The organism is Pusillimonas noertemannii (assembly GCF_003096595.1).
Classification (GTDB): domain Bacteria; phylum Pseudomonadota; class Gammaproteobacteria; order Burkholderiales; family Burkholderiaceae_B; genus Pusillimonas; species Pusillimonas noertemannii.
On sequence record NZ_QEKO01000007.1, the window covers coordinates 1 to 57,337 of the forward strand.

Here is a 57,337-nt window from a genome sequence, read left to right on the forward strand (position 1 = left end):
GTGCCCAGGTAGGCCAGCGGATCGCGGCTGAGCGCCTTTTCGGCGTTGACCGGCGGCAGGTCCAGGCGGTTCAGGATGGCGCCCATCGACTGGACCGCGATCTGCGCCATGGCCAGGGTTTGCGGGTGGGTCGAGGCACTGGTCAGGATGGTGACGGTCTGGCCTTTTTCCAGCTTCGAAAGCTTCAGGACTTGTTTCCAGGCCTCAAGCAGTTGGTGGTCACTTACAGCCATGGTGTTCTCCTAGTAAAAATTGTCGTGCTCAAGCCTTGGGGGCAAGGGGAGCGCCCAGGAAGGTACCGAACGCGCTGTAGAAGCCCTCTTCGTTGTCCCAGGGAATCATGTGCCCCGCATCGCCCACGCGTGTGTGCTCGACGGACGACAACAGGCCGCGGATCTCTTCGACGTCTTCATCGCGAACGACGTCGCCGCGCTCGGCGGTCATGAGCAGCACAGGCACCTTGGCCTCGGGGAAGTCGACATGGATGTCGTCGGTATGGAAGCCTTCGAAGCTGGCCAATATGGCGCGCTCGTCGCAGGTGTGCAGCCATTCGGCGCGCAGGGCAAGCTGCTCTTCGGTCCAGGTGGGGCAATACTGCCGCATGGCCTCGGCGTCGCAGCCCTTGCGCGCCAACGCCATCGAATCTACATACCAGGGCAGCTTGGAGGGATAGGCGCGGCGGCCCGGCCCCGACACGGGGGGGTCGACCAGCACCATGCGGGTCAGGCCCTTGGGATGGCTGCGCGCGGCGCGCAGCGCGATGCGGCCGCCCATCGAATGGCCCACCAGGGCGTAGCGCTGCAGCCCCAGCGCCTCGGCAAAGGCAACGACGTCGGCCGCCTGGGCGTCAAGGCTGTAGTCGAGCGCATCGGAGGCCTCGGACAGGCCGCGCCCGCGGACGTCGAGCACATAGGTGTCGAAATGCGTGCCGAAGCGTTCGCCCACGAAGCCCCAGGTGATGGCCGGGCTGGTGATGCCCGGAATGATGATGACCGCATCGCGGCCGGCGCGTTCGCCTTCGGTTCCGCCGTAGCGCAGGTAATGCTGCCGAATGCCGTTGGCATGCACGTTTGCGCCATATAGATAAGTACTCATGTATGTTCTCCAACCTACTCGATTCAAAGCTTGAACAGACGCTCGGCGTTGCCGTGGCACACCAGTGCCCGCGTGGCATCGTCCATAGGCGCCTGCTCGATGAAGTCGGCCGCCACGGAACTGGACTCGTAGGGGTAATCCACCGAGAACATCACCGCCTCTGCGCCCATTTCGCCGATGGCACCCATAAGCGTAGCAGAAGAACAGACTCCGGATGTAGTGATTACTATATTGGTGCCGATGTATTCGGATGGTTTGCGCTTGAGCGTGACGCCGCAGGGATAGACGGCGAAACGGCTGTCGAAGCGCCAGCGCTGGAAAGGCAGGCCTTCGCCCATGTGGCCCAGTATGACCTTCACGCCCGGGAAGCGGTCGAACACGCCGCCAAACAGCAGGCGCAACGCATGAGTAGCGGTTTCCACGCCCCAGCCCCAGGTGGCGCCCGTCATTTCGGGGTGGCCGGTGTAGGCGTGCGGCATGCCGTAGGAATCGAAGGGATGCAGGTAGAAAGGCACGTCCAGCGCCTGGACGCGCTCCCAGAACACATCGTATTCGGGGCTGTCGTAGTACACGCCGTTGGTGTGCCCGTTGACCAGCGCGCCCTTGAAGCCCAGTTCTTTGACCGCGCGCTCGAGCTCATCGGCCGCCGCCTTGGGATCCTGCATGGGCAGGGTGGCAAAGCCGCCGTAACGGGTGGGGTGGCGGGCAATCTGCTGCGCCAGGAAATCATTGTTTTCCTTCGAGCGCGCTATGGCCACCGCCGTGTCTTTTTCAACCTGCACGCCGGGGCCGGTCTGGGAAAGAATGACATAGTCGATGCCGGCGGCATCCATCTCCTGCAGGCGCATGTCGTCAAAATCGGTCAGCCGCCGGCCCAGGTCGGCCGCCACTTCGGGATCTATCTGGCTGACGAACGACTTCGAATAGTCTCCGAACCCCACGGCGGTAAAGTGCTCTTCAAAAGCGATCTTGCGTATTCGGCTCACTGCAATACTCCTTATCAGGGATCAAAACGGAAAGGCGTGGCTCCGCCTTTTATCAGTATGCTGATCAAAAAAATTGAGTCTGCCTTGCCGGCGCCCTTATTGCAATAACAAGGAAGAACGCCGGCCCATGCGGCAAACGAAGGATTCAAGGTGCTGCGCCGCCCACGCCAACCGTTGTACGGAATGCGCCAGGAGCGGCCAATATCTGTAAGTATACTGAGAAATTTTCCGGGCGCATACGTAAAAAAGCGCCGATCAGGCGCTTGTACTGGTAAACCCCAGGTAAGCCCCGTACACGTCGCAGGGCAAGGCATGCGCGCACTGCGGAGAGACCCGCCGATTTCCTACAGGGCCTTGAGAGCCGCCCGCCCGTACTGATTATTGGCTTCTACAAGCTCGAGCAGCAGGGACATGAAGATTTTCTGGTCGCGGGCCGACAGGGGCTGAAGCAGGCGGCGCTGCGAACGGGCCATGCTTTCTTGGAGCGCGCCCATCATGGACAAGCCCTTTTCGGTGACGGCCGCCTGGCGCGACCGCCGATCGAGATGGTTGATGCGGCGCTCGACCAGGCCCTTTTCTTCGAGCCGCTTGATGACATCGGCGGCCGTGGTGCGGTCAAGACCCACCTCGTAGCCGATGGCGGTCTGGTCAAGCCAGGGCTCGCGGGCCAGCACGGTAAGCACGCCATATTGCACCGGGGTGACACCGCCTTCTTTACACTCTTCGAAAAACATGGCGTAATGAATCTGATGCAGGCGGCGGATCAAAAACCCCGGACGCGACCAAACCCCGCCGGCAATCACATCGATGTCGCTGTTTCTGTCGGCAAGGTCGGGGGTGTCGTGGTCCATTTTTTCAGTGGCCTGGCGGTATGTCTCAGTCATGGCGATGCGCTCACCCAGCATATTAATTATTCAGCACACATAACATTATAGCCCCAGGCCGCCGCGGGGCACACCCCCGTCGCAGTCAATCCAGCAAGGTCAGTTGCCTCGGCTCTTTTGCCGGGCTTGCGTCGTGCATCGGCCGCAGGCTGCTTATCCGCACCCCCAGGAGCCGGATCCGGCTCTCAAACGGCACACGCTTCAGGCATTGGCCCGCCGCGCCGCGTATGGCGTCGGCATCGGCCACGTCGTGATGCAGGGTAAGGTCGCGGGTCACCGTGCGGAAGTCGTCGAAGCGCAGCTTGATGCCCACGGTGCGCCCCACCACCCGCTTGCGCTGCAGGTCGCCTTCCAGTTGTCCGCACAGGCGGCTGAACACCTCGGACAGGCGGCTGCGATCGTGGATTACGTGCAGGTCGCGCTCGAAAGTGGTTTCGCGGCTGATCGACTTGGGGTCGGAGTGCGTGACGACCGGCCGCTGGTCCTCTCCATTGGCCACTCGCAGCAGCCAGCTTGCATAGGTAAGGCCGAAATGCTCCTGCAGCAGCGAGGGCCTGGCGTGCGCCAGCTGGCCTATCGTCTCGATGCCCAGGGCCTCGAGCTTGCGCGCCGACTTGGGGCCGATGCCGTTGACCTTGGCCGCCGGCAACGGCCATATCCGCGCTGGGATGTCGTCCATGCTCAACAGGGTCAGGCCGTCGGGCTTGTCCAGTTCGGAGCCGATCTTGGCCAGCAGCTTGTTGGGCGCGATGGCAATCGAGCACGACAGGCCGGTCGCGGCCCTGACCGCGTCTTTCAGGCGGCGCCCCACTTGCTCGTCCGGCTCGGGGTGGCCGCTCAGGTCGATGTAGATTTCATCGATGCCGCGGTCCTCGATGTGGGGAACGATCTGCGCCACCGCTTCCTTGAAGCGGCGCGAGCAGTCGCGGTAGGCGGCAAAGTCGGTGGGCAGCAGGATGGCCTGGGGCGCGAGCCGGGCAGCCTTCATCATGCCCATGGCGGAAAACACGCCGAACTTGCGGGCCTCGTAGGTAGAGGTGGTGATGACGCCGCGGCCGACATAGTCGCCCAGACGGGCAAAAAGGCGGGTGCCGTCGGATTGCAGCGGGGGCGGCGAGCCGCCCCCGCCGATCACCACAGGCAGGCCGCGTAGCTCGGGATAGCGCAGCAACTCGACCGACGCATAGAAGGCGTCCATGTCGAGGTGCGCAATGCGACGCGGCGCCGCCGGTGTGGTTTGTGGGAAATCAGTCATGCGTGGCCATCCGGCGCCGCGACGCACGGCGCCCTGACCGCAAGTGTAATACTGAAAACAGACGTCAGCCGGCCCGCCCGCTGCCGGGCGGCAGGCCTTCGGCCAGGCTCATGGTCTGGCTCTCGAGCTGCGTATGGGCGTGCTCGCGAAAAAGAAATTCGGCACGGTCGCCGTGGCGGGCCTCGATCGCACCGACGATGGCGTGGTGTTGCCGATGGGCATAGAACAGCAGGTCGAACATCTTTTCTTTGCTGGTGCTCGAGAAAGCGACACTGAGCGGCGCCGTGAACGGCACGACATTGCAACGGTCTATCAAGGTGCTTAGCAAGGGTATGCCGGCCTCTTCGACGATCAGGTCATGAAAGCGCTCGTTCATCTGGCCGTAGCGCAGTTCGTCGTCGTCCCGGAGGCGATGCCCGGTAAACAGCACGTCGCCCTCGGCCAGGCAGGCCTTGAGCCGGGCAAGAAAGGTGCTCGAGACGCCGCGCTCGGCCACGGTGCGCGCCGCCACCCCCTCGAGCACGGAGCGCAGCTTGAGGGCGTCGAGCGAGTGTTGCATGGTAAAGGCCCGCACCGAATAGCCACGCTTGCCGGCCGGAACCAGCAGGCCCTCCTGGGCCAGGGCGGGCAGCGCCTGGCGCACCGGCGTGCGCGACACCCCAAGCCGCGTCGCCAGCTCGGCCTCTTTCATACGTTCGCCCGGCAGCACGTCGCCCCGAAGAATCATCTCGCGCAAGCGTACCGTTACCGTTGATTGCTGAGCCATGCGCCCCATCCGAAAGAAGACTGCGAACCTGCAGTCGCACCGCCTTGGCCAAAAAACCCATTTGTACCCCCGATACCTGAGTCCTCAGGCCAATAGTAACAAGACCGGCCTCATTTTGGGATCCCCAAATAATAGATATCGCCTAGTATCAACCCTATGTTCATAATTAGGGATCCAAAAGTATAATCAGGGTTAGGGTCGCAAAATGCGTCCGACACCCGCTCGCTCGACCCCAGCACAGGAACACACCATGGCCAAGATAATCGGATCCATCGGCACCTCGCACGTGCCCACCATAGGCGTCGCCTACGACAAGGGCCGCCAGGCCGATCCCGCCTGGGCCCCGCTTTTCGACGGCTACAAGCCCGTAGCCCAATGGCTGGCCGAGAAAAAGCCCGACGCGCTGGTCTTCTTCTACAACGACCACGCCACCACTTTCTTCTTCGACATGTACCCCACCTTCGCGCTGGGGGTGGGCGAGCGCTTTCCGGTCGCCGACGAAGGCGCCGGCCTGCGGCCGCTGCCGCATATCAAGGGCAATGTCGATCTTCAATGCCATATTGCCGAGTCTCTCGTCAACGACGAGTTCGACCTGACCATCTTCCAGGAAAAGCCCATCGACCACGGCTGCGCCTCGCCGCTGCCGCTGCTGTGGCCGCACGATCCCGACTGGCCGGGTGCCCTGGTGCCCATCGCCATCAACGTGCTGCAGTACCCCCTGCCCACCGCCAAGCGCTGCTACAAGCTGGGCCAGGCCGTGCGCCGCGCCGTCGAGTCCTATCCCGAAGACCTCAAGGTGGTCATCGTGGGCACCGGCGGGCTGTCGCACCAAATCCACGGCGAGCGCACCGGCTTCAACAACGAAGAATGGGACCACGAATTCCTGCGCCTGCTGCAGTTCGAACCTGAAAAGCTCACCGAGCTCACTCATGCCGACTTCGTGCGCCGGGGCGGCGCCGAAAGCGTCGAACAGATCATGTGGCTGGCCATGCGCGGCGCCATGCCCGAGAAAATCCGCAGGCTGCATCTCAATTACTACCTGGCCACCACCACCGCCATGACCCTGGCGCTGTACGAAGAAGGCGAAGAGCCCGCCCAGACGGCCGCCGCAACGGCCAGCCGGGTTCCCGACAACGCAACCGCTTGAGCAGGCAACAAACATGAATCCGCAACTCAAGGGCATGGAAGAGATCGAAGGCACCTATGCCTTCGACATCCGCACCAGCAACAAGGCCCTCAAGCTCAACCGCTTCTTCTGGAACATGATCCGCGCCGAATGGCGCGACCGCTACAAGACCGACCCCGAGGCCGTCATGCAGGAAGCCGGCCTGAACGACACCGAGAAGAACCTGGTGCGCACCGAAGACTGGCTGGGCCTCGTCCAATACGGTGCCTGCTTCTTCGTCATCGAGAAATTCGCCCGCGTCGTGCGCAAGACCAATCTCGAAGTCTATGCCATGATGCGCGGAGAAACCTTCGAACAGTTCATGGCCACGCGCAGGGTGCCCGAATCGCGCTAGCCGCGCCGGCTGTCCGTTCCCGCATTTCCAGTTTGACGCAGCACCGTTGAAACGCGCCGCCCGCTCCAGCGGACGGCGCGGCATTTTCCACCACCAAGGAGCACGACATGGCATCAAACAGAGGCGTGGCTTACATCGAGCCAGGCAAGGTCGAAGTCCAATCCATTCCCTTTCCCGAACTGGTCAACCCCGGGGGCAAAAAGGCCAACCACGGCGTCATCCTCAAGGTTCTTTCCACCAATATCTGCGGCTCCGACCAGCACATGGTGCGCGGCCGCACCACCGCCCCGGCCGGCCTGATCCTGGGCCATGAAATCACCGGCGAAGTGCTCGAGGCCGGCGGCGACGTCGAGTTCCTGAAAAAAGGCGACATCGTCTCGGTGCCCTTCAACGTGGCCTGCGGGCGCTGCCGCACCTGCAAAGAGCAGGACACCGGCGTGTGCCTGAACGTCAACCCCTCGCGCGCGGGCGGCGCCTACGGCTATGTCGACATGGGCGGCTGGATAGGCGGCCAGGCCGAGTACGTCATGGTGCCCTACGCCGACTTCAACCTGCTGAAGTTCCCCGACAACGACCAGGCGCGTGAAAAAATCCAGGACCTCACCTGCCTGTCCGACATCCTGCCCACCGGCTTTCACGGCGCGGTCAGCGCCGGGGTGGGCCCGGGCAGCACGGTGTATGTGGCGGGCGCCGGCCCCGTGGGCCTGGCGGCGGCCGCTTCGGCCCGCCTGCTGGGCGCGGCGGTGGTCATCGTGGGCGATCTCAATGCCGAACGCCTGGCGCACGCACGCAAGGTGGGTTTTGAAACCGTCGACGTGTCGCAAGACGCCTCGCTGGGCGAGCAGATCGCGCAAATCCTGGGCACGCCCGAGGTAGATTGCGCCATCGACGCGGTGGGCTTCGAGGCGCGCGGCCACGGCCACTCGGGTTCGCAAACCGAAGCACCCGCCACCGTGCTCAATTCGCTCATGGACATCACCCGCGCGGCGGGCAAGATCGGCATCCCGGGGCTATACGTTACCGAAGACCCGGGCGGCGTCGACAAGGCCGCCCAGCATGGCTCGCTAAGCGTGCGGTTCGGCCTGGGCTGGGCCAAGTCGCACAGCTTCTTCACGGGCCAGACCCCGGTCATGAAGTACAACCGGGCCCTGATGCAGGCCATTCTGTGGGACCGCATCAACATCGCCGAAGTGGTGGGCGTGCAGGTCATCAGCCTTGATGACGCCCCGCGCGGCTATCACGAGTTCGACGCCGGCGCGCCCCGGAAATTCGTGATCGATCCTCACAACCAGCTGGGGCATCTGCGCAAGGTCGCCTGACCTCCCGGCCAATGCAGTGCAATGTGCGGCCCCCGGGCCGCACATTTTTTTGCCGATGGGGCCAGCTATTTTGCTCTAAGCCGATAAGCCCGAATAGAAAACTGCTGTACTGCAGAAGAGAAAAGTCGTGCAGAAAATCCAGCACACCAACCTGCGAAGCCCTGCGGCATCCCCGCCTTAGACACCCAGAGGAGCGATGCGGGGAAGTATTTTGGGCGACGTTGAGCGAGCCGAGCACCCTGACGTTTTTGGGGATGCAAGCCCGCAACTGTTCGAGCAACACGGGTGCGGGCCACCGGCCCGCAGTTGCGAGTTTTGCGGGCGCCCCAAAAATGATAGGGTGCGAGGGCAGCCGGCGAAGCCGGCCGAAGCTCTCCGGCGTCCAAAATACGGCCCCGCAGCACGCCGGCTTAAAGACCCAAATACAGACAGGCCCCAACTCTAAAGCATTTTCCGATTTGCTCTAGGCAGGGGTGATCCGCTCCAGCGCCTTGGCCAGATTGTTTACGCTGCGGTCCACATCGCGCAGCTTGTCCAGGCCGAACAGGCCCAGCCGGAAGGTCTTGAAGCCCGGAGGCTCGTCGCATTGCAGGGGCACGCCGGCCGCGGCCTGGATGCCCGCCTCGGCAAACTTGCGGGCCGAGTGGATGCCGTCGTCCGTGGTGTAGCTTACTACCACCCCCGGGGCCTCGAAACCGGGTGCGGCAACGCTCTTGAAACCTTTTTCGCGCAGCAGCGCGCGCACCCGGGCGCCCAGTTCGAACTGCGCCTCGCGCAAGGCGTCGAAGCCTTCGGACTCGGCCTCGGCCATGGCGTCGCGCAGCACCGTGAGCGAGTCGGTGGGCATGGTGGCATGGTAGCCGAAGCCGCCCTGCTCATATGCCTGCATGATGCCCAGCCATTTGCGCAGGTCGCTGGCAAAGCTGGTGCTGGTGGTTTGTTCGATGCGCTCGAGCGCAGTGGCGGACAGCATGACCAGGCCGCAGCAGGCGGAACCCGTCCAGCCCTTTTGCGGCGCGCTGATCAGGATGTCGACGCCGGTGTCGCGCATATCGACCCAGAGGGTTCCGGACGCGATGCAATCGAGCACGAACAGGGCGCCCACGGCGTGGGCCGCATCAGCCACGCGGCGCAGATAGTCGTCGGGCAGCAAGATGCCCGAGGCGGTTTCGACGTGCGCGGCAAATACCAGGTCGGGCTTCTGGCGCGCGATGGCCTGGACGACCTCTTCGATGGGGGGCGGCTGGTAGGCCGCTTGTTCGCCCGCCTCGATGGGCCGGGCCTTGAGGACGATTTCTTCGGCGGGAATGGAGCCGGCCTGGAAGATTTGCGTCCAGCGGTAGCTGAACCAGCCATTGCGTATGACCAGGCAGCGCTTGCCGGTGGCAAACTGCCGGGCCACGGCTTCCATGCCGAAGGTGCCGCTGCCCGGCACCACGATGGCGGCCTGTGCGCCGTACACCTGCTTGAGCGTGCGGGAGATGTCCTTCATGACGCCCTGGAAGGCGCTGGACATGTGGTTGAGCGCGCGATCGGTATAGACCACCGAATATTCGAGAAGTCCGTCGGGATCGACGTCGGGCAGCAGGCCGGGCATATGCGTCTCCACGTTTTCCGCCCTGATGGCGGCGGATCGATTGCTTATTGTAGGCCAGGAGGGAGCTTAGGGCCTGTTAACACTAAAGGCTCTAATCCTTCTTGAGCTGATCGACCAGCTCTTGCCATACGAAATCGCGCTGTGTGTCGTAGGCCAGGCCTGCGGCCTGCATGGCGTCGACCAGGGCATCCTGGCTCTGGGCCGTGGCCTGCGCCATCAGGGGCGTAACGTCGACGTCCTGCAGGGTTTCCATGACCTCGCGCATCTCGGCGGCGCGCCGGCGGCCGTGTTCGGCCACGCGGCTGATCAGGTAGTGAGGCAGGTTTTCCGTCCAGCCCATGCCGGGAAAGGTTTCGTTCAGCGAGGCCAGCACCGCCTCTTCGGCGCCGTAGCGGCGCGCCGCCGTCATGCATTCGACGGTCAGTGCCTCGAGGCCCTTGATCATCACGCTGCGGCACATCTTGATGGCCGAGGCCACGCCCACCTGGGTGGAGACGGCCTTGGTCCGCAGACCGAGCTCGTTCAGGCTGCCCGACAGCGCCTGCGCGTGTTCGCCCCCAAGCAGCATGGGCACTTTCAGCCCATAGGGCGGCACCGGCGCCATCACGGCCGATTCAATATAAAAACCGCCGGCCGCCTCGATGGCGTCGCGATCGGCATGCTTGGTGGCCGGCGACACCGAGTTGATGTCGAGGAAATACTGGCCGGCGTGCAGGCACTGGGCGGCATCGACGGCCGCCTGGGCCGCCGAACTGGCCGTAACGGCCGAGATGACCAGGTCGGCATCCTGCACCGCGGCCGCCAGGCTGGCATGCAGGCTGACGCCGGCCTGCTGGGCGCGTGCCTCGAGCCCCGGACGGTGCTCGGCGTCATGCACCTTGATGTCGTAGGCGCCGACTGTTGCACCCGCCTCGGCCAGGCCCTGGCCCAGCAGGAACCCGGCTTCGCCAAAGCCCACCAGGGCGATGGTGTTCAGGAGGGGAGCGGTTGCTTGGTTCATAGTCTTTCTCGCAAGGCGGTCGTGGGCGGGGTGTTCAGCGGTCGAGCCAATCGGCCAGCACGGCCGTTACCTCATCGGGCCTTTCCATGGTGGACATGTGGCCGCTTTCTTCTATGGCCACCAGGGTGGCGTAGGGTGCCGGTATCAGGCTGCTTATGGTTTCGTGAAGCGCGTAGGTGCTCCAGGCGTCCTGGCGGCCGCAAATGACATAGGTGGGACAGGCCAGCGAGCGCAGCACCGGCTCGGCGTCGGGCCGGGCCAGCAGCGCCCTGATCTGGGCCTCGAACTGCTGCGGCGTGCGCCGCTCGATCATGTCCAGTATCTCTTCGAACAAGGGCGTGTCCAGCTGGCTGGGATGCACCATGCCCGGCGCCCAGAGCGTCTTGCCCATTTCGCGCATGCCGTGTTCGCGGGCGAACTGCAGCAGCGACATGCGCTTGGCCTCTTCCTGCCGGCCCGCCTCGCCCCCGTCCAGGGGCGCATAGCCCGTGTCCAGCAGCGCCAGCCGGCGCACGCGCTGCGGAGCCTGGCGCACGATCTCGACGGCCACCCGGCCGCCCATGGAATGGCCCGCCAGCGAAAAGGTGTCGTAGGGCGCGTCGCGCAGCACCTTGGCCGCCATGGCCGGCAAAGAATCGATGTCGTGGTATTCGGCAACGAAAGACTCGGCCCGCGGGGCGAGGCCGCTTTGCTGGTGCTTCCACACCGCCGCATCGCACATCAGGCCGGGAAGAAAAACGATTTGTTCTGTTGTCATGCCTTTTTCCAGTCGGGCCGTTGACATCGGAAAGGCCGCCGCATGGGCCTTTCCGCGTCAACCGGCCTTGGGGTTCCAAATACGCGCGGGCACGTGGACGTGGCCGTCGAACAGCCACCGGGCCGTGCGTATCAGGGCCGCGCTGGTGATGGTGACGGCATCGGCCTCGCGGCAAAGATGCATCTGGGTGCTGAGTTCGCCGCTGGGGTGCTCGATGCCCAGCACAGGGCTGTCGCCCGGCGGCAGCTGCGCCACGTCCTCGCACACGCTGCCCGGCAGCACTGCGGCCGAGGCGGCGCTGACCGCCCCAAGCACGCCGATGGAGGCATGGCACACATGGGGAATGAAGCTGCGCGTATTGAGCGCGCCGCCCTCACGGGGTGGCGAAACCAGGCACATCTTGGGCACGGTGCGCTGGGCGACGTCGCCCAGGTTCATCATGGGACCGGCCGCAAGACGTATGGCCTCGATGCGGGCCTTGAGCGCTTCGTCGGCATCGAGCTGCTCGCGGCTTTCATACCCCGTGCAGCCCAGGTCCCGGGCGCGCAACACCACGGTGGGCATGCCGTTGTCGATGAGGGTGGCCTCGATACCGTCGATGACGTCGCGCACATTGCCGGTGGGCAGCAGGGCGCCGCAGGAGGAGCCCGCCGTGTCCTTGAATTCGAGCGGGATGGCCGCGGCCGTTCCGGGCACGCCGTCGATGCGCTGGTCGCCCTCATATTCGACCCGCCCCGCGGGCGTGGAGACCGTGGCTATGGCCACCTGCCCGGTATTGACCATGTGGATGGCGACGCGGGTGGTTTCGCCCTGGGCCGGGACCAGGCCCAGCTCGATCGCGAACGGGCCGACGCCGGCCAGCATATTGCCGCAGTTCTGACCGTAGTCGACCCGCGCCTCGTCGACCAGCACCTGGGCGAAGAGATAGTCGACGTCGGCGTCGTCGCGCGTGGGCGGCGACACGATGGCAACCTTGCTGGTAAGCGAATCAGCGCCGCCGATGCCGTCGATCTGCCTGGAATCGGGCGAGCCCATGACCGACAGCAGCACGCTATCGCGCAAGGCGGGGTCGGCGGGCAGGTCAGAAGCCAGGAAGTAGGCGCCCTTGGACGTGCCGCCGCGCATCTGCACGCAGGGGATACGGGTTTGCATCATTTGCCTTGGAGTTCGTCCAGCGAGTCGACATAGCGCAGGCCCTTGGCCTCGAGCTTTTCGCGCATCTTATAGTAGTCAAGGCCCAGCGCGCCCGAGGCGAGCGTCTTGCGGGTAACGGCCTCTTTGTCGAGGCGGGCCTGCGAGGCCTGCGCCACCTGGGCCACATTGGCCAACGGCACCACCACCACGCCGTCGTCGTCGGCCACGATGACGTCGCCCGGATTGACGATCTGCTGCGCGCACACCACGGGCACATTGACCGAACCCAGGGTTTCTTTCACAGTGCCCTGGGCCGACACGGCCCGCGACCACACGGGAAAGCCCATTTCCTTCAGCGCCTTGACGTCGCGGCAGCCCGCGTCGATGACCAGGCCGCGCACGCCGCGGGCGGCAAGCGAGGTGGCCAGCAGTTCGCCGAAATAGCCGTCGAGGCATTCAGAAGTGGGCGCGACCACCAGCACGTCGCCTTCGCGGCACTGCTCGACCGCCACATGCAGCATCCAGTTGTCGGAAGGCGGCACCAGCGCGGTGACGGCGGAGCCCGCAATGGCCGCGCCCTGCCAGATGGGACGCATATAGGGCGCCAGCAGGCCCAGGCGGCTTTGCGCTTCGTGCACCGTGGCGGCGCCCGCTTCTTGCAGGATGGCGACGTGGGCCGCGTCGGCGCGCGGAATGTTTTGAACGACGACGCCCCGGATCATGACAGGTCTCCCACGACGGCCGGGGTCAGGCGCATATAGCCCTCGGCGTACTCGATGTTGCGCGCGGCGGTGATGCCGATGTTGCGCTTGGCCTGCACGCCGCGCTGCTGGGCAACGCGCGTGTAGTAGGCCCAAAGGTGTTCCTGGCCCGCCATGCATTCGATGGCCTGGCGCTTGATGTCCCAGACGTCGGTGATATCGAGGAAGGTGTTGGGCACCCATTCGCACTGTTCGGTCTGATGAGGCTCGAAGGCATATACCGGCGGGGCGCCGACGATCTTCTGGCCGGGGTTGTGGCCTTCGGCCTGGGCGATGACGCGGGCCTCTTGGGCCACGTGCATGGCCAGCGGATGGTCGAAGTTGTAGGGATCCTTGACAGAATGGCTGAGCACGAATGCCGGCTGCACGTCGCGGTACACATCCACCAAGCGGAACAGCGCCTCGTCGCTGACGCGCATGGGGTAGTCGCCCAGGTCGAAGAATTCGATTTCGGCGCCCAATATGTCAGCGGCCTTCTGTGCCTCTTCGCGGCGGGCCGCCTTGACTTTCTCGAGCGTCATCTCGCCCTTGCGCCACAGCTTGGCCGATTCGCCCCGCTCGCCGAAAGACAGACAGACGACTTTCATGCGATAGCCCTGGCGCACGTGGGTGGCGATGGCGCCGGCCGAGCGCCAGACGAAATCGGCCGAATGCGCGCTGATGACCAGCCCGGCGCGGGGAGTGGACTCTGTGCTTGCGTTCATGGAGGTTCCTGTAAGGGTGTTATGACTGAATATTGAGCTGCTCGCCTGCGCCCAGTGTGTCAAAACCCGCTCTCGAGCACCAGTGACATCGCGTGCCTAGCTAGGCATTTTACTTATAGGTCTTCTTGGGCCAACAATCGGATCTCGTCCATGAACATGCGCAGCGCCGACCCGGGATCGGCGTCGGCCCGCATTGTCAGGCCGATTTGCCGCTCGGTTTCGTGAATCTGAAGCGGCACGACAGCAAGCAGCCCTGCCGATACGCCTCGCACTATCTGCCGGCGCGACAACAGGGCGAGGCGGTCGCTGTCCATCAGCAGGGCCTGCACGACCACCGCACTATTGGCTTCGAGCAACCCACGCGGCGCAGCCACGCCCTCGGCCGCGAAGGCGCGCTCGAAAGCCTCTCTCGCCGGCGTCCCCGACAGAGGCGCGATCCACGGCGCAGCCTCCAGTTCGCGCAAGCCGCACGGCGGCTCGTCCAGCAGCGGATGGCCCCGCCGCGCCACGACGCAAAGCGTGTCGGTGAACAAGGTTTCCTGGACAATTTCGGGCCCGGCCGCCCAAGGACGCAAGGCGCCCACGATGACGTCCACGTCGGCATGCAGCAGCTGGTTCAGCAAGGCATCGTAAGTGCCGTCGACGATGGTGACGTGCAGGTCCCGGTGCCGCGAAAGCACGCGGTCGACGGCGCGCGGCACCAGCACGCCCGCCGACAGGGGCAGCGACCCCACCACAATGCGCCCCCGCATCCGGCCGCGCAGGGCGCCCAGGTCTTCGTGCGCGTGGCGCAGCTCGTCCATGGCCAGCTTGGCACGCCGCAACACCGCTTCACCGCTTTCGGTCAGCCGCATGCCGCGCGAAGAGCGCTGGAACAGTCTTGTCCCCAGCATGTGCTCGACCTGCCGCAAGGCCTGGTTCACCGCCGGCTGGCTTACGCCCAGGCGCCGCGCGGCCGCCGATTCGCCGCGGCTTTCGCAAAACGCGATGTAGGTTTGAAGATGGCGATGAGAACAGGCGCCCGAGAAACGTCCGCGCCCAAACTCGAGCCTGCGGGCCGCTTCATCAGCAAGGCGGGCCGCCTCGGTTTCGGCAAGCTCGAGCTGGGCCATGGCACGGCTTGCACGATGGGCCAGCAGCCGGCCCTCGGCGGTGGCCAGCATGCCGCGGGCCCCGCGGTCGAATATGGTTAACCCCAAGCTCGATTCCAGTTGGCGTATGGCGCGCGCAATGGCAGACTGTGACAATGGCAGCGCTTCGCTCGCCCGCGCGGTGCTGCCTGCCCGGCATACCGCCAGCACGCATCGCAGCTGCTTCAGGTGGGGCGCCAAAGACTGCGCCTCCAGCTTGCCCCCTTCGTCGGACGCCGCCACAAATGGCCTCTTTCAAGCAGGTATCAGAAGGCCCGATTGTACCGGCCGCCCTGTGGAACGGACATGGACAAGGGTGGGGTTCTGGGCTACATTCGAAATATCGATTTTCCATATAAAATCGATATAACGACAAAATTTGGTATTGATGTCGAAATATCGACCGCCACGCAAAAGGACGCTCCATGCCTAAAGTCATTGTTCATAGCCAGGCCGCCCCAACCACCGGCTTTACCGACAAGAACACCCCTTCGCCCCTGGCGCAAGCCATACGCGCGGGCGATTTCCTGTACGTGTCCGGCCAGGGGCCCCTCGACCCCGCCACCAAAGAGGTCGTCTCCGACGACATCCGCAAGCAAACCCAGCAAGTGCTCGGCAATCTCAGGGCCGTGCTCGAGGCGGGCGGCGCCACCATGGCCAATGTGGTGAACATGCGCGTGTGCCTGCGCAACGTGTCCGACTTCCCCGCCTTCAACGAAGAATTCCGCGAATTCATGCAAGGCGAAAAGACCACCCGCACCTGCACCGGCGGCACCCCGCACCGCCAGGGCGTGCTGGTCGAAGTCGATTGCGTCGCCTACCTGGGCTGATTACCCGCCGCCTGGCAACACTCATTCCTTTAGAGAAGAGACACCATGTACAAAATGCCCATTGTTTCGCTTCCCGGCGAAGGCAAGATGCTCGACGAAACAGGACGCTATGTCAGCGTCCTGTGGCAGCAGCCCGAGTCGCTGGTCTTCGTCGCGCGCGGCCGGTCCTACCGCAGCGAATTCCACATCAACCCCACTGATGAAGTGATGTACATGCTCAAGGGGCAGATGAACCTGCATTACCGCACGCCCGAAGGCAAGGAAGAAATCGCCGTCCTTCCCGAAGGCGCGATCATCCATACGCCCGCCGGCATACCCCATTCACCGCGGTTTCCGCCCGACGCCCATCTGCTGGTGCTCGAACGCAAGCGGCGCGAAGGCGAGGTAGACCGCTTCCAGTGGTACTGTCCCGAATGCGATGCCTTCCTGCACGAAGAAGAATTCACCGTCAGCGATTACGCGGTAGACCCGGTGGGCAAGGCCTACAGGCGCTTTTTTGACTCCGAAGAGCATCGCACCTGCAAGGAATGCGGCCACATCATGCCCAATGCCCTGGCCGAATCAGAGGCCGAGAAGAAAAGCGACTGATCCGCGGTGCACCGTAATCGATAAGGCACGCATTCACATGCTGCGGCCGCCCTCCCGGGCGGCCGTGCCTTCATGGGTGCAGGCGGGGCAAGTACAAGATGGAGTTGCGCCCGCCCTGCCGCTATGCCCAGCGTGGCTGCATCAGGCTACGTACACACGCGCCGCACCGGCCCGCATTTCTCCGATGACGGCGGCCTGGCCAAAGCCCTGCGAGTGAAAGATTTCCAGCACTTTGGGCGCCGCATCGGCCCGGCATGACACCAGCAGCCCGCCCGAGGTCTGGGGGTCGGTAAGCAGCGCCCGGTCAGCCTCGCCCAGCCCCGCAGCCAGTTCAATGCCCTCGCCATAGGCTTGCCAGTTGCGCCCCGAGGCGCCGGTGATCACGCCTTGCCCGGCAAGCTCGCGAACACCCGGCAGCCACGGCAGGTCGGCCAGGCGCAAATGCGCCGCCAGGCCCGAACCGCGCGCAATCTCAAGGGTATGCCCCAGCAGGCCGAAGCCGGTGACGTCGGTAAGCGCATGCACGCCATCGAGCGCCGCCAACGCCGTGCCGGGCCGATTCAATTGAGTGGTTGCGTCGATCATGGCTCGATAGCCGTCGGCGGACAGCTGGTTTTTTTTAAGCGCGGCCGACAACACCCCCACGCCCAGCGGCTTGCCCAGAATCAATACGTCGCCTTCTTGCGCGTCGGCATTGCGCTTGATGCGCCCGGGATGGACCAGGCCCATGGCGGCCAGGCCGTAGATGGGTTCGACCGAGTCGATGGAATGGCCGCCGGCTATGGGTATGCCCGCTTCGGTACAGGCCGCGGCGCCGCCCTCGAGTATGGCCGCAATGTCGGACCGGGGCAGCACATTGATGGGCATGCCGACGATGGCCAGCGCCATGATGGGCGTGCCTCCCATGGCATAGACGTCGGACAGCGCATTGGTGGCCGCGATGCGGCCGAAGTCGTAGGGGTCGTCGACGATGGGCATGAAGAAATCGGTGGTGGCGATGAGCGCCTGCTCGTCGTTAAGCCTGTACACGGCCGCGTCATCGGAGCTTTCGTTGCCCACCAGCAGGTCTTGGTAGGCCTGCATGCCCGGCATGCCCGCCAGCAATTCAGACAGAACCCCCGGCGCGATCTTGCAGCCGCAGCCGCCTCCGTGCGACAAGGAAGTTAGGCGGGGAGCGGTATGAAGCTGGGGGGAACCGGACATGAAGCGTCTCCGACAGAATGCCTGCGCGGGGCCGGTCTTGGTGCGGCCCCGCGGCAAAAAACAAATGGCGGAAAGCAGCAGGAGTCGAACCTACCTGGGAACGTCTGACGCCCCCAACTGGGTTTGAAGCCCAGCCGTGCCACCGGACACGAATGCCTTCCGCAGCAGGCTCTTATGATAGCCGTTGCCAGAAGGCCGCGCTATCGCCGCGCGGCACATGCCTGTCGCGCAGCCGGCGGGTGTAGCCCGCCCGGTCGAAGAACTCGAGGATCTGGATGGCGCGCTTGCGGCCCAGCCCCGTGGCATCGCGAAACTGTGCGGCGGTAATGCCTTCGCCGAGGCCCTGTTCATGGACCAGCTCCGCCAGGCGAGCTACCTGCTCGCGATGATAGAAGAGGTCGCGCACCACCTGGTAAAGCTCGCCGCTGCGAACCAGCTTGCGCAGCAGCTGGCGGACGAGGTCTTCGGGCTGCCCGAACTGCCCGGCCAGGTCGCGCACCCACGGAGGATCAAAGGCGCCGTTGTGTATGGCGGGCAGCAGGCGCTGCGCCAGCTCGGTTTCTTGCGGGCCCAGCGTGGCCTCGTGCCCAGGCCTATGCAGCCAGGGCCCGTTGCGCACAAGGCGCTTCCCCGCCACCAGGTCGTCGCGCAAGGCCGGCCATAGCGTCTCGGGAATGGTGGGCAGCGCCACGCGCCGCAGGCGTGCCGCATCCAGGCCCGGCTCATCGGGCCAACGCTCGTGAAACGCCGCCAACGCGTCTTCCACCGCCCGCCCCAGCGCATCCCAATGCGACTGCAGGATCAGGCTGCGCAATGCAGCGCCGCTGCCGGCCTGCACCCACAAGGCGCCGGGCGGCAGTTCGTCCGGCTGCGGACTGCGTCCCGCAAGCCGCATCAGGCGCGGTTCGTCCAGGCCATACGGCGCCTCTTGAAGCACGGCGGCCAGTCCGGCCCCTTGTTTCAGTTCGGCCACGGCACGCAGCCAGGCCAGCCGCTGTTCGCTTCTGCGCTTGCGGTCGGGGGCATTGGCATCCAGCACCATGCCGCCGCCCAGGGTACGGCTGGCCTGCGCATTGCGTACGATGAAGCGGTCGCCGGGCATGGAGCATATGGGCTCGTCGAACACCAGCTGCACCAGGCCGGTCTGGCCGGCCGGCAACGGGTCGGGCGAAAGCGGCACCGCATGCGCAACATGGTGGGCCGCACCCAAATGCACGTGCAGGGGCGCCCATGCCCGAATGGGCCCTTCGGCCGAATCGAGCAAGGTCAATTGCACATCGACATTGCGCGCTGGGGTAAAACAGCGCTCGTCGGCGATCCAGTCGCCGCGCCGCAGCGCATCGCGCTCGATCCCACCGAGATTCAAGGCGCAACGCTGTCCGGCGCGCCCCTGCTGCGCGGGCTGGTTCTGGGCATGGATGCTGCGCACCCGTACCGCCCGCCCCGCGGGCATGAGCCGCAATGCCACCGCATCGTCATCGACGCCCACCACGCCGTCATGCACCGTGCCGGTGGCGACGGTGCCGTGGCCCGGCAGGGAGAAAACCCGGTCGACCGCAAGACGGAACAAGCCATCTGAACGGCGCCCGGCCATGGCCTGCGCCGCATCGTGCAAATGGCTGCGCAGCGCGGCGACACCCGATTCGTCATGGCGCGATTCGTCGTCGCCCTCCCTATCGAGGCCCGCCCCAGTCTCCGGCCCGCCGGATTCCTGAGCGCCAACGTCGGCCGGAACCAGCGCGGCATTGGTTTCGAACACCGGCATGTCCTGAAGAAATGTGCCCTCTGTCAGCACCGCCAGCTGTGCGTGCACCTCTTGCAGGCGCTGCGCGTCGGCGCGATCGATCTTGGTCAGTGCTACAGCGCCCTGCTGTACGCCCAAAAGCCCCAATATCGCCAGATGCTCTCGGGTCTGCGGCATGACGCCGTCGTCGGCCGCCACCACCAGCAGGCCGAAATCGATGCCGGTCGCGCCGGCGGCCATGGTGTGCACCAGGCGTTCGTGCCCCGGCACGTCGATGAAGCCCAGCACGTCGCCATTCTCGAGCGGCGTATAGGCATAGCCCAGCTCGATCGATATGCCGCGTTTCTTTTCTTCTTTGAGCCGGTCGGTATCCACCCCCGTCAGTGCGCGCACCAGGGTGGTCTTGCCATGGTCGATGTGCCCCGCCGTGCCGATGATCATCCGTTCAGCCGCTGCAGTTGTGCGGCGAAGGCGGCTTCGTCGCGGGCCTCGAGACAGCGCAGGTCGAGCCACAGGGTGTCGTGCGCAATACGCCCGATGACCGGCTGCGGCAAGGCGCGCAATCGGCTTTCAAGCTGCTGCAGGGCGCGCCCGGGGCGGCCCGAACCTGCATGGCGCACCGCCAGGCCGTAGCTGGGCAACTGGTCGACCGGCAGCGCGCCACTGCCGATCTGGCTGAACATGGGCTCGGCGCTGACCGCGTAGCTTGCCCCCAGCGCCTGCTGCAGCATGGGCTGAAGTATTTGTGCTTGGCCCTGCATGGCGGCCATGGGTCGGGTAAGAAGGCGCAGCGTGGTAAGGCGTTCGGCCAGCAGCTCGGGCGAGCGGTACAGGGCCAGGACCGGCTCGAGGGCGGCCAGGGTCAGCTTGCCCACGCGCAGGGCGCGCTTGAGCGGGTTCTTCTTGATCTTCTTGATGAGGTCGGCGCGGCCCACCAGCAGTCCCGCCTGCGGCCCGCCCAGCAGCTTGTCGCCGCTGAAGGTGACAATGTCGGCGCCCGCCTCGATGGTCTCACGCACGGTGGCCTCTTGGGGCAGGCCCCAGCGGGCCAGGTCGAGCAGGGTTCCGCTGCCCAGGTCGACCGCCGTGGGAAGCCCATGGCGGCGGGCCGCCTGCGCCACCTGTGCGACGTCGACGCTTTTGGTGAAACCCGACACCTCGTAGTTGCTGCAATGCACCTTCATGAGCATGGCCGTGCGCGGCCCCACGGCCTGCTCGTAGTCGGCCAGATGGGTGCGATTGGTGGTGCCCACCTCGACCAGGCGGGCGCCGGCGCGCTGCATGATGTCGGGGATGCGAAAGGCCCCGCCGATTTCCACCAGCTCGCCGCGCGACACAATGACTTCGCGCCGGTTGCCCAGGGCATTGAGCATGAGCAGCACGGCTGCGGCATTGTTGTTGACCACGGTGGCGGCCTCGGCGCCGGTCAGCTCGCACAGCAGATCGCTGATGAGATCGTCGCGGTCGCCGCGCCGGCCCGTGGCCAGGTCGAACTCGAGGTTGGCGGGCGCCTGCAGGGCGCGGACCACGGCCTGGACGGCCGCATCGGGCAGCAAGGCACGGCCCAGGTTGGTGTGCAGCACCGTGCCGGTAAGGTTGAAGACAGCCCGCAGGCGCGGGCGATCTGCCTGATGCAGCTGGTCGCGCGCCTGCGCGATCAGGGTTTCGTCAGCCAGGGCCTGGGGGGCGAGCTTGCCCTGCAGGGCCTGCTGGCGCAAGCCCGACAAGAGTTCGCGCAGCACACCCAGCACGCGGCTGCGGCCATGCTCGGCAATAAGCGCGGCTGCGGCCGCACTGCCCAGCAGGCGCTCGACCGATGGAATGTCGGCGGCGCCCGCCGTTGGGGAAACGGTGCCAGGAACAACCCCCATGCCTCAGGACTCCGGGCCCTGCCACAGCAGCGGATTGCCGCTGGCCCGCGAATAGCCTTCTTCGCCCATCAGCATGTCGAGGGTCAGGCTGGCCAGGTCGTCGGCAACCGGGTCGACGTTGTAGTCTTTTTCCTGGTAGAAGATCTTGCGATAGCTGTGGCAGTTGTCGCAGGACTCGGCCTTGATGCCCTCGGGCCCCCCTTCGACCGAATGAAAGGCCACGGTCTTGGTGTCTTCGCAATGCGAGCAGGTAACCCGCACCAGATGCCATTCGGTCGAGCACAGCGAGCAGCACAGGTAGCGGCAGCCGTCGCCCGGCCCACCCACCCGCACCACGCTGGACACCGGCAGGCTGCCGCACAGCGGGCAGACGCCAAAGGGGTTGACCACAGGCATCTTGCTGATGTCGAAGTCAATGGCAAGGCTGGTCCAGTACACCTGCAGGGCCGCCATGATGAAAGGCGCCGTGGCCCCGTCGACCTCGGCATCGCGCTCGGCCAGGATGGCATCGGCCTGGGTTTCGATGGCGTCAGGGTCGGACTCGAGGCGTTCGCGCAACGAGGCCGCCACGGCTTTGGCCTGCTCGGGCACCTGGGCCTGCTCGCCGATGTGGTCGACCAGGGCGCGCAGGATGTCGCGCCATTGGGGGGAACGGCTCCAGCCGATGGCCTGCAGGGGTGGCATGCCATGCGCCTGGGCGCGTGAGACTTGCTCTTCGGTGGCCGGGGGCGCTTTGCAGTGGCCAAGGGCCTGGTGCTGCGCGTCGACCAACTGCGCCATCAGTGACAGATAGGCCGACGCGGGGTGGTCTTGCGCCAGCTGCCGCAGCCGCGCCGCGCGATCGGTGAAAACGGATGCGCGCACGGGAATGCGGAATCGCGGAATATTGGTGTGGTCAAGCGATTCGATTTCGCCGCGCTCGAGAATTCGCTGCAAGGCATTCTCCTGAAAAACATGGCTGCCCGGCACGGGGACCGGGCAGCCATTGCAGACTGCGACACCCCGCAAGGGGCGCCGAAATGGACGTTACTTGCGGGATGAAGCCCCACGCACCTGGCGGAACCACGCGCGATGATGCTTCCATGCCCAGCCCGGCGTGACCGTGCCGCGGGTCATGGCCCGGACAGAGCCCTTGACCCAGAAGCCGGCATAGATATGCACAATGATCGCGCAAATCATCACAAAAGCAAAGATGGCATGCAGCACCGAGGCGAGCCTGATGAGCCCGACGCTGAAATACAGGCCGAAGAACTCGCGCCACATCACAATGCCGGTAAGCAGCAGGCCGATCATGAGCAGGATGAGCGCAAAATAAAGCACCTTCTGCCCGGCGTTGTAGCGGCCCACTTCGGGCAGCCTGTCTTCGCGGTTGTTGACGACGTCGTCGAACTGCTTCAGCCACTGGCGATCGTTTTTGTCCATCTTGTTGTGCCGGAACATGCGCACGGCAAGAATGAAGAACAGCAGGAACATGAACACGCCCACGTACGGATGCAGGATGCGTGTCCAGGTGCCGCCGCCAAACAGGTTGCTCAGCCAGTAGAACGCCGGATGGAACAGCGCCAGCCCGGAAAGCGCCAGCAGGATGAATGCGATGGCGACTATCCAGTGGTTGGCCCGCTCGCCCGGCGAATAGCGCTGGATGAGCCTGGGTTTATTCGCGTCATTCATGAGTGGCCTCCTGCGATTGACGTTCGTTTTCAGCCGCCTGGCGTTCGTCCTCTTCGTCGACCTCGTTGGGGCCCACGCGGATGTAGTGGAAGAAGCCGGCAAGCGCTGTCAGCGCCATGGCGGCGACCCCCAGCGGCTTGGCGATGCCCTTCCATAGCGACACCATGGGACTGATGGTGGGGTTTGCCGGCAGCCCGCTGTACAGCTCGGGCCTGTCGGCGTGATGCAGCACGTACATGACGTGTGTGCCCCCGACCCCCGCAGGGTCGTACAGGCCGGCATTGTCGAAGCCGCGCGTCTTGAGATCGACGACGCGGTCGTCCGCGTGCTTGATCATGTCTTCTTTGGTGCCGAACACGATGGCGCCCGTGGGACAGGTCTTGACGCAGGCGGGCTCTTGCCCCACCGCCACCCGGTCGGAACACAAGGTGCACTTGTACACCTTGTTGTCCTTCTGGGAAATGCGCGGCACGTCGAAGGGGCAGCCGGTAATGCAATAGCCGCAGCCGATGCAGTTTTCTTGATGAAAGTCGACGACGCCATTGGTGTACTGCACGATGGCGCCCGGCGACGGACAGGCCTTGAGACAGCCGGGGTCTTCGCAATGCATGCAGCCGTCTTTGCGAATGAGCCACTCGAGGTCGCCGCCCTGGTTCTCGTACTCGGAAAACCGCATCACCGTCCAGGAGTTCTCGGTAAGGTCCATGGGGTTGTCGTACACCCCATGGTTGAAGCCGATTTCATCGCGGACGTCGTTCCATTCCATGCACGCGACCTGGCAGGCCTTGCAGCCGATGCACTTGGTGGTGTCGATAAGCTTGGCAACCCCGCCGCCCACGAGCGCGTCGCGCTCGCTTGGCATGGGCGTGGTGGTTGCGGAGCGCCGTTTGATATCCAGTGATTGCAATGCCATGGCTTACTCCCTCTCGACCTTGACCAGGAAAGACTTGAACTCGGGTGTTTGCGAGTTGCCGTCTCCTACGGGCGGGGTCAGTGTGTTGGCCAGGAAGCCCGGCCGGGCCAGGCCGACGAAACCCCAGTGAATCGGAATGCCCACCTGATGGACCGTTTTGCCCTCGACCGTAAGCGCCTTGATACGCTTGGTAACCAACGCCACGGCCTTGATGTAACCCCGGTTCGAAGACACCCTGACGCGCGAGCCGTTGGCAATGCCCAGCTCTTGGGCCAGCGCCTCGCCGATTTCGACGAATTGCTCGGGCTGCAGGATGGCGTTGAGCTTGACGTGCTTGGTCCAGTAGTGGAAATGCTCGGTCAGGCGGTAGGTGGTGGCCACATAGGGGAAGTCGGCCACCTTGCCCATGGTTGCGAGGTCGCCCTCGAATATGCGGGCCGCGGGATTGTTGACCGCCCGTTTTTCGTCGGGGAAAAGCGGGTTGTAGCCCAGGGGCGTTTCGAACGGCTCGTAGTGCGTGGGGAAGGGACCTTCGGCCATGCCCTTGCGGGCGAAGAATCGCGCCACGCCCTCGGGGTTCATGATGAAGGGGCCCATGCCGTCGAGCGGGTTCTCGTCGACCTTGAAGTCGGGCACGTCGGCGCCCACCCAGGCCTTGCCGTCCCAGTGGATGACGCTGCGGCGCGGGTTGAACGGCTTGCCTTCCAGGTCGCACGACGCGCGGTTGTACATAATGCGCCGGTTGGCCGGCCAGGACCACGCCCAGTTCAGGGTTTGGCCGATGCCGGTGGGGTCGCTGTTGTCGCGGCGCGCCATGAGATTGCCCGCCGCGGACCAGCTGCCGGCGTAAAGCCAGCATCCGCTGATGGTGGAACCGTCGTCGCGCAGCTCGCCGAAGCCGGCCAGCTGTTCGCCCGCCTTGCGCAACACCCGCATGGGGTTGTTGGAGTCGACCAGGTCGACCAAGGCGCGGCCGCTGTACTCTTTGGCCAGCTCTTCGGCGGTGGGGTTCTCGGGGTTGGAATACGGCCACCACAGATTGACGATGGGGTCGGGGAAGGCCCCGCCGTCTTTCTCGTACATGGCCCGCATGCGGCTGAACAACAGCGCCATGATCTCGATGTCGCTCTTGCCCTCGCCGGGCGGGTTCGCGCCTTTCCAGTGCCACTGCAGCCAGCGTCCCGAGTTGACCAGGGCGCCTTCCTCTTCGGCGAAACAGGTGGTGGGAAGACGGAAGACCTCGGTCTGGATGGAAGCCGTGTCGACATCGTTGAACTCGCCGACATTGCGCCAGAACTCGGAGGTTTCTGTAACGAGCGGATCCATGATGACCAGGAACTTGAGCTTGGAGAACGCATCGAGCAGCTTGGCCTTGTAGGGCGCCGCCGCCAGCGGGTTGAAGCCCTGGCAGATGTAGCCGTTCATCTTGCCCTGATGCATCAGCTCGTAGACCTGCAGCATGTCGTACGGACGGTCCATCTTGGGCAGGTAGTCGTAGGCCCAGTTGTTGTCGGGACGCGCGGCGTCACCCCACCATGCCTTCATGAGGCTGACGTGGAACTTGCGGTAGTTGCGCCAGTAACTGAGCTGGTTGGGGCGCAAGGGCATCTGCGTGCGGCTGGTGATGTAGGCCTCGTAGTCTTGCTCGGCGTCGTTGGGCAACGTCAGGTAGCCCGGCAGCAGGTTGGACATGAGGCCGATGTCGGTAAGGCCCTGGATGTTGGAGTGGCCGCGCAGGGCGTTCATGCCGCCGCCCGCCACGCCGATATTGCCCAGCAGCAGCTGCACCATGGCGCCGGTGCGGATAACCTGCGAGCCGATGGAGTGCTGCGTCCAGCCCAGTGCGTACATGATGGTGGCCGCGCGGTCGGTGGTGGCCGTTGAAGCCAGCATTTCGCACACCTTCAGGAACTTGTCGGCGGGTGTGCCGCACACGCTCTCGACCATTTCGGGCGTGCAGTTCGCGTAATGCTGCTTGAGCAGTTGATAGACCGTGCGCGGATGCTTCAGCGTGGGATCGACCCGGGCATAGCCGTCTGCATCGAGTTCGTAGTCCCACGACGCCTTGTCGTAGGTGCGCTTTTCTTCGTTGTAGCCCGAAAACAGGCCCTCTTCGAAGGAGAAGTCTTCGCGGACGATGAACGGAAGATCGGTGTAGTTGCGCACATATTCGTGCTGGATCTTGTCATTTTCGAGCAGATAGCGAATGACGCCCCCCAGGAACACGATGTCGGTTCCGGTTCGGATGGGCGCGTAGAAATCAGCCACCGATGCCGAGCGGTTGAAGCGCGGATCGACGACAATGAGCTTGGCCTTGTTGTGCGCCTTGGCCTCGGTAACCCATTTGAAGCCGCAAGGGTGGGCTTCGGCGGCGTTTCCGCCCATGATCAGCACAATATCGGCGTTCTTGATGTCGACCCAATGGTTCGTCATCGCTCCACGGCCAAACGTCGGGGCAAGACCTGCCACCGTCGGACCATGTCAGACACGAGCCTGGTTGTCGAATCCAAGCGCGCCAAGGCTGCGGACAACCTTGTGCGTTACATAGGCAACTTCATTGGAACTGGCCGAGGCGGCCAGCATGCCGGTGGTGAGCCAACGGTTGACCAGCTGGCCTTTTTCGTTTCGCTCGATAAAGTTGGCGTCACGGTCTTCTTTCATGAGCTTGGAGATGCGCGTAAGCGCGTCGTCCCATGAAATACGTTCCCATTTGTCGGAGCCGGGGGCGCGGTACTCGGGGTATTTCAGCCGGTTGGGGCTGTTGATGAAATCAATAAGACCCGCGCCCTTGGGACAGAGCGTGCCGCGGTTGACCGGGTGGTCGGAATCGCCCTCGATGTGGACGATGCGCGACGTGGCGTTCTTGGCGCCGTCGCCCAGACCGTATAGCAAAACCCCGCACGCTACCGAACAGTATGGACAGGTGTTGCGCGTTTCAGTCATGCGCGCAAGCTTGTATTGGCGAACCTCAGCCATTGCCGGACTGGGGGCGGCCCCCAGCAGCGTTAGACTGGAACCCGCCAATGTTGCCCCTGTCACCTTGAAGAATTGTCGCCGACTCATGTTGACCATGACGCTCTCCAGATGATTAAAAACAACCGGTTCTTGTTGTATCGTTTCGAAATAACCCTAATTTTTATCGGGTATACACGCAGTATAGGAGCGGCTCCCGGAAAAAGCCAAGGTAAACGCGCTTTTTCAGCGCAGTTCGTTGTTGAGTCTTATTCCCATTGGATTCCTTCCGGTGTCCACGACGCGTCGTCGAGCAATATTCATGCCCCACAAAGCCCCTTCCCTACCTCCCGTCTCGCTGCACCGGCTCAAGCTGCGGCCCCTGCTGATCTTCGAGCGCGTGTTCAATTCGCCCTCGATCGCCAGCGCCGCGCGCGAGCTCAATATGTCGCAATCGGCGGTCACCAAGGCCATACAAGAGCTCGAGGCCAGCCTGGACGTACCCTTGTTCGAACGCAGCAACCGGGGCACGGCGCCCACCTGCTACGGCGTCTTGCTGGGCGAGCGCGTGCGCACCGTCATCTCTGAATTGCGTTACCTGACCGACGAGCTGAATTCCTTCCGCTCCGGCGAAAGCGGCCACGTCATCGTCGGCACCCTCATTTCCGCCTCGGCCCAGTTGCTGCCCAAGGCCATACTCAAGCTCAAGAAGTTGGTGCCCGATGTGCTGGTAACGGTGCGCGAAGGGCCGAACGAGCAGCTGTTCCATGAGCTGGCCAACGGCGAGCTGGACATCGTGGTGGGGCGGCTGCCCGAAGCCAACCTGCCGCTGATGCGGCGGTTTCCGTTCAGCCATACTGTGCTGTACCCGGACGAGATCTGCGTCGTGGCCGGCCGCAAGCACCCCCTGGCTCGCCGCAAGGGGCTGGGCCTGCCCGACCTGCTGGGCTACCCCTGGATACTGCCCCTGCGCGAGTCACCCGCCCGCGCCATGACCGAAAAGCTGCTGCAGGACACCGGCCTGAGCATGCCTCGCAACATCACCGAGTCGCTTTCATTGGTGACCAATATCGGCCTGCTTCAAGACTCCGCCTCCATTCTGTTCATGCCCCTGGCCGCCGCGCGGCACTTCCAGCGGCTGGGCCTGGTGGCCATTCTGAACGTGGGGCAATTGGGCAAGTTCGGCGACGTGGGCTACACCGTACGCGCCGACCGGCTGCCCACGCCGGCCACGCAGCGCTTCATGGAATGCCTGCGCTGACCCGCCCTGTCCAGCCGACAGGCGCCGCAGCCACCTTTTTACTGGCCGCTGGACAGCCGTTCATCCCTATCCCCAGACTAAAAAACGATATTCAGCATACTCAACCAACTCAAAGCAATCCAATGCATGCGCTATATATAAATAAATATAATGAATGCCCCATGGGCTTCTGCTGAAATCGACGGTGCTATCGAAAACAGGAATAGCCAATTCGCTTTCTTTCACTTTATGCTTGGTACAAGGCTTTCTATACTCAGAATGAAAGCCTCGGCGCGATTCCGCCGCCCTGCCCACAAGAAGGCTCGTCTCTGGAGAATGACATGTTCAAGTATGGACCGCCGCTCAATTTCAAGCGCTGGCTTGACGACAATGACCACCTGCTCAAGCCGCCGGTCGGCAACCAGCAAATCTGGGAAGACGCCGACTTTATCGTTACCGTGGTGGGCGGGCCCAACCACCGCACCGATTTCCATGACGACCCGCTCGAAGAGTTTTTTTACCAGTTCAAGGGCAATGCCTACCTGAACATCATGAACGAGGGGCGGCGTGAACGCATCGACCTGCGCGAAGGCGACATGTTCCTGCTGCCGCCGCATGCGCGCCATTCGCCGCAGCGGCCCGAACCCGACAGCCGCTGCCTGGTCATCGAACGCCAGCGCCCCCAGAAACTGCTGGATGGCTTCGAGTGGTACTGCCTCGAGTGCAACCACCTGGTGCATCGGGTCGAAGTGCAGCTCAAAAGCATCGTGGCCGACCTTCCGCCCTTGTTCGAACGTTTCTATCAGAACCCCGACTTGCGGGTCTGTCCCAACTGCAAAGCCGTCCATCCAGGCCGCCATGCCCACGGACAGCAAGCCGCCAAGCCATCAGGAGCCACACCTTGAGCCGTGTCATCGACATCCATTCGCACTTCTTTCCTCCCATCACGCAGGCGGAAGCGGGCCGGCTCGATCCCGAGCTGGCGCCATGGCTGAAAGACGGCGGCGACGGCAGCGGCATGATCATGGCGGGCGACAAGCCTTTCCGCCCCGTCTATTCGGCGCTGTGGGATTCGGCGCGCCGCATCGAGGAAATGGACGCCTGTGGAGTAGATGTGCAGATCATGTGCGCTACGCCCATTATGTTCGGCTATCGCTACCCCATCGAGCGCGCGTTGCCCTGGGTGCAGCGCATGAACGATTACGCCGTGGAACTTTGCCAGCACAACCCGCAGCGCCTCAAGGCCCTGGCCCAGGTTCCGCTGCAAGATATCGACGCCGCCTGCGCCGAGGCCTCGCGCGCCAAAAGCATCGGCCATGTGGGAGTGCAGATCGGCAACCACCTGGGCGACAAAGACCTTGACCACGCCGACCTGATCGCCTTCCTGACCCACTGCGCCAACAACGACATACCGCTTCTGGTGCACCCTTGGGACATGATGGGCGGCGAAAACCGCATGAAAAAATGGATGCTGCCGTGGCTGGTGGCCATGCCGGCCGAAACCCAGCTGGGCATCCTGTCCCTGATCCTTTCGGGCGCGTTCGAGAAACTGCCCCGCTCATTGAAGATCTGTTTTGCGCACGGGGGCGGCAGCTTTGCCTTTTTGCTGGGGCGGGTCGACAATGCCTGGCGCGAACGCGACATCATCCGCGAAGACTGTCCCAACCCGCCCTCGTCGTATGTGGACCGCTTCTGTGTGGATTCGGCCGTCTTCGACCCGCACGCGCTGGAATTCCTGGTGCGCGTCATGGGAACCAAGCAGGTCATGCTGGGCTCCGACTACCCGTTCCCGCTGGGCGAACAGAAGATCGGCCAGTTGATCCGCGACAGCGACTTCACCGAAACCGTGCGCACCGGCCTGCTCGGCGGCAACGCGGCCCAGTTTTTCAATATCTAGTTCGCGGAATGTACAAAAGAAACGGTTTTCCGTTTACCCTGTACCTCTGCGTTACTGTTTGAGTATTTCGTAACAATTCCAAAGTAAGGAAGAGACATGCAGACGACACACTTCAAGAAGATGCTTCTGGCCTCGGCCATCGCGATGGGTCTTGCGGCCGCCCCAGCATCCCAGGCCGAAGTCAAGATCGGCCTGATCACCACGCTGTCGGGCGGCGGCGCGGCCCTGGGCCAAGACCAGCGCGACGGCTTCATGCTGGCGGTCGAACAGAACGGCGGCAAGCTGGGCGGGCAGGACGTCTCGGTCATCATTGAAGACGACCAGCTCAAGCCCGAGCAGGGCGTGCAGATCGCACGCAAGCTGGTCAACAACGACAAGGTCGACTTCGTCACCGGCATCATTTTTTCCAACGTGATGATGGCGGCGCGTACGCCCATTCTCGACTCCAAGACATTCCTGATCGGCTCCAACGCCGGCCCCTCGCCCATGTCGGGCGCCGAGTGCTCGCCGTATTTCTTCTCCACCTCGTGGAACAACGACCAATTGCACGAGGGCGGCGGCCAGATCGCCACCGACCAGGGCTATAAAAAGATGTACATCATGGCGCCCAACTACCAGGCGGGCAAAGACGCCCTGGCCGGGTTCAAGCGCTTCTACAAGGGCGAGGTGGTGGACGAGGTCTACACCCAGATCGGCCAGATGGACTATTCGGTTGAAATCGCCCAACTGCAGCAGGCCAATCCCGATGCCGTCTATGTGTTCTATCCCGGCGGCATGGGGGTGAACTTCGTCAAGCAGTACCGCCAGGCCGGCCTGTTGGGTAAGGTGCCCCTTATCTCCGCCAGCACGGTCGATGGCTCGACCCTGCCCGCGCTTCAGGACATCGCCCTGGGCGTCATCACGCATGCGCCCTATGCGCCCAACCTCGACAATGCCCAGAACAAGCAGTTCGTCGAAGCGTTTGAAAAGAAATACAACCGCTCGCCTTCGCTGTATGCGGCCCAGTCGTATGATGCGGCCAACCTGATCGCCTCGGCCATCAAGAAGCTCGACGGCAACCTGCAAGACAAAGAAGCGGTGCGCAAGGCGCTCGAGGCCGCCGACTTCGATTCGGTGCGCGGCAACTTCAAGTACAACACCAACCACTTCCCCATCACCGACTGGTACCGCGTCGACGTCGTCAAGGGTAAGGACGGCAAGGCCGAACTGTCCGCCACGGGCGTGGTCTTCAAGGACCACAAGGACGCCTACTTCGAGCAGTGCAAGATGTAAGGTCCGCGCCCAGGCGTAAGCAAACCGGCTCGTGGCCTGCGCCCCGGGCCGGTTTTTCATTGGGCGGCGCCTGGCCTGCCTGGCCTTGCCGGACAGTGCGGCTGCGCTTTCAGTGCCAAGAGGCCAAGCATGGCGAAGCCCACTTGTGCCGCTCTTTCACCGCCTATACACTTTGAACGCTTCTCGTGCGCCACCGCCCCGCCGGGCAACGGCAGCCGCCTCATAGCAAGGACGTACCGCTTTTCATGAATTCCACCTCCGCACCCGGCAACAATCGCTCTTATTTCTGGGTTTGCGTATCGATGTGCGTCGGCGTCATGGGCACGGCGCTGGCCAGTCCCCTGTATCCCCTGTATCAAGAAGCCTGGAACCTCGCGCCCAGCCAGATCGCCCAGCTGTACACTGCCTACATGATCGCGGCGCTGGCCACCCTGCTGTTCCTGGGCCGGCTGACCGACCGCCACGGCTTCCTTCCGGTGCTGCGCGGGGGCGTGATCCTGGTTACCGTGGGCATCACTATTTCGGCCCTGGCCTGGGACGCGGCCAGCTTCACCTTCAGCCGCATTCTCATCGGCCTGGCATCGGGGCTGATCGTCACTTCGTCCTCGCTGGGCCTGGGCCAGCTGCGCAAGGGAGGCAACAGCCAGCGCGTGGCCGCGACCATCAGCCTGACCCTGGCCTTCGGCTTCGGGCTGGGCCCGGTGGTGGGCGGCCTGATCGCCCAATGGACGCCTTACCCGCTCGTCAGCGCCTATGTGCCCTCCATCGTGCTGGGGCTGCTGGCCGTTTATGCGCTGTTCAGGCAGGACATCAAGCCCGCACCGCAACTGGCCCCCGACGCCAGCGGATGGCGCAGCTGGCTGCCCGCGCTGTCGCTCCCGGCGCCGCCGCTTACCCGGCCCTACCTCATCGGCAGCCTGGCGGCCTTCAGCGCCTTCGGCATGTTCAGCCTGTACGCTTCGCTGGCACCCAGTTTCATGGACCGCATGGTGCCCTGGCATGGGCCAGCTGTCAGCGGCCTGTCCATCGGCATCATTCTTTTCCTGTCGGCAGCCTTCCAGTTCGTGGCCCGCCCCTGGGTCACCAAGAGGGTCGTCATCTGGGGCCTGCTGGGCTTGCTGCTGGCCAACGTGCTGCTGATGCTCAACACGCTCACGACGTCGCCGCTGCTGTTCGCCTCCAGCGTGCTAACCACGGCCTTCGGCCATGGCCTGTGCAACCTGGGCGGAATCTCGATCGTGAACAAGGTGGCGCCTCCCCATCAGCGCTCCAGCCTGCTCTCCACCTATCTGATGACCGCCTACCTGGGCAGCATCCTGCCCGTGCTCGGCATGGGCTGGCTGGCCGACCACATCGGCCTGAGCAATGCGCTGCTGGTCTTCTGCACCTGCATCGCCGTGCTGACCGGCTGCCTGGCCTTCGCGGCCCTGCGCACGCCTGTCATTGCCGCGCCCGAGGGCTGAGGCAGCTTCAGCAGCCTGGCCTTCCCGCCGTACGGTCCGAGCCCCCGCCTTCGCCTCAGCCCCTCGAGCAGGGGCTCTCATGGGTACAAACACTGTCGGTAGAAACACCCATTGTTCCGGCCTTCATGCCCGTGGCATTCTAAATTAAATGAAATTTTCAACTATTGAAAACAGCGTTTAATTGCCATGGCCAAGCAGAACTCACTCCATGCCCCCGTTGACATCAAGCTCGACTACGTCACTTTCAAGATAGACGTGGTCAATGAACGGGCCAAGGGCATCGCCTCTCAGGTCTATGAACAGAAAGTGGACCTGTCGCTGCGCGAACTGCGCCTCATGCGCTTCATCGCCACGCAGCCCGGGCTGACCGTCAGCCGGCTGGTCGAACAGACGCATATCGAAAAGACTCTCACGTCCAAATCGCTGGCCTCGCTTGCCGGACGCAAGCTGATACTGCGCGTCATCGACCCCGAAGACGCGCGCCAGACCAATCTTTATCTCACCGCTGAAGGCATCGGCAAGGTCAAGGCCGCCGACGCCATCGGGCGCGAGATGGAGGCCAACATGATGAGCGTGCTTTCCGAGTCCGAAGCCAGAACCCTCAAGCAGTGCCTGGAAAAGCTCTATGCCCTGCACGAGAACGCGCAACACGCCACCGAGACATTCCTGCGATCGCTGGCGACCGACCCGCCCCGGCAAACGCCGCTTACCGACGCCAAATAAACAAGCAACGGCGCAATCCAACGAGGAGACAAGAAAATGAAAACCAAGCTGCTTCGGCTTACAGCCATGATCGCCCTGGCAGGCGCTACAGCCATGGCCTCGGCGCAAGGCACCCAGAACGTGCTGCGCATGGTGCCGCAGGCCGACCTGAAGGTGCTCGATCCGATCTGGACCACCGCCTTCGTCACACGCGACCACGGCTACATGATCTACGACACCCTGTTCGGCATCGACGAAAGCGGCAAGGTCAAGCCGCAGATGGTCGACACCTACAGCGCCGACGCCGAAGGCCTGAACTGGACGCTCAAGCTGCGAGACGGCCTGGCCTTCCACGACGGCCAGCCTGTACGCTCTGCCGACGTTATCCAGTCGCTCAAGCGCTGGGGCCAGCGCGACGGCCTGGGCCAGAAAATGTTCGCGGCCCTGGACAAGATCGACGCCGCTGATGACAAAACGATCAGTCTGCATTTCAAGGAACCCTTCGGCATGGTGCTCGAGGCCCTGGGCAAGCCGTCTTCCAATCCGCCCTTCATCATGCCCGAGCGGGTGGCCAAGACCCCAGCCAACGAGCAAATTTCCGATACGACCGGATCGGGCCCCTACATCTTCAAAGCCGACGAGTTCCGTCCCGGCGAAAAAGCGGTTTACGTCAAGAACGAAAAGTACGTTCCACGCGACGAGCCCGCCTCGGGCACGGCCGGCGGCAAGCACGTGTATGTCGACCGGGTCGAATGGGTGATCATCAAAGATGCGCAAACGCAGGCCAACGCGCTCACGAACGGCGAGATCGACATGCTTTCGTGGGTGCCCGCCGAACAGTATGCGTCTCTCAAGGCCAACCCCAAGATCGAGCTGCTTACCCCGGTGCCCAAGGGCTCTTACGCCCTGCACATCAACCACTATGTGCCGCCGTTCGACAACCCCAAGATCGCCCAGGCCGCCATCCTGACACTGAACCAGGAAGCCCTGATGCGGGCCCAGATGATCAACAAAGACCTGTACAACACCTGCACGTCGATCTATCCCTGCGGTTCAGAGTACGACTCCGGCGATACCGCCTACTTTACGGGCAAACCGCAGTTCGAGAAGGCCAAGCAGCTGCTGAAGGAAGCCGGCTACGACGGCAAGCCGGTGGTCCTGATGAACCCCTCCGACTTCACCCTGCTGAACAAGTTTCCGCCGGTACTGGCCCAGCTGCTCAAGCAGGGCGGCTTCAACGTCGACATGCAGTCGATGGACTGGCCCAGCCTGGTCACGCGCCGAGCCAACAAAAGCGCCCCTCAAGACGGCGGCTGGAACCTCTTCATCACCGGCTGGGGCGCTTCCGACACCATGAATCCGCTGTATTTCGCCCCCATGACGGGCAACGGCGAGAAAGGCTGGTTCGGCTGGGCCACCGACGAGAAGCTGGAACAATTGAAGGCCGAGTTCCTGGCCACCATGGACGAGGGCAAACGCAAGGAACTCGCGCAGCAGATCCAGCTGCAGGTGTTTGAAACCGGCCTGTATGCGCCGCTGGGCGAATCGCAGAACTACACCGCCGTCCGCAAGGGCGTGGTCAGCGGCCTGGTCAAGGCGCCGATCAACGTGTTCTGGAACATCAAGAAAACCCAGCCCTAAGGCCCCCGGCCGGGCGCCTCACGGTGCCCGGCAGCTGCGCCTTCCACATCGCCTGCACTCGAGACGCCCATGCTTGCCTTCTTTCTGCGCCGGGTACTTTCAACCATACCCGTACTGGTCATCGTCGCCCTGATCGTGTTCTTCATGCTGCGCCTGGCGCCCGGCGACCCGGCCGCCGCCATCGTGGGCAACAGCGGCACCGCCGACGACATTGCGCTGGTGCGGACCGCATTGGGCCTGGACGATTCCATGCCCGTCCAGTTCATCCGCTGGGTAGGCCAGCTCGTTCAAGGCAATCTGGGCGAATCCTTCTTCATGAAGATCCCCGTGTCCGAACTGATCGCGCATCGCATCGAGCCCACCCTGTCGCTGGCGGCCCTGACGCTGGTCGTGGCGGTGCTGGTCGCCGTGCCCCTGGGCGTGCTGGCCGCCTGGCGCCACGGAGGGTGGCTTGACCGCGCGCTGATGGGCTTCTCGGTGCTGGGTTTCTCGATACCCGCCTTCGTGCTGGGCTATATATTGATCTGGCTGTTTTCATTGCACCTGCAGTGGCTGCCGGTACAAGGGTACTCGCGCCTGGCGAACGGCATCATCCCGTGGCTCAGGCACCTGATCCTGCCCTCCATTGCGCTGTCCATCATCTACGTGGCGCTGATAGCCCGGGTGACGCGCGCGGCCGTGGCCGAGGCCATGACCGAGGACTACATCCGCACCGCCCGCGCCAAAGGCATTTCCGAGGCGCGGGTATTGATCCGGCACGGCCTGGCCAACGCGGCGGTGCCCATCGTGACGGTCATCGGCATCGGCGTCGCCCTGCTGATAGGCGGCGTGGTGGTCACTGAAACCGTGTTCGCAATTCCGGGCCTGGGGCAACTGACCGTCGACGCCGTGCTGTCGCGCGACTTCCCGCTGATACAGGGCATCATCCTGTTCTTTTCCGTGATCTACGTGCTGATCAATCTGCTGGTCGACCTGAGCTACCTGGTGCTCGACCCCCGCATACGCTACTAGAACCCGACAGCTGTCATGGCCGAAACAATCATGCCCGATGAAACATCCCTGACGATGCCGGATACGGCGGCCTCGTCCCCGCCCGGCACCCGGCGCACCCTTTTCGCCGCCCTGCGCAACGGCTCGGTGCGCATCGGAGGCGGCGTGCTGCTGATTCTGGTCCTGATGGCCATTTTCGCGCCGTGGCTCGGCACAATAGACCCCAATGCCATCGACCCGGCCAGCGGCAACATGCTGCCGCTAAGCGCCGGCGAGTTCAGCAGCCTGGCCGGCGACACCTTTCACCATTTCTTTCTGATGGGCTCCGACACCCTGGGCCGCGACATCTGGAGCCGCACCCTTTACGGCGCCCGCATTTCCATCACCATAGGCGTGGCCGTGGCATTGCTGGCCCTGGCCCTGGGCATGCTGGTGGGCTTGCTGGCCGGATACTTCCGCAGAATAGACGGGCTGATCATGCGCCTGATGGACGGCCTCATGGCCATTCCGGGCATCCTGTTCGCCATCAGCCTGGTGGCGCTGTTCGGCGGCACGGTAACGACCGTCATCGTCGCCATCGCCATCCCCGAGATTCCCCGCGTGGCCCGGCTGGTGCGCTCGGTGGTGCTGACCATACGCGAAGAACCCTATGTCGAGGCGGCCATCGCGCTCGATACGCCCATCTGGAAGATTCTTCTCAAGCATATCCTGCCCAACGCCATCGCCCCCCTCATCGTGCAAGGCACTTATGTGTGCGCGGCGGCGATATTGGTCGAGGCCATACTTTCCTTTCTGGGCGTCGGCCTGCCCACCGACATGGCGACCTGGGGCAACATCATGTCCGAAGGCCGCGCCCAGTTCAACGAGTATCCGCACAACGTCCTCCTGCCCGGCATATTCCTGGCGCTGACCGTACTGGCCGTGAACGTGCTGGGCGACGGCCTGCGCGACACCCTCGATCCCAAACTCAGCAAGCGAGAGGGCTAGGCGATGAACACCACAGAAACTACAGCCCGCCCCGCGCCGGTGCTGGAAGTCCGGAACCTGACCATAGGCCTGCCCGCCGGGGCCGACCGCCCCCACGCCGTGCAGGACATCTCGTTCCGGGTCGAGCCCGGCAAGATCCTGTGCCTGGTGGGCGAATCGGGCTCCGGAAAGTCGGTCATCGCCAACGCCGTGATGGGCTTGCTGCCCAGGCAGCTCGGCCCCGCAAGCGGCTCGATAGCGCTGCAGGGCAGGGAAATCCTCAATGCCCCGCAGGAACAATTACGCAAGCTTCGCGGGGCCGCCATGGCCATGGTGTTCCAAGAGCCCATGACGGCGCTGAACCCCACCATGACCTGCGGCGCCCAGGTGGCCGAACTGCTAAGGCAGCACACCGCCATGAGCGCCGCCGAGCAGCGCCTCGAGATTCTCGACATCTTCGCCCGCGTAAAGCTGCCCGAGCCGGAACGCATCTATGCCTCGTACCCGCATCAGCTGTCGGGTGGCCAGCGGCAGCGCATCGTCATCGCGATGGCCCTGATCCTGAAGCCCGCGCTGCTGATCTGCGACGAGCCCACCACCGCCCTGGACGTCACCACCCAGGCCGAGATCCTGAAGCTCATCATGACGCTGCAGCGCGACAGCGAAACCGCCGTACTGTTCATCACGCATGATTTCGGCGTGGTGGCCGAAATCGCCGACGACGTCGCCGTCATGCAGTTGGGCGCCCTGGTCGAGTCCGGCTCCAAGACCCAGGTGCTGACCCGGCCCGCCCAGCCGTATACCAAGATGCTCCTGGCCGCCGTGCCTTCGATGTCGGCTCCGGCGCGCCCCGCCGTGCCCCAGGCCGAACCCCTGCTGGAGGCCCGCGAGCTTTCCAAGGTGTACCGCATGGGAAGCTGGCCGGCCAGACGTCGCGAGGTGCTCGCGGCGCGCAGCGTCTCGTTGTCGGTGCGCCCGGGCGAAACAATAGGCATCGTCGGAGAATCCGGCTCGGGCAAGTCGACCATGGCGCGCTGCATCGCGCGCCTGATCGAGCCGACCTCAGGCGAAATCTACGCCCAGGGGCGTTCATTGGCCCACGCCGGCAATAGGCAGCTTTCGCCTTACCGGCGCCACGTCCAGGTGGTATTCCAGGACCCCTACCGCTCGCTCAACCCACGCCAGACCGTAGGCGCCTCGATCATCGAGGGGCCGGTCAATTTCGGCGTGCCGCGCAACGAGGCCTGGAAGCGCGCCGAGCAGCTGATGCAGCTGGTGCGCCTGAACCCCAGTGCGCTGCGTCGCTATCCCAACGAATTCTCGGGCGGGCAACGCCAGCGCATCTCCATCGCACGCGCCCTGGCTTGCGAAGCCAAGGTGCTTATCGCCGATGAGGCCGTGTCAGCCCTGGACGTTTCGGTGCAGGCGCAGATACTGGAGCTGCTGGCCGATATTCAAAAACGCCTGTCGCTGGGCATATTGTTCATCACCCACGACCTGCGGGTGGCCAGCCAGATCTGCGACAGCATCATCGTCATGCACCAGGGCGAGGTCGTCGAGCAGGGCGAAACCCGTCAAGTCTTCAACACGCCCCGTCATGCCTATACCGCCAGGCTGCTTGCATCCGCGCCGGGGCGCGATTTTCGTTTCCAGGAATAATCCATGTCCAGCCTTCTGCAGAACCCTCTTGACTACATGAAACAGCGAAGCGATGAAATCGCCGCCGTACGCCACGACATCCATCATCATCCCGAACTGGGATTCCAGGAATTCCGCACCAGCGACCTGGTCGCGCAGCGCCTTGAAGAATGGGGCTATGAGGTCGAGCGCGGCCTGGGCGGAACCGGGGTGGTGGGGCGCCTGAGGCGAGGCGAGGGCAGCCGCAGCCTGGGCCTGCGCGCCGACATGGACGCCCTGCCCATCCAGGAAGAAACCGGCTTGCCGTATGCCAGCATCCACGCCGGCGTCATGCATGCCTGCGGCCACGACGGGCACACGGCCATGCTGCTGGCCGCGGCCCGGTACCTGGCGCAGCACGGCACATTCTCGGGCACGCTCAACCTCATCTTCCAGCCCGCCGAAGAAAGCCTGGGCGGGGCCAAGCGCATGATCGAAGAGGGGTTGTTCGACAAATATCCCTGCGACGCCGTCTTCGCCATGCACAATATGCCCGGCGTCAGGCAAGGACGACTGCTGTTTCGCGAAGGCGCGGCCATGGCCTCGTCCGACTATGTCACCATCACCCTCACGGGCAAGGGCGGCCACAGCGCCATGCCGCACCTGTCTGTCGACCCCGTGGTGGCGGCGGCCAGCATCATCATGGCCCTGCAGACCATCGTGTCGCGCAACGCGGATCCCCAGGAAACGGCGGTCGTGACGGTGGCCGCCGTACAGGCCGGCAAGGCCAACAACGTCATACCCAACACCGCCGTGCTCGAACTCAGCGTCCGCTCGCTCGACCGCAAGCTGCGCCAGCTGATCGAGCAGCGCATCCGCGAGATCGTCGCCGCCCAGGCAAGCAGCTTCGGCGTCCGGGCCGAGGTCGATTACCGGCAGGGCTATTCCGTGCTGGTCAACACCCCCGGCGAAACCGAGTTCGCCCGCGAGATCGGCCGCAAGCTGGTCGGCCCCGACAATATCGAGCCGCAGTGCAACGCGCTGACCGCCAGCGAAGACTTCGCCTTCATGCTCGAAAAGCGCCCCGGCTGCTATCTGTTCATCGGCAATGGCGAAGACGGCATGCCCGGGGGCTGCGAGGTGCATAACCCCGGCTACGACTTCAATGACCACAACCTGCCGATCGGCGCTGCCTATTGGGCCATGCTGGCCGAAGAGTTTCTTCGATAGCTCCGGGGCGCCCGTGCCGGCCGGCGCGGGGCCGTCCGGCCAGGCATACCGCCCCGGTTCATTACCAGTGCACGCCCAGGCCCACTGAGTACCGCCTTTCATTGGTCGAGGGCCTGTCCGACATGGTGATGCGGTTGTAGCCCGCCTTGGCATACAGCGACATCCACTGGGTCACGCTGTAGCGCAGGCCCAGTTCGGCCTCCAGACTGTAGTCCGAAGCGCCCTTGAGCGCGCGATTGAATTCGCCGGTGGTAAATATCTGCCACTGCTTGCCCGACAGAAACCGCGTGTAGTTCCAGCCCAGGCCCACCGTCTGGAAATTGTCGCGGCTGTCGTCATGATATCTGTCGCGCGTGTGCGTCACAAAGGCCGACATCGAGAACGCGCCCAGCTCGTTGTCCCAGAACTGATAGCCCGGGCCGGCGGCAAGACGAAGCCGGTGCGCGGGGTCGTCGATATGGTCGCGGCCATAGCGCACCCTGCCGCGCAAGAACAGCTTTTCCGACAAGAAGCGGTCGACCATATAGGCGGCGTTGTAGTTGTAGGTGCCCGTGACGCCGTCCTGAGTCTTGCGCGCGTAGTCCAGCTCTAGGCCATGGCGCCACCAGTCGCGGCGGGCCGTGGCGTGCAGGGCCGCATTCCAGTTCTGGTTGCTGCTCGAGGAATGGGTGGCGTCCATGGCCAGGTCGACGCCGCCCTCGAAACTCCAGTCTCGAAGAAAAGCGTTGGGGCGCACGATGCGCTCGATGTCGGCAAGCGCCACCTGGTCCGTGCCTGCCTGGGCCGTTGCGCCGTCCGGCTGCAAGGCGGCGACGCTTTCCGGCCCCGAGCCCGACGTCAGCCGGGCTTCATAGCCGGCGGGAAGGCCCTTGGCCCGCACAAGCATCGGATCATTCGTCTGAAGCTGGGCCACTTTGTCCCAGCTGATGCGGATCTCTCCGGCGTAATCAGTCTTGAGGACAAGCGTGCCGCCGTCCATCAGCAGCACCTCGCCGCTCAACCTGTCTCCATTGGTCATGACGATGGTGTCCGCCCAGGCGCAAGACGCCCACGCACTGCCCAATAACGCCGCCAGCATCACACCGGCACGTTTCAACCTGAATTTTCGACCAGCCAAAAGCCCGCCCCCTTTCATTGAATGGATGAATGAAAACGGGCGCCTATACATGGCGCCCGTGGCGGTAATGCTAACAGCCGGTACCCTAATGCGACAAGGCCAGGCGAACGGGAGAGGCAAGCGGCACGGCCGCGGCCGACGGCGCTTGTTCCTCACCCTGGTCGATCTTGAACGTGGCCACAAGGCTGGCCAGCCGGGACGATTGCTCTTGCAGGCTGGCCGCGGCGGCAGCCGCTTCCTCGACCAGCGCGGCGTTCTGCTGGGTGGCTTGATCCATTTCGGACACAGCCTGGTTCACCTGGTCGATGCCCACGCTTTGTTCTCGGCTGGCCTCGGTAATCTCGTTCATGATGTCGGTGACCCGCCGGATACTGGCCACGGTCTCGCTCATGCGTTCGCCCGCTTCGCTTGCCAGCTTGTTGCCTTCTTGCGCCCGGGTCACCGAGGTACCGATAAGGCTCTTGATCTCTTGCGCCGCCACGGCGCTGCGCTGGGCCAGGGCGCGCACCTCGCCGGCCACCACGGCGAAGCCACGGCCTTGCTCGCCCGCGCGCGCCGCCTCCACCGCCGCGTTCAAGGCCAATATATTGGTCTGGAACGCAATCGTATCGATGACGCCGATAATGTCCACCACCTGCCTGGACGAGTCATTGATCTGCCCCATGGTGCCCACCACCTTGGCAACCACTTCGCCGCTCTTGACCGCCACCTGGGCGGCCGTGTCGGCAAGACCCCTGGCCACTTCGGCGTGGTCGGCGTTTTGCTTCACCGTGGTGGTCAGCTGCTCCATCGTCGCGGCGGTCTCGGCCAGCGAGCTGGCCTGCTGCTCGGTGCGCGAAGACAGGTCGACGTTGCCGGCCGCGATCTGGCTGGCTGCACTGGCTATGGATTCTGCGCCGCTGCGCACGTCGCGCACCACATCGCGCAGGCTGTCGTTCATTTGTTTCAACGCCTGCTGCAGCCGGCTGGTTTCGTCCCGGCCCCGCACGTCGATGGTGGCGGTCAGGTCACGCGACGACACCGTGGCGGCAAGCGCCACCGACCTGCGCAACGGCCCGGTGATAGAGCGCGTAATGGAGAGCGCCATGAACAGCCCGGCCAGCAGCGCCGCAATCGCCAGGCCGATCAGCATCTTCAGGCCCGCATCGTTGTTGGCATAGAGTTCGGCCGCCCTGGAGTCGATCAACTTTCTCTCGTACAGCAGCAGGTCGTTCACGCTGCCCGTGTAGGCGTCCAGAAGCGGCCCAAGCTCAGACTCGAAAAACTCGTTCGCCGCCCGATAGTCACCCGCCAACCGCGCCTGGAACGCGGCATCGCGCCTGTCGCGATACTCCGTGCGCCGCTGCAGCACCGCCTGGAAAAGCTCCCGGGCGCCCGGATCGACCAGTTGGGCCGACAACTGCTCCTGAAGGCGCTGTATGTCGGCGCTGGTCTTTTCCATGGCCTGCTCGATATCGTGCCGGACATAGGGGTCGTCGATCTTTCCGGCGGCGATGGTGCGCACGGCGTTCAAGCTCGTGGCGCGGTTCCATTCAGCAATGGTCCGCTCGGCCGCGAAGCGGCTGCCAATGACTTCTTCAGCCATGGCCGACGAGCCTTGTATGCGCCAGAGCCCTATGCCGGCCAGCAGGGCCAGAAGCAAAAGCAGCAGCAGGAAGCCAAACGCGAGACGCGTACCGATATTGAGTTTGTTCACGGGATGCCTACGGATGTGCATGGCTCGAAAAAATGACGAGCCCTACTCGTTTAACGGCAAAAGTCGTGAAACTTTATTGCAACGTCGCGCGGACGGCTCCGCCGGTTACAAAAAGCCGGGCGCCCAGAACCGCGCCATCCGGCCGAGCCGGGCGGCGTGCCCTTTTTCAATATATTCGTAAAACAACCTATGTACGAACGATAATAGTTTGCATTAATATCATCGTTTTGTTGTCCCAAGGGCACGGAGTTTTTTCAATGACAGCCGCCGCTTCGCTCAAAACCTGGTACTGGTGGCACAAGTGGACAAGCCTGGTCTGCACCGTCTTTCTGCTGATTATCTGCATTACCGGCCTGCCCCTGGTGTTCCACGAGGAAATCGAGCACTGGCTCGAAGAAGGCAAGCCCTTCGCCGTTGTAGACGCGGGCACGCCGCGCGTGGCGACAGACCAGCTCATGGCCTCGGCGCGCGCGCAGTATCCCAATGAAGTCGTCGAGTACGTTTTTTTCGACGAAGACCACCCCACCGTCTACGTGGGCATGTCGCCCTCGCATACGGGCGACCCCAAGCTGACGCACTATATGCGCTTCGACGCCCACACGGGCGAAATGCTGTATGACGCGCCCACGGCGCGCGAAGAGCAGTTCACCTTCATGGGCATGATGCTGGCGCTGCATGTGGACCTGTTCACCAGCCTGCCCGGCCAGCTCTTTCTGGGCTTCATGGGCCTGCTGTTTGTCATCGCTATCGTATCGGGGGTCGTGCTATACGGCCCCTTCATGAAGAAGCTCGACTTCGGCACGGTGCGCAAGGAAAGGTCGCGCCGCCTTAAATGGCTCGACCTGCATAACCTGCTGGGCATCGTGCTGCTGGGCTGGATGATGGTGGTGGGGATAACCGGCGTCATCAACGAACTGTCGCGGCCGTTGTTCGGCCTGTGGCAGGCGACCGACCTGGTCGAGCTCACGTCCGGCTACCACGATACCGATCCCCCTCAGCGCCTGGCCTCGGCCGACGCCGCCCTGCGGGCCGCAGCCCAGGCTGTGCCCAACCACCGCATCATCAGCTTCAGCCATCCGGGCAATATGTTCGCCACGCCTCATCACTATATGGTCTGGACGCGCGGCGACACCCCATTCACTTCTCATCTCATTATTCCCGTGCTGGTCGATGCCGCCACGGCCGAAGTCACCGCCGTGGCGCGTCCCCCCTGGTATCTGACCATGCTGGCGCTGTCACAGCCGCTGCACTTTGGCGACTACGGGGGCTTGCCGCTGAAGATACTGTGGGTGCTGCTCGATCTCCTGACCATCGTGGTGCTGGCCAGCGGCCTGTACCTGTGGTTTGCGCGGCGCAAGGCCACCGATGCCCGCGTGGCGCAGTTGACGCAGCGCCACCAGCAGCCGCAGGCCGCGCTTGCCAAGACAACACACGGCCACGAGGGCTCCAGCCCGGGCGCCATCGCCGGAGGCGGCTCATGAAACCCCGTTCACCTTCTTTCAAGAAAGTCTGGGGCGCGCCCGTCGCCCTGGCCGTCCTGACCTGCTTCGGGCTGTTGTCGGCCCTGTTGGGCACCGGAGCCTGGCACTGGGCCTCGTGGCTCTCTCTTGCCATCCCGCTGGCCACAGGCCTTGGCTACTGGCTGTGGCCGCGCAAGAAAGCCTGACCGCCTTCGGCAATAACAATAATCCTCCATCTACCCATCCGCATTTCGGAGCACACGATGTCCCATCCATTATCGGGCCGATCCCCGGCCCGGACAGCCGCCATCCTGGCCTGGGCCGGGTTCCTGACCCTTGGCCACGCGCCGGCCAACGCACAAACGGGTTCGGCCCAGCCGGCCGCCAGCGGCACGCTGGCCCCCATCACCGTAGAAGGCGCGGCAGACAATGCCCTGGCACCCGTCGACGGCTACATCGCCACCTCGTCGATCAGCGCGTCCAAGACCGACATACCCCTGATCGAAACACCGCAATCGGTCACCGTGATCACGGCCGACCAGATTCGCGACCAGGGCGCCCAGGGCCTGCAGGATGCGCTGAACTATGCCGCCGGCGTGCGTTCGGACGCCTACGGACTGGATTCCCGTTCCGACAACTTCATGGTGCGCGGGGCGTCGCCCTCCGTCTACCTGGACGGCCTGCGAACCAATTTCGATTACTACACCAGCACCACGCGCACCGAGCCCTTTACGCTCGAACGCATCGAAGTGCTGCGCGGGCCCGCCTCCATGCTGTATGGCCAGGGCAGCACGGCCGGTGTCGTCAACATGGTGACCAAGCGCCCGCAGGCCGAGACCTCGCGCGAGGTCGGCATTCAATATGGTTCGCACAATCGGCGCTCGATCCAGGCCGACCTGACTGGCGCCATCGATGAAGACGGCAAATGGCTTTATCGCCTAGTTGCGCTGGGACGCAAGTCGGACACCATGGTCGACCATGTGCCCGACGACCGCCTGGTGTTCGCGCCCTCGATCACCTGGCGGCCGTCCAACCGCACTTCGCTGACGCTGCTGGCGCTGTGGCAAGACGACAAGTCGGGCTCTACCGCGCAGTTCTTTCCGTGGGAAGGCACGCTGCTCGACAATCCCAACGGACAGATCCCCACAAACACCTTCATCGGCGACCCCGACTGGGACCGCTATGATTCCAGCCGACGCTCCATCGGCTGGGCGTTCGAGCACCAGCTGAACGACGGCTGGACAATACGCCAGAATGCACGCTGGTCGTACAACCACGTGGATTACCGCAGCCTTTATGGAGACTCGTTCTCTCTTCCCGGCGGCTGGGCCGCAGACCCGGTCAACAAGCGTTTGATCGGCCGCTATGCCTGGGGCACGGACACCACCGTGCGCATGGCCCAGGCCGACCAGCACGTGCAGGGCAAGTTCGACACCGGCCCCGTCAGCCACAACATGCTGATCGGCATGGATTACGTCTATGCCAAGAACGAACAATCCACCGCCTCAGAAGGGCCGGACACCGTGCCGCTGATCGACGCCTTCAACCCGGTGTATCCAGCCTACACGCCGCCGGCATTCTTTGGCGACCCCGCCATACGCCAGCGCGACATGGGCTTCTATATCCAGGACCAGATGCGCCTGGATAACTGGATACTGGTTGCGGGCTTGCGCCATGACCGCTCTGAGAACACGGTGGACGGCTCGCCCTCGCAGGTCAGTCGCGCCACCAGCAAGCGTTTCGGCCTGATGTACGCGTTTCCCGTGGGCATCTCGCCCTATGTAAGCTACAGCGAGTCGTTCACCCCCCAGCTGGGCCGCGACTCCAGCGGCGACGCCTTCGTTCCCTTGCGCGGCAAGCAATGGGAAGCGGGGCTCAAGTATGAATCGCCCGATCGCAACACCCTGGTGAACGCCGCGGTATACACCCTGCGCGAGGAAAACCGGCTTGTATCCGACCCCGCCAACCCCATGCAAAGCATCCAGGCCGGCGAAACGCGCACCCGCGGGTTCGAGCTTGAGGTCAAGACAACGGTGGCGCGCCAGCTGGACCTGATCGCCAACTACAACTACCTGGACCAGGACGACCAGCTCGAAGGCGAGCCTCGCCACCAGGCCTCGCTGTGGAGCAAGTACCGCTTTGCCATCAACAACACGCCGGGCTTTTCGGTGGGCGCGGGTGTGCGCTGGGTAAGCGCATTCAGCGACGGCAGCGGCCCGCGTGTGCCCAGCGCGACGCTGGTCGACGCCATGGTGGCCTACGACACGCCGCAATGGCGCCTGGCGCTCAATGCCAACAACGTCTTCGACAAGACCTATGTGGCCACATGCCTGGAGCGCGGCGATTGCTGGTTCGGCGCGCGCCGGTCTATTGTGGCCAGCGCAACGTACAAGTTCTGACAGCAGGAAGACGGCCCGGCCACGCAGGGCCGACACTACATATTGCTTTGCTCGGGCGGCACCGCCGCGGGAAGCCTGGCGGCGCTGCTTGCGTTCTTGCGAAGCTCCATCTGGGCGCCCAGGCCATAACAGGTCATGGAAATCGAGCCCATCGAATAGCCCTGCACCAGAAGCTCGGGCTTGCTTGATTCGGCGGCGGCCAGCCCCGCCACATACAGCAATGGAATAAAGTGATCGGGCGTGGGCACGGCCAGGCCGTAATCGGGATGATCGGCCAAACGAAGCACATCGCCCGGATCGCGCGCAAGCTGTTCAACCGCGGCGTCGTCGAACCGCCGGGCCCAATCGTAAGCCTGGTCGGGCTGGTCGCGTTGCAGCCGCCGCAGATTATGGACCACATTGCCGCTGCCGATAATCATCACGCCGCGGCTTCTTAGCGCGTCGAGCCTGGCGGCAAGCTTCAGGTGGTATTCGAGCGCCTGCAGCGCATTGATGGACAGTTGAATCACCGGAATGTCGGCGTCGGGATAAATGTGGGTCAGCACCGACCAGGTGCCGTGATCCAGCCCCCACTGGTCTTGGTCCAGCCCTACCCAGTTCGGCTTGGCCAGCTCGACGATTTCCTTTGCAAGATCGGGCGCGCCGGGCGCCGGGTACTCAAAATCGAAAAGCGGCTTCGGAAAGCCGTAGAAATCGTGGATGGTTCTGGGCCGCGCCATGGCGGTTATCGCCGTTGCGCCGAAATACCAATGGGCCGAGACGACGAGAAGGGCTTTCGGCCGCGGCAGATGCTGCCCGAATGCCCGCCAGGCATTGGTAAAGTCGTTGCGCTCGAGCGCATTCGTCGGGCTGCCGTGGCCAATGAAAAGCGCGGGCATCTTGCTCATGTCATACTCCTTCAAGTACTGCCGGCTGCGATGGCTGCCATTGCCCGGATGCAAAACCACTGTCGCAAGCTCATCCGCGGAGGGCGTATGAAAACAGCGTATCAGAAAATGGTTGCCGGAGACCTCTACCACCCTACAGACCCGCAGCTGGTGGCGGCGCGCGCACGCGCACGAGACCTTTGCTGGGCGCTTAACGCCGCCGGCGAGGCCGAACAGGAAAGGCAGCGGCAAATGCTGTGCGAACTGTTTGCCTCGGGTGGAGACTCCGTAATCATGCAGCCGCCCTTCTATTGCGACTACGGCTCGAATATCGAGCTGGGCGAACGCGTGTTCTTCAACTTCAACTGCGTCGTGCTGGACGTCTGTCCGGTTCAAATCGGCAGCTTCACACTTTTTGGCCCAGCGGTACAGATCTACACCGCCATGCACCCGCTGAACGCCGAACAACGCAGGCAGGCCGAGTACGGCAAGCCTGTAAAAATAGGCTCTGACGTATGGGTGGGCGGCGGGGCCATTATCCTTCCAGGCGTTCAGATCGGCTCGCGCACCGTCGTCGGCGCGGGCAGCGTGGTCACGCGCGACATCCCGGAAGGCGTGTTTGCCGCGGGAAACCCCTGCCGGGTGGTGCGCGAGATCACCGAGTGAGAAAGACGAGAATGAAACAAAGCAGCATGCGCAGCTACAACCAGTATTTCCATGTTTACATCTTGTCAACGGAAGACGGCAAGATGATTAAAGTAGGCAAGGCCAACAATACGCAGCGCACTCGGCATCTGGCACGCATGGGCTACGCTGGATTCAAAGACTGGGTCCACGTAGCCACATTTCCAATGTGCTCTGACCACGCCGCCACGGCTTTGGAAGCCATGCTTATTTCAAGACTGGCAAGCGCAGAATACCGAGTACCACGCATAAGCTGGGAAAATCAGCTGAATGGCAGAAAGAGCTATGCCGACGAATGCTTTCGTTGTGACGCATATCGAGCCATCCAGGCAGCGCTAGAACTCAGCCAAGTGTACTTTGAGCACGTTGTCCCGCAAATCAATACTCCGCGATGCGATCTTTCCGGCGCACCTTGAGGGTGGCCTTCTGAAAATAGTGGATCAGAGTCGCTGCCGGCTGGATTACCGGGTAGCCAATAGATGAACCTGGGTTTATAGTGTCTGCCCCTGTTGTTCCATGCTTCACTCCACGGAGACGCTCATGAACAAGCTCACCCTCACAGCCGCCTGCGCGGCGTTGCTTATCGGCAGCAGCGGCGCCTGGGCCGCAGAAAAAGAAGGCATTCCCGGTGTGCGCGGCATGGACCACATTGGCTTCACGGTTCCCGACATCGACCAGGGCGTGGATTTCTTCCGCGATGTCATTGGTTGCAGCGAAGTCATGCGTTTCGGGCCTTTCAGCGACGACAAAGGCACGTTCATGAAAGATCTCGTCAATGTGCATCCGCGGGCCGTCATCAAGCAAATCGCCATGATGCGCTGCGGCGACGGCTCGAACATCGAACTATTCCAGTACAGCGCCCCCGACCAGAAGACCGACATGCCGCGCAATAGCGACTACGGCGGCTTTCATCTGGCTTTCTACGTCAAGGACATCAAGGCCGCGGTCGACAAGGCCAGGGCGCTGGGCCTGCAGACATTCCTGGGGCCGTTCGAGCTCAAGGAAGGCCCGGCCGCCGGCGAATCGATTACCTATGTGCTGACCCCCTGGGGCATGCAGCTGGAACTGATCAGCTATCCCGACGGCATGGCCTATGAAAAAGAGGCAAAGACCAAGCTTTGGGCGCCGGAGTAACTGCGCGCCGACATCAATAAAAAGGGCTTGCGGAATATTCCGCGAGCCCTTTCAGCCGTCCGAATTGCTGCGCGCTCCTGGGCAGCGATAAGATCCTACAACCTCAGGTATCAATATTCCCCGCCAGCAGCGCATACTTCTCAATAAACGCCCGGCGCGGTTCCACGTGGTCGCCCATTAGCGTGGTAAAAACCTCGTCCGCCGCGATAGCGTCTTCGATCTGCACGCGCAGCAAGCGGCGTACGGTCGGGTCCATGGTGGTTTCCCAGAGCTGCCCGGGGTTCATTTCGCCCAGGCCCTTGTAGCGCTGCTTGCTGACGCTGCGTTCGGCTTCGCTGCGCAGGAACTGCATGGCTTCGCGGAAATCGCCGATGTTCTTTTGCTTGCGCTTGTCGCCCTCGCCGCGGGCGATGAAACCGCCCTCGCCGATCAGGCCCTTGAAGGTCTTGCCGGCCTTGGCCAGCACGGCGTAGTCGGCGCCCAGCACGAACACCCGGTCCAGGATGCTGACACGCACATTGCCGTGATGCATGCGCTTGACAACCAGGCGCCATGCGGTGTTTTCTTCGTTGGGCTCGACCTCTACGGTAACGTCGGGCAGGGCCGGGTCTTCGATGGCGGCCTGCAGGCTACGGGCCGACTGTTCGGCATTTTCGGCGCTGCTGAGGTCGATCTCGATGCCCTCGGCAATGGCCGACAACGACTCGACGTCCATGTGCCGCGAAAGGCGGTTGATGACGGCGTCGGCCATGATGTACTGGCGGGCCAGCTCGCCCAGGGCATCGCCGCTGATGGCGCTGGCTCCCTGGCTGGGCACCAGCTCGGCGTCTTTCAAGGCGACCTGCATCATGTACTGGGCTTCTTCCTGGTCGTCCTTGAGATAGCGCTCGTCGCGGCCGACCTTGACCTTATACAGGGGCGGCTGGGCAATGTACACATAGCCGCCCTCGATCAGCTCGGGCATCTGGCGATACAGCAGGGTAAGCAGCAGGGTGCGAATGTGCGCGCCGTCGACGTCGGCGTCGGTCATGATGATGATGCGGTGGTAGCGCAGCTTCTCGATGTTGAAGTCGGGGCCGATGCCGGTGCCCAGCGCCGTGATCAGCGTGGTGATGGCCTCGCTGGCGATCAAGCGGTCGAAGCGGGCCTTTTCAACGTTCAGCACCTTGCCGCGCAGCGGCAGAATGGCCTGGAACTTGCGGTCGCGGCCCTGCTTGGCCGAACCGCCGGCCGAGTCGCCCTCGACGATATAGATCTCGCTTTTGGCGGGGTCTTTTTCCTGGCAGTCGGCCAGCTTGCCGGGCAGGCCGGCGCCCTCGAGCACGCTTTTGCGGCGTGTCATTTCGCGGGCCTTGCGGGCTGCGTCGCGTGCGCGCGCCGCCTCGATGATCTTGCTGCACAGCGCCTTGGCGTCGATGGGGTTTTCAAGCAGCCAGGTTTCAAGCGTGCGCGACACGGCCTCTTCGACGGCGGGGCGCACTTCGCTGGAAACCAGCTTGTCTTTGGTCTGGCTGCTGAACTTGGGCTCGGGCACCTTGACTGAAAGCACGCAGGCCAGGCCTTCGCGCATGTCGTCGCCGGTGGTGTCGACCTTGGCCTTCTTGGCCAGCTCGTTGTCGGCGATGTATTTGTTCAGGATGCGCGTCATGGCCGCGCGCAGGCCGGTAAGGTGGGTGCCGCCGTCGCGCTGCGGAATGTTGTTGGTGAAGCACAGCACGGTTTCGGTGTAGCTGTCGTTCCATTGCATGGCCACGTCGACGCCGACCGTGGAGTCGCCCACGGTCGATTCGGTGCTGACCGAGAACACATTGGGGTGCAGCACGGTCTTGCTGCGGTTGATGTACTCGACAAAGCCCTTGACCCCGCCCAGGAAGGCGAAATCTTCTTCCTTGCCCTGGCGCTCGTCGACCAGCCGGATCTTGACGCCGTTGTTCAGGAAGGAAAGCTCGCGCAGGCGCTTGGCCAGGATCTCGTAGTGGAACTCGATGTTCTCGAAGATGGTGTCGTCGGCCAGGAAATGCACGCGGGTGCCCTGTTTCTCGGCCGGGCCGGTAACGTGCAGGGGCTCGACCCGCTCGCCCTGGCGGAACTCCATTTCGTGCGTCTGGCCCTTGCGCCAGATGGTCAGGCGCAGCCATTGCGACAAGGCGTTCACGCATGACACGCCCACGCCGTGCAGGCCGCCCGATACCTTGTACGAGTTGTGGTCGAACTTGCCGCCGGCGTGCAGCTCGGTCATGACGATTTCGGCGGCGCTGCGGCCGAATTCATCGTCTTTGTGGATGTCGGTGGGAATGCCACGGCCATTGTCGCTGACCGAGATGCTGTTGTCGGCATGGATGGTGACGACGATGTCGTCGCAATAGCCGGCCAGGGCTTCGTCGATGGCATTGTCCACCACCTCGAATACCATGTGATGAAGGCCGGTGCCATCGGAGGTGTCGCCGATGTACATGCCCGGACGCTTGCGGACCGCTTCGAGGCCCTTGAGCATCTTGATGGAATCGGCGCCGTAGCCCGCATCATTGGCAATCGTGGTTTGATCTGACATAACTGAATTTAGAACCTTGTGTGCGCCGTACGGCGAGCCTTGCGGCGAATGGCCGCGCGGCAACAGGCCGCCGGCCGATCAAAGGGCATCTGCGGAAATCAGATGCGCATTGGCATGACAACGTACTTGAACTGGTCGTCGTCGGGGGTGGTGAGGAGCGCCGAGGCGTTCACGTCGGGTTGTACCGACCACCGGACCTTTTCGGTCTTGACGTTTGCCAGGACGTCGAGCAGGTAGCTGACGTTGAAACCGACGTCCAGCGGCTCGTGGCTGTAGTCGATGTCGATTTCTTCCAGCGCCTCTTCCTGTTCTGCGTTGGATGAGGTTATTTTAAGCTGGTTGTCGGAAAGCTGGATGCGGACACCCTTGAGCTTATCGGTGGTAAGAATGGCGGCGCGCTGCAGGCTGCCCTGCAGAATTTCGCGGTCGACCAGGAAATGCCGCGTGTAATTGGTGGGAATGACACGCGTGAAGTCGGGGAACTTGCCCTCGACGAGCTTGGAGACGAGCTCTACGTCGCCGAAGCGGAAGCGGATCTGGCCCGGCGCCACGTCGATGCTGACCGGGTCGTCGGTTTCGGCCAGCAGGCGCTGCATTTCAAGAACCGTTTTACGCGGAACGATGACGTCGTGCTTGTTTTCGATGCCCTCGACCGCGGTGCCGCTATGGGCCAGGCGGTGGCCGTCGGTGGCCACGGCGCGCACCCAGCCCGGCTCGAACACGAACAGCAGGCCGTTCAGGTAATAGCGGATGTCTTGCTGGGCCATCGAGAAATGCACCATGTTGAACAGGTGCTTGAGGGTTTTCTGCGGCAGCGTGAAAGAGACGTCCCATTTCTCGGGCTGGGCCAGGGTGGGGAATTCGTCGGGCGCCAGGGTTTGCAAGGCAAAGCGGCTTTTGCCCGCCTGCACGGTAAGCTTGCCCGAGGCAAGCGCCAGCTTGACTTCACCCGAATCGGGCAGGGCGCGCAGAATGTCGAGCAGCTTGCGCGCCGCAACCGTGGTCGATTCGTTGGAATCGCCCAGGCCGAACTGTGCATGCGTGGTGATCTGGACTTCGAGGTCGGTGGCGATAAAGGCAACTTCCTGGCCCTGCTTGCGCAGCAGGATATTGGCCAGAATGGGCAACGTATTTCTTCTTTCGACTATTCCCGCCACCGTGGACAACGGTTTCAACAAGGCGTCGCGAGTCGTTTGTACGAGTTGCATGGTTATCCTTTTAAGGTTTGTTCTAGTACGTGTAAAGCGTGATTGAGTTCAGTTTGCTTGGAACGCGCATCGGAAATCTTGCGTACAGCGTGCAGCACGGTGGTGTGGTCGCGGCCGCCGAACAGGTCGCCGATTTCGGGCAGGCTTTTTTGGGTGAGCTCTTTGGCCAGGTACATGGCGATTTGCCTGGGCAATGCAATATTGGCTGGCCGACGTTTCGAATACATGTCGGCAACCTTGATCTTGTAGAAATCGGCCACCGTCTTCTGGATGTTCTCGACCGTGATCTGGCCGTTTGAAACCGAAAGCAGGTCTTTGAGGGCGTCTTTGCAGACTTCGACGGTAAGCACCTCGCGCCCGTGGAATCGAGCGTAGGCCGATACCTTGCGCAGCGCGCCCTCGAGTTCGCGCACATTGCTGCGCAGATGCTTGGCAATGAAGAAGGCCACCTCTTCAGGCATGGTTACGCCCTCGGTTTCGGCCTTGCGCAGCAAAATGGCCACGCGCATTTCGAGCTCGGGCGGCTCGATGGCCACGGTAAGGCCCGAATCGAAGCGCGAAATGAGGCGGCTGTCGATGTTGGACAGCTCTTTGGGGTAGGTGTCGGAGGTGATGATGATTTGCTTGCGCTGCGCCACCATGGCCTCGAAGGCGTAGAAGAATTCTTCCTGGGTGCGATTCTTGCCGGCAAAGAACTGGATGTCGTCGATCAGCAGCAGGTCGAGCGAATGGTAATACCGCTTGAATTCATCGAACGCCTTGCGCTGGTAGGCCTTGACCACGTCCGACACGTACTGGTCGGCATGCACGTAGCGAACGCGGGTGCCCTTGCCGCTTTGCAGCAGGGCATTGCCGATGGCATGGATGAGGTGGGTCTTGCCCAGGCCCACGCCGCCATACAGAAACAGCGGGTTGTACGAGACCCCGGGGTTTTCGGCCACCTGCAGGGCGGCGGCGCGCGCCAGCTGGTTGGCCTTGCCCGTTACGAAGTTGTCGAAGCGCAGTTCGGTGTTAAGGCGCGAGCGGTCATGGACGACGTCGGCCACGGCGGCGGAAGCAGCCTGTTGCGGCGCAACAGGCTCAGGCGCCTGTGCTTCGGCACCGGCGGCAGCAGGCACGGCTTGCACGGCAAGCGGCGCAGCCGCCGGACGGGCGCCCACGGCACCCCCCGCGGCCAGTTCGAACGCCACCTGCACGGGACGCTCGTACCATTCGCTGGCCAGGATTTCAATTTGATGCGAAAAATTCTTGCGTACCCAATCGAGCTTGAATCGATTGGGGGCGGACACACGCAACACCGCCTGCGTTTCGTCGAACGCAAGCGGGATCAGAGGGCGTATCCATGCACTGATTTGCTGCGGAGGTAGGTCTTGCTCCAGACGCTGAACGCAAGTCTGCCAAAATTCTTTCATGTCCACCACTTGAGTAAACCTCGATTCTACCCTGTTGGAGGCCAAGTTATCCACAAGCCGGGACATCTTCGCCACCCCGGCAACCACCTGGATATTTGACTGAAACCCAATAATCTGTTGAAATAGTGGGCTTATTGCGATTTTTGATTACCCGATCTTTATAGAGCAGGGTTTCCAATAAACAATAAACAACGCGCAATTAATAACGCGCAACCTACGCGGGCTAGGCCTTCAGGGCGTAACGCAAGTAAACCTGGTGCCGGCCCAGTTGGGTTTGATCCCATTACGGGTTACCCAGCCGCTATTTTTCGATTTTCATTGCCTGCCCGCCAAACACCTTGCGCGGCAAGCCTTTTGAGTTCTTACCCATGAAACGCACTTTCCAGCCTTCCGTTACGCGCCGCAAGCGCACCCATGGTTTTCTCGTTCGCATGAAGACTCGCGGCGGCCGCGCGGTAATCAACGCTCGCCGTGCCAAGGGCCGCAAGCGCCTCGCCGTTTAAGCGCCCGCCGGCTTTCCCTGAAAGCCGCGAATGCCAGCTCATGCGTGCCACGCTCAGTCCGGCGGCGCGCCTGCACCGCCCCTCTGAATACGCCGCCGCCCTGAAAGGCCGGCGCGTTGCCAGAGGGGCGTTGCTTGTGGTGTCGACGCCCCGGGAACAGCCCGGCCAAGAGGCAGAGGCGCGGCTCGGAATGATTATAGCCAAGCGGTTTGCAGCCAGAGCTGTTACGCGCAATGCCATCAAGCGGGTCATACGCGAGGCCTTTCGCCAGCGGCGCCACGATCTGCCGCAGCGCGATTTTGTCTTCCGCCTGCACAGCCGGGTAGCGCCCCAATCGCTGACTCAGCTCAAGAAGCAATTGCGCGCCGAGGCCGATGCCCTGCTCGACAAGGTGCGGACGCCATGATCAAGGCCCTGCTCATCGCGCCCATACGCTTTTACCGGTATTTCATCAGCCCGTGGGTGGGCCACAACTGCCGTTTTACCCCCACATGCTCGGTCTATACCATTGAAGCCATCGAAACACATGGCGCCCTGAAGGGCCTCTGGCTGGGCATGCGCAGGCTGGGCCGATGCCACCCGTGGTCGCCGGGCGGATGCGACCCCGTACCGGGCACCGAGCACCGGCATTCCTGAACCACGCCCGCCGGCATCGCGGCAGTCAAGGTTATTTCAGCCGGCCTACGTTAAACTAACGAGCTTTTGCTTCGCTTGAACCCCAATCTACAGGCGCTATGGATATCCGACGCACCATCCTCTGGATGATTTTCTCTTTCTCGCTCTTGCTGCTCTGGAACAACTGGCAGGTCTACAATGGCAAGCCCTCGCTGTTCACCGGCGCAACCCAGAGCCAGAGCACGGAACCGGCCACCACCGCCGCCAACGGTTCAGCGGCCGCAGAGAGCCAAGGCCATGTGCCCGAGGGCATTCCCGCCCCCGCGGGCTCGTCCACGGCTCCGGCGGCGCCAGCCCAGCAAGAGCCGGCCGCAGCCGTTGCCGCCGAGCAAATCAATATCAGCACCGACGTCTACAACCTGGTCTTCAGCACCCAGGGCGCACAGCTGGTGCGGGCCGAGCTGCTGAAGTTCGGCGACGAAGAAGACCCCACCAAGCCCATGGTGCTGCTGGACAACGAAGCCAGCTCGACCTACCTGGCCCAGACCGGCATCGTCGGCGCGCCGCAGGGTTCCAGCTTTCCCACCCACCTGACCCCGTTTCGTCTGACCTCCACCGAAAAATCGCTTACCGGCGATACGCTCGATGTGGTCTTTGAAGCCGAGGCGGGCGGCGTCAAGGTCATCAAGACCTATACCCTGCATCGCGGCCGCTACGACATTCAAGTGCGGCACGAAGTCCACAACCAGGGCGACGCGCCGATTTCCCCCTCGGTCTACCTGCAGCTTACGCGCGACGGCAACGATCCGCCCAATACTTCCTTCTTCTACAACACGTTCACCGGCCCGGCCGTGTACAGCTCCGAGCACAAGTACCAGAAGGTCAAGTTCTCGGACATCGAAAAGAACAAGGCCTCGTACGTCAAGCAGGCGGACGACGGCTGGGTGGCCATGGTCCAGCATTACTTTGCCGCGGCCTGGGTGCCTGTGGAAGAGCGTGCGCGCCACAATGAGATTCTGCGCGTGTCCGACAATCTGTATTCCGTGCGCACCATACAGCAGATCGGCACCATACAGCCCGGCGAGCAGCAAACCATACAGTCCAAGCTGTGGCTGGGGCCGCAAGACCAGCAAGCCATGCAGGCCGTCGCTCCGGGCCTGGACGTGGTCGTCGACTATGGCTTCCTGACCATCATCGCCAAGCCTTTGTTCAAGCTGATGACCTGGATACACGGCTTCCTGGGCAACTGGGGCTGGACCATCGTGGTGCTTACCCTGCTGATCAAGCTGGTGTTCTACCCGCTGTCGGCGGCCAGCTACCGCTCGATGGCCAAGATGAAGCTGGTCACCCCGCGCCTGCAGGCCCTGCGCGAGAAATTCGGCGACGACCGGGCCAAGCTCAACGCCGCCATGATGGAGATGTACCGCACCGAGAAGATCAACCCCCTGGGCGGCTGCCTGCCCATGGTGGTGCAGATTCCGGTGTTCATCTCTTTGTACTGGGTGCTGCTGGGCAGCGTCGAGATGCGCGGCGCCCCGTGGATACTGTGGATCCACGACCTGGCCGCGCCTGATTCCTGGTTCATTCTGCCCGCCATCATGATGGGCACCATGTTCCTGCAGATCAAGCTCAACCCCACGCCGCCCGACCCCATGCAGGCGCGCATCATGATGATCATGCCGCTGGTGTTCGGCGGGATGATGTTCTTCTTCCCGGCCGGCCTGGTGCTGTACTGGTGCGTGAACAACGCCGTATCCATCGCCCAGCAGCGCTACATCATGCACAAGCTCGACAAGGAAACCAAAGCCGCCAAGCGCTAGAAGGAAATATGGGCCGGCGGCGCGCCGGTTCTGCTCTTTCATGCGCCCGCCAGGCGCGCCAACGCCCCTTGGGCCTTGCAACAACGCCGATCCATCAGGACTCGGCCTTTGCAAGCCCAAGGGGCTTTCTTTATGTACAGTTCGCAGTGCATACGGGGTCATATGGGATCGGCC

At 63.4% G+C, this 57,337-nt stretch carries 52 protein-coding genes and 1 tRNA gene; 26 read left to right on the top strand and 27 right to left on the bottom strand.

Annotated features, from left to right (window positions below; genetic code table 11):
- The 6 genes from C7440_RS17000 to C7440_RS17025 all read right to left on the bottom strand — a co-directional run.
- The coding region (locus C7440_RS17000; protein WP_480383346.1) for a 2,5-dihydroxypyridine 5,6-dioxygenase NicX family protein at positions 1-233 on the bottom strand (233 nt) is incomplete at its 3' end.
- Between the two features lie 28 nt (positions 234-261).
- Positions 262-1,095: an alpha/beta fold hydrolase gene (locus C7440_RS17005; protein ID WP_116519347.1), complete on the bottom strand. Its 834-nt coding sequence runs from the start codon at positions 1,093-1,095 to the stop codon at positions 262-264.
- Positions 1,096-1,118: 23 nt separating this feature from the next.
- Positions 1,119-2,081, bottom strand: coding sequence for an amidohydrolase family protein (locus tag C7440_RS17010; RefSeq protein ID WP_116519348.1), 963 nt, complete (start codon positions 2,079-2,081; stop codon positions 1,119-1,121).
- Between the two features lie 344 nt (positions 2,082-2,425).
- Positions 2,426-2,965, bottom strand: coding sequence for a MarR family winged helix-turn-helix transcriptional regulator (locus C7440_RS17015; RefSeq protein WP_026068130.1), 540 nt, complete (start codon positions 2,963-2,965; stop codon positions 2,426-2,428).
- A gap of 85 nt (positions 2,966-3,050) precedes the next feature.
- Complete coding sequence (gene dinB / locus C7440_RS17020) at positions 3,051-4,220, bottom strand: DNA polymerase IV (protein WP_116519349.1); 1,170 nt, start codon at positions 4,218-4,220, stop codon at positions 3,051-3,053.
- Positions 4,221-4,284: 64 nt separating this feature from the next.
- Positions 4,285-4,986, bottom strand: a complete 702-nt coding sequence (locus C7440_RS17025) for a GntR family transcriptional regulator (protein ID WP_243410965.1) — start codon at positions 4,984-4,986, stop codon at positions 4,285-4,287.
- Positions 4,987-5,236: 250 nt separating this feature from the next.
- Between C7440_RS17025 and C7440_RS17030 the strand changes: the two genes are divergently transcribed.
- From C7440_RS17030 to fdhA, 3 genes are all read left to right on the top strand, one after another.
- Positions 5,237-6,133 (top strand): gallate dioxygenase, encoded by an 897-nt coding sequence (locus C7440_RS17030; protein WP_116519351.1) that lies wholly within the window; start codon positions 5,237-5,239, stop codon positions 6,131-6,133.
- 13 nt (positions 6,134-6,146) lie between these two features.
- Positions 6,147-6,506, top strand: coding sequence for a protocatechuate 3,4-dioxygenase (locus C7440_RS17035; RefSeq protein ID WP_116519352.1), 360 nt, complete (start codon positions 6,147-6,149; stop codon positions 6,504-6,506).
- Positions 6,507-6,613: 107 nt separating this feature from the next.
- Positions 6,614-7,825 (top strand): formaldehyde dehydrogenase, glutathione-independent, encoded by a 1,212-nt coding sequence (gene fdhA / locus C7440_RS17040; protein WP_116519353.1) that lies wholly within the window; start codon positions 6,614-6,616, stop codon positions 7,823-7,825.
- 463 nt (positions 7,826-8,288) lie between these two features.
- Here the strand turns inward: fdhA and C7440_RS17045 are convergent, their stop codons facing one another.
- The 7 genes from C7440_RS17045 to C7440_RS17075 form a co-directional block, all read right to left on the bottom strand.
- On the bottom strand, positions 8,289-9,422 hold the full coding sequence (locus C7440_RS17045) for an aminotransferase class V-fold PLP-dependent enzyme (RefSeq protein ID WP_116519354.1): 1,134 nt from the start codon (positions 9,420-9,422) through the stop codon (positions 8,289-8,291).
- A 91-nt stretch (positions 9,423-9,513) separates the two neighbouring features.
- A complete protein-coding gene (locus C7440_RS17050; RefSeq protein ID WP_116519355.1) occupies positions 9,514-10,422 on the bottom strand; it encodes a DUF1932 domain-containing protein in 909 nt (302 codons plus the stop codon).
- 34 nt (positions 10,423-10,456) lie between these two features.
- Positions 10,457-11,179: an alpha/beta fold hydrolase gene (locus C7440_RS17055; RefSeq protein WP_116519356.1), complete on the bottom strand. Its 723-nt coding sequence runs from the start codon at positions 11,177-11,179 to the stop codon at positions 10,457-10,459.
- A 57-nt stretch (positions 11,180-11,236) separates the two neighbouring features.
- Positions 11,237-12,331: a 4-oxalomesaconate tautomerase gene (locus C7440_RS17060; RefSeq protein WP_116519357.1), complete on the bottom strand. Its 1,095-nt coding sequence runs from the start codon at positions 12,329-12,331 to the stop codon at positions 11,237-11,239.
- Entirely contained in the window at positions 12,331-13,035 is a 705-nt protein-coding gene (locus C7440_RS17065) for a 4-carboxy-4-hydroxy-2-oxoadipate aldolase/oxaloacetate decarboxylase (RefSeq protein ID WP_116519358.1), read from the bottom strand. Before C7440_RS17065 ends, C7440_RS17060 begins: the two co-directional genes overlap by 1 nt.
- Positions 13,032-13,778: a PIG-L deacetylase family protein gene (locus C7440_RS17070; RefSeq protein WP_017523070.1), complete on the bottom strand. Its 747-nt coding sequence runs from the start codon at positions 13,776-13,778 to the stop codon at positions 13,032-13,034. The genes C7440_RS17065 and C7440_RS17070 overlap by 4 nt, the downstream gene beginning before the upstream one ends.
- A 113-nt stretch (positions 13,779-13,891) precedes the next feature.
- The gene (locus C7440_RS17075) at positions 13,892-15,151 is read right to left on the bottom strand and encodes a LysR family transcriptional regulator (protein ID WP_116519359.1); all 1,260 of its coding nucleotides are present in this window, start codon (positions 15,149-15,151) and stop codon (positions 13,892-13,894) included.
- A gap of 182 nt (positions 15,152-15,333) precedes the next feature.
- Here C7440_RS17075 and C7440_RS17080 point away from each other — a divergent pair, with 182 nt between their 5' ends.
- Positions 15,334-15,738, top strand: a complete 405-nt coding sequence (locus tag C7440_RS17080) for a RidA family protein (RefSeq protein WP_017523068.1) — start codon at positions 15,334-15,336, stop codon at positions 15,736-15,738.
- 45 nt (positions 15,739-15,783) lie between these two features.
- Positions 15,784-16,326 (top strand): 3-hydroxyanthranilate 3,4-dioxygenase, encoded by a 543-nt coding sequence (locus tag C7440_RS17085; RefSeq protein WP_116519360.1) that lies wholly within the window; start codon positions 15,784-15,786, stop codon positions 16,324-16,326.
- A 141-nt stretch (positions 16,327-16,467) separates the two neighbouring features.
- Here the strand turns inward: C7440_RS17085 and selD are convergent, their stop codons facing one another.
- From selD to fdnG, 8 genes are all read right to left on the bottom strand, one after another.
- A complete protein-coding gene (gene selD / locus C7440_RS17090; protein ID WP_116519361.1) occupies positions 16,468-17,529 on the bottom strand; it encodes a selenide, water dikinase SelD in 1,062 nt (353 codons plus the stop codon).
- Between the two features lie 65 nt (positions 17,530-17,594).
- Positions 17,595-17,690, bottom strand: a tRNA-Sec gene (locus C7440_RS17095).
- An 11-nt stretch (positions 17,691-17,701) separates the two neighbouring features.
- Positions 17,702-19,714 carry a selenocysteine-specific translation elongation factor gene (gene selB / locus C7440_RS17100; protein WP_017523055.1) on the bottom strand — a complete coding sequence of 671 codons (2,013 nt, stop codon included), beginning with the start codon at positions 19,712-19,714 and terminating at the stop codon, positions 17,702-17,704.
- Positions 19,711-21,144: an L-seryl-tRNA(Sec) selenium transferase gene (gene selA, locus C7440_RS17105; RefSeq protein WP_017523054.1), complete on the bottom strand. Its 1,434-nt coding sequence runs from the start codon at positions 21,142-21,144 to the stop codon at positions 19,711-19,713. Before selA ends, selB begins: the two co-directional genes overlap by 4 nt.
- A gap of 3 nt (positions 21,145-21,147) precedes the next feature.
- Complete coding sequence (fdhE, locus tag C7440_RS17110) at positions 21,148-22,080, bottom strand: formate dehydrogenase accessory protein FdhE (RefSeq protein WP_017523053.1); 933 nt, start codon at positions 22,078-22,080, stop codon at positions 21,148-21,150.
- A 90-nt stretch (positions 22,081-22,170) separates the two neighbouring features.
- On the bottom strand, positions 22,171-22,815 hold the full coding sequence (locus C7440_RS17115) for a formate dehydrogenase subunit gamma (protein WP_116519362.1): 645 nt from the start codon (positions 22,813-22,815) through the stop codon (positions 22,171-22,173).
- Positions 22,808-23,728 carry a formate dehydrogenase subunit beta gene (gene fdxH / locus C7440_RS17120; protein ID WP_017523051.1) on the bottom strand — a complete coding sequence of 307 codons (921 nt, stop codon included), beginning with the start codon at positions 23,726-23,728 and terminating at the stop codon, positions 22,808-22,810. Before fdxH ends, C7440_RS17115 begins: the two co-directional genes overlap by 8 nt.
- A 3-nt stretch (positions 23,729-23,731) precedes the next feature.
- Positions 23,732-26,800, bottom strand: a complete 3,069-nt coding sequence (gene fdnG / locus C7440_RS17125) for a formate dehydrogenase-N subunit alpha (RefSeq protein ID WP_157787531.1) — start codon at positions 26,798-26,800, stop codon at positions 23,732-23,734.
- 202 nt (positions 26,801-27,002) lie between these two features.
- On the opposite strand from fdnG, the gene C7440_RS17135 reads away from it, so the two are divergent.
- The 11 genes from C7440_RS17135 (at position 27,003) to C7440_RS17185 (ending at position 39,698) form a co-directional block, all read left to right on the top strand.
- Positions 27,003-27,941 carry a LysR family transcriptional regulator gene (locus C7440_RS17135; protein ID WP_017523048.1) on the top strand — a complete coding sequence of 313 codons (939 nt, stop codon included), beginning with the start codon at positions 27,003-27,005 and terminating at the stop codon, positions 27,939-27,941.
- Positions 27,942-28,261: 320 nt separating this feature from the next.
- On the top strand, positions 28,262-28,825 hold the full coding sequence (locus C7440_RS17140; protein WP_017523047.1) for a 3-hydroxyanthranilate 3,4-dioxygenase: 564 nt from the start codon (positions 28,262-28,264) through the stop codon (positions 28,823-28,825).
- Entirely contained in the window at positions 28,822-29,817 is a 996-nt protein-coding gene (locus tag C7440_RS17145) for an amidohydrolase family protein (RefSeq protein WP_017523046.1), read from the top strand. The genes C7440_RS17140 and C7440_RS17145 overlap by 4 nt, the downstream gene beginning before the upstream one ends.
- A 96-nt stretch (positions 29,818-29,913) precedes the next feature.
- Positions 29,914-31,089: an ABC transporter substrate-binding protein gene (locus C7440_RS17150; RefSeq protein WP_017523045.1), complete on the top strand. Its 1,176-nt coding sequence runs from the start codon at positions 29,914-29,916 to the stop codon at positions 31,087-31,089.
- Between the two features lie 245 nt (positions 31,090-31,334).
- Entirely contained in the window at positions 31,335-32,552 is a 1,218-nt protein-coding gene (locus tag C7440_RS17155; RefSeq protein ID WP_243410966.1) for an MFS transporter, read from the top strand.
- Between the two features lie 186 nt (positions 32,553-32,738).
- Positions 32,739-33,275, top strand: coding sequence for a MarR family winged helix-turn-helix transcriptional regulator (locus tag C7440_RS17160; RefSeq protein ID WP_116519363.1), 537 nt, complete (start codon positions 32,739-32,741; stop codon positions 33,273-33,275).
- A gap of 36 nt (positions 33,276-33,311) precedes the next feature.
- Positions 33,312-34,895 (top strand): ABC transporter substrate-binding protein, encoded by a 1,584-nt coding sequence (locus tag C7440_RS17165; protein ID WP_017523042.1) that lies wholly within the window; start codon positions 33,312-33,314, stop codon positions 34,893-34,895.
- Between the two features lie 69 nt (positions 34,896-34,964).
- Complete coding sequence (locus C7440_RS17170) at positions 34,965-35,906, top strand: ABC transporter permease (protein ID WP_017523041.1); 942 nt, start codon at positions 34,965-34,967, stop codon at positions 35,904-35,906.
- Between the two features lie 15 nt (positions 35,907-35,921).
- The gene (locus C7440_RS17175; RefSeq protein WP_017523040.1) at positions 35,922-36,872 is read left to right on the top strand and encodes an ABC transporter permease; all 951 of its coding nucleotides are present in this window, start codon (positions 35,922-35,924) and stop codon (positions 36,870-36,872) included.
- Positions 36,873-36,875: 3 nt separating this feature from the next.
- Positions 36,876-38,510 (top strand): ABC transporter ATP-binding protein, encoded by a 1,635-nt coding sequence (locus tag C7440_RS17180; RefSeq protein WP_017523039.1) that lies wholly within the window; start codon positions 36,876-36,878, stop codon positions 38,508-38,510.
- 3 nt (positions 38,511-38,513) lie between these two features.
- The gene (locus C7440_RS17185; protein WP_017523038.1) at positions 38,514-39,698 is read left to right on the top strand and encodes a M20 aminoacylase family protein; all 1,185 of its coding nucleotides are present in this window, start codon (positions 38,514-38,516) and stop codon (positions 39,696-39,698) included.
- 61 nt (positions 39,699-39,759) lie between these two features.
- On the opposite strand, the gene C7440_RS17190 is transcribed toward C7440_RS17185, so the two are convergent.
- Together C7440_RS17190 and C7440_RS17195 are read right to left on the bottom strand one after the other, a co-directional pair.
- Entirely contained in the window at positions 39,760-40,794 is a 1,035-nt protein-coding gene (locus tag C7440_RS17190; RefSeq protein ID WP_165832633.1) for a DUF481 domain-containing protein, read from the bottom strand.
- Positions 40,795-40,900: 106 nt separating this feature from the next.
- Complete coding sequence (locus C7440_RS17195) at positions 40,901-42,511, bottom strand: methyl-accepting chemotaxis protein (protein ID WP_116519364.1); 1,611 nt, start codon at positions 42,509-42,511, stop codon at positions 40,901-40,903.
- A 257-nt stretch (positions 42,512-42,768) separates the two neighbouring features.
- Here C7440_RS17195 and C7440_RS17200 point away from each other — a divergent pair, with 257 nt between their 5' ends.
- Genes C7440_RS17200 through C7440_RS17210 form a run of 3 tightly spaced genes read left to right on the top strand, consistent with a single transcriptional unit; the run spans position 42,769 to position 46,370 of the window.
- A complete protein-coding gene (locus C7440_RS17200; protein WP_116519365.1) occupies positions 42,769-43,992 on the top strand; it encodes a PepSY-associated TM helix domain-containing protein in 1,224 nt (407 codons plus the stop codon).
- On the top strand, positions 43,989-44,177 hold the full coding sequence (locus C7440_RS17205) for a hypothetical protein (protein WP_017523034.1): 189 nt from the start codon (positions 43,989-43,991) through the stop codon (positions 44,175-44,177). The genes C7440_RS17200 and C7440_RS17205 overlap by 4 nt, the downstream gene beginning before the upstream one ends.
- A 57-nt stretch (positions 44,178-44,234) precedes the next feature.
- Positions 44,235-46,370, top strand: a complete 2,136-nt coding sequence (locus C7440_RS17210) for a TonB-dependent siderophore receptor (RefSeq protein ID WP_116519366.1) — start codon at positions 44,235-44,237, stop codon at positions 46,368-46,370.
- A 35-nt stretch (positions 46,371-46,405) separates the two neighbouring features.
- Here C7440_RS17210 and ygiD read toward each other — a convergent pair whose 3' ends face one another.
- Positions 46,406-47,257 carry a 4,5-DOPA-extradiol-dioxygenase gene (gene ygiD, locus C7440_RS17215; RefSeq protein WP_116519367.1) on the bottom strand — a complete coding sequence of 284 codons (852 nt, stop codon included), beginning with the start codon at positions 47,255-47,257 and terminating at the stop codon, positions 46,406-46,408.
- An 87-nt stretch (positions 47,258-47,344) separates the two neighbouring features.
- Here ygiD and C7440_RS17220 point away from each other — a divergent pair, with 87 nt between their 5' ends.
- From C7440_RS17220 to C7440_RS17230, 3 genes are all read left to right on the top strand, one after another.
- The gene (locus C7440_RS17220) at positions 47,345-47,902 is read left to right on the top strand and encodes a sugar O-acetyltransferase (protein ID WP_116519368.1); all 558 of its coding nucleotides are present in this window, start codon (positions 47,345-47,347) and stop codon (positions 47,900-47,902) included.
- An 11-nt stretch (positions 47,903-47,913) separates the two neighbouring features.
- Positions 47,914-48,336: a GIY-YIG nuclease family protein gene (locus tag C7440_RS17225; protein WP_133244304.1), complete on the top strand. Its 423-nt coding sequence runs from the start codon at positions 47,914-47,916 to the stop codon at positions 48,334-48,336.
- A 124-nt stretch (positions 48,337-48,460) separates the two neighbouring features.
- On the top strand, positions 48,461-49,054 hold the full coding sequence (locus tag C7440_RS17230) for a VOC family protein (RefSeq protein WP_116519370.1): 594 nt from the start codon (positions 48,461-48,463) through the stop codon (positions 49,052-49,054).
- Positions 49,055-49,157: 103 nt separating this feature from the next.
- Here C7440_RS17230 and gyrB read toward each other — a convergent pair whose 3' ends face one another.
- From gyrB to dnaA, 3 genes are all read right to left on the bottom strand, one after another.
- Positions 49,158-51,605 (bottom strand): DNA topoisomerase (ATP-hydrolyzing) subunit B, encoded by a 2,448-nt coding sequence (gene gyrB / locus C7440_RS17235; RefSeq protein ID WP_116519371.1) that lies wholly within the window; start codon positions 51,603-51,605, stop codon positions 49,158-49,160.
- Positions 51,606-51,703: 98 nt separating this feature from the next.
- Positions 51,704-52,813 (bottom strand): DNA polymerase III subunit beta, encoded by a 1,110-nt coding sequence (gene dnaN / locus C7440_RS17240; RefSeq protein ID WP_116519372.1) that lies wholly within the window; start codon positions 52,811-52,813, stop codon positions 51,704-51,706.
- Between the two features lie 2 nt (positions 52,814-52,815).
- Positions 52,816-54,225, bottom strand: a complete 1,410-nt coding sequence (gene dnaA / locus C7440_RS17245; protein ID WP_017523014.1) for a chromosomal replication initiator protein DnaA — start codon at positions 54,223-54,225, stop codon at positions 52,816-52,818.
- 368 nt (positions 54,226-54,593) lie between these two features.
- On the opposite strand from dnaA, the gene rpmH reads away from it, so the two are divergent.
- The 4 genes from rpmH to yidC all read left to right on the top strand — a co-directional run bounded on the left by rpmH (position 54,594) and on the right by yidC (position 57,163).
- The gene (gene rpmH, locus C7440_RS17250; protein ID WP_013521800.1) at positions 54,594-54,728 is read left to right on the top strand and encodes a 50S ribosomal protein L34; all 135 of its coding nucleotides are present in this window, start codon (positions 54,594-54,596) and stop codon (positions 54,726-54,728) included.
- 40 nt (positions 54,729-54,768) lie between these two features.
- On the top strand, positions 54,769-55,134 hold the full coding sequence (rnpA, locus tag C7440_RS17255) for a ribonuclease P protein component (RefSeq protein ID WP_017523013.1): 366 nt from the start codon (positions 54,769-54,771) through the stop codon (positions 55,132-55,134).
- Positions 55,131-55,364, top strand: a complete 234-nt coding sequence (gene yidD / locus C7440_RS17260) for a membrane protein insertion efficiency factor YidD (protein WP_017523012.1) — start codon at positions 55,131-55,133, stop codon at positions 55,362-55,364. Before rnpA ends, yidD begins: the two co-directional genes overlap by 4 nt.
- Before the next feature lie 98 nt (positions 55,365-55,462).
- Positions 55,463-57,163, top strand: coding sequence for a membrane protein insertase YidC (gene yidC, locus C7440_RS17265; RefSeq protein WP_116519373.1), 1,701 nt, complete (start codon positions 55,463-55,465; stop codon positions 57,161-57,163).
- Positions 57,164-57,337: the final 174 nt, after the last annotated feature.

Excerpts from the sequence above, each read along its gene's own strand:
- C7440_RS17115 (WP_116519362.1), bottom strand. The coding sequence starts at position 22,815 with ATGAATGACGCGAATAAACCCAGGCTCATCCAGCGCTATTCGCCGGGC.
- C7440_RS17205 (WP_017523034.1), top strand. The coding sequence starts at position 43,989 with ATGAAACCCCGTTCACCTTCTTTCAAGAAAGTCTGGGGCGCGCCCGTC.
- C7440_RS17180 (WP_017523039.1), top strand. The coding sequence starts at position 36,876 with ATGAACACCACAGAAACTACAGCCCGCCCCGCGCCGGTGCTGGAAGTC.
- selD (WP_116519361.1), bottom strand. The coding sequence starts at position 17,529 with ATGTCCGGTTCCCCCCAGCTTCATACCGCTCCCCGCCTAACTTCCTTG.
- C7440_RS17170 (WP_017523041.1), top strand. The coding sequence starts at position 34,965 with ATGCTTGCCTTCTTTCTGCGCCGGGTACTTTCAACCATACCCGTACTG.
- C7440_RS17220 (WP_116519368.1), top strand. The coding sequence starts at position 47,345 with ATGAAAACAGCGTATCAGAAAATGGTTGCCGGAGACCTCTACCACCCT.
- dnaA (WP_017523014.1), bottom strand. The coding sequence starts at position 54,225 with ATGAAAGAATTTTGGCAGACTTGCGTTCAGCGTCTGGAGCAAGACCTA.
- C7440_RS17225 (WP_133244304.1), top strand. The coding sequence starts at position 47,914 with ATGAAACAAAGCAGCATGCGCAGCTACAACCAGTATTTCCATGTTTAC.
- C7440_RS17035 (WP_116519352.1), top strand. The coding sequence starts at position 6,147 with ATGAATCCGCAACTCAAGGGCATGGAAGAGATCGAAGGCACCTATGCC.
- C7440_RS17150 (WP_017523045.1), top strand. The coding sequence starts at position 29,914 with ATGCAGACGACACACTTCAAGAAGATGCTTCTGGCCTCGGCCATCGCG.
- C7440_RS17065 (WP_116519358.1), bottom strand. The coding sequence starts at position 13,035 with ATGATCCGGGGCGTCGTCGTTCAAAACATTCCGCGCGCCGACGCGGCC.
- C7440_RS17230 (WP_116519370.1), top strand. The coding sequence starts at position 48,461 with ATGAACAAGCTCACCCTCACAGCCGCCTGCGCGGCGTTGCTTATCGGC.
- C7440_RS17005 (WP_116519347.1), bottom strand. The coding sequence starts at position 1,095 with ATGAGTACTTATCTATATGGCGCAAACGTGCATGCCAACGGCATTCGG.
- C7440_RS17060 (WP_116519357.1), bottom strand. The coding sequence starts at position 12,331 with ATGCAAACCCGTATCCCCTGCGTGCAGATGCGCGGCGGCACGTCCAAG.
- C7440_RS17140 (WP_017523047.1), top strand. The coding sequence starts at position 28,262 with ATGTTCAAGTATGGACCGCCGCTCAATTTCAAGCGCTGGCTTGACGAC.
- C7440_RS17030 (WP_116519351.1), top strand. The coding sequence starts at position 5,237 with ATGGCCAAGATAATCGGATCCATCGGCACCTCGCACGTGCCCACCATA.
- yidD (WP_017523012.1), top strand. The coding sequence starts at position 55,131 with ATGATCAAGGCCCTGCTCATCGCGCCCATACGCTTTTACCGGTATTTC.
- C7440_RS17175 (WP_017523040.1), top strand. The coding sequence starts at position 35,922 with ATGGCCGAAACAATCATGCCCGATGAAACATCCCTGACGATGCCGGAT.
- C7440_RS17185 (WP_017523038.1), top strand. The coding sequence starts at position 38,514 with ATGTCCAGCCTTCTGCAGAACCCTCTTGACTACATGAAACAGCGAAGC.
- C7440_RS17025 (WP_243410965.1), bottom strand. The coding sequence starts at position 4,986 with ATGGCTCAGCAATCAACGGTAACGGTACGCTTGCGCGAGATGATTCTT.
- C7440_RS17070 (WP_017523070.1), bottom strand. The coding sequence starts at position 13,778 with ATGAACGCAAGCACAGAGTCCACTCCCCGCGCCGGGCTGGTCATCAGC.
- selA (WP_017523054.1), bottom strand. The coding sequence starts at position 21,144 with ATGGGGGTTGTTCCTGGCACCGTTTCCCCAACGGCGGGCGCCGCCGAC.
- dinB (WP_116519349.1), bottom strand. The coding sequence starts at position 4,220 with ATGACTGATTTCCCACAAACCACACCGGCGGCGCCGCGTCGCATTGCG.
- rpmH (WP_013521800.1), top strand. The coding sequence starts at position 54,594 with ATGAAACGCACTTTCCAGCCTTCCGTTACGCGCCGCAAGCGCACCCAT.
- gyrB (WP_116519371.1), bottom strand. The coding sequence starts at position 51,605 with ATGTCAGATCAAACCACGATTGCCAATGATGCGGGCTACGGCGCCGAT.
- C7440_RS17155 (WP_243410966.1), top strand. The coding sequence starts at position 31,335 with ATGAATTCCACCTCCGCACCCGGCAACAATCGCTCTTATTTCTGGGTT.
- dnaN (WP_116519372.1), bottom strand. The coding sequence starts at position 52,813 with ATGCAACTCGTACAAACGACTCGCGACGCCTTGTTGAAACCGTTGTCC.
- rnpA (WP_017523013.1), top strand. The coding sequence starts at position 54,769 with ATGCGTGCCACGCTCAGTCCGGCGGCGCGCCTGCACCGCCCCTCTGAA.
- fdxH (WP_017523051.1), bottom strand. The coding sequence starts at position 23,728 with ATGGCATTGCAATCACTGGATATCAAACGGCGCTCCGCAACCACCACG.
- C7440_RS17165 (WP_017523042.1), top strand. The coding sequence starts at position 33,312 with ATGAAAACCAAGCTGCTTCGGCTTACAGCCATGATCGCCCTGGCAGGC.
- C7440_RS17200 (WP_116519365.1), top strand. The coding sequence starts at position 42,769 with ATGACAGCCGCCGCTTCGCTCAAAACCTGGTACTGGTGGCACAAGTGG.
- C7440_RS17210 (WP_116519366.1), top strand. The coding sequence starts at position 44,235 with ATGTCCCATCCATTATCGGGCCGATCCCCGGCCCGGACAGCCGCCATC.
- C7440_RS17080 (WP_017523068.1), top strand. The coding sequence starts at position 15,334 with ATGCCTAAAGTCATTGTTCATAGCCAGGCCGCCCCAACCACCGGCTTT.
- C7440_RS17045 (WP_116519354.1), bottom strand. The coding sequence starts at position 9,422 with ATGCCCGGCCTGCTGCCCGACGTCGATCCCGACGGACTTCTCGAATAT.
- C7440_RS17160 (WP_116519363.1), top strand. The coding sequence starts at position 32,739 with ATGGCCAAGCAGAACTCACTCCATGCCCCCGTTGACATCAAGCTCGAC.
- yidC (WP_116519373.1), top strand. The coding sequence starts at position 55,463 with ATGGATATCCGACGCACCATCCTCTGGATGATTTTCTCTTTCTCGCTC.
- C7440_RS17085 (WP_116519360.1), top strand. The coding sequence starts at position 15,784 with ATGTACAAAATGCCCATTGTTTCGCTTCCCGGCGAAGGCAAGATGCTC.
- C7440_RS17055 (WP_116519356.1), bottom strand. The coding sequence starts at position 11,179 with ATGACAACAGAACAAATCGTTTTTCTTCCCGGCCTGATGTGCGATGCG.
- C7440_RS17135 (WP_017523048.1), top strand. The coding sequence starts at position 27,003 with ATGCCCCACAAAGCCCCTTCCCTACCTCCCGTCTCGCTGCACCGGCTC.
- C7440_RS17015 (WP_026068130.1), bottom strand. The coding sequence starts at position 2,965 with ATGACTGAGACATACCGCCAGGCCACTGAAAAAATGGACCACGACACC.
- C7440_RS17050 (WP_116519355.1), bottom strand. The coding sequence starts at position 10,422 with ATGAACCAAGCAACCGCTCCCCTCCTGAACACCATCGCCCTGGTGGGC.
- ygiD (WP_116519367.1), bottom strand. The coding sequence starts at position 47,257 with ATGAGCAAGATGCCCGCGCTTTTCATTGGCCACGGCAGCCCGACGAAT.
- selB (WP_017523055.1), bottom strand. The coding sequence starts at position 19,714 with ATGATCATCGGCACGGCGGGGCACATCGACCATGGCAAGACCACCCTG.
- fdhA (WP_116519353.1), top strand. The coding sequence starts at position 6,614 with ATGGCATCAAACAGAGGCGTGGCTTACATCGAGCCAGGCAAGGTCGAA.